Below are 52837 nucleotides of genomic sequence, written 5' to 3' on the forward strand. Positions count from 1 at the left end.
ATTTACGACGACCTGGCGCAAACCGCCTATCTGGAGCGGATGCAGGATGTGCTGGAGGTGTTCAACGGCGCGTCCAACGGCGCGTTCGACCTGTCGAATGAGCACATCGTCGGCGACTTCCGCAAGCGGGCGTTTTACAAGATCGGCGGCAGCATCGAACACCGCGACGTCAATTCCGAGGGGCGCGTCGGTCCCAAGAAGATCGGCGCCAGCGAGATGGTCGGCGTGAAAGTGCCTTTCAAGTATGGCCCGTACTCGACCTCCGAAGAGGCGTTCAAGCGCCGCAGCCGCGAGCCGGAGGAGTTTTCGGTGCTGCTGGGCCAGGATTACGCCGACGCGGTGCTGACCGGTTACATCCGCTATGCCACCGCGGCGCTGCAGGCCGCCATCGGCGGCAACAAGGAGATGGTGGCCAAGGCCAATATCGCCGTCGACGGCAAAAAGACGCTGACCAAGGGTTTGCGCAAATTCGGCGACCGTTTCAACCGCATCGCGCTGTGGGTGATGGACTCCAGCATCTACTTCGACATCGTCGATCAGGCGATTGCGGAGAAGGTCTACGAAGAGGCCGGCCTGGTGATCTATGGCGGCGCGCCCGGCACCTTGGGCAAGCCGGTGCTGGTCACCGACCAATCGCCGCAGGAGGTGCTGTTCGGCCTGCAGCGCGGCGCCATCAACATCAACGAATCCCAGTTGCCGGGCTTCCGCTCCTATCCGATCAATGACGGCGAGAACCTGGAAATCGGCTTCCGGGCGGAGGGCGTGTTCAATATGGACGTGATGGGTTACAGCTGGAAGGAAACCGCCGGCGCCAACCCCAATCTCGCCACGGTGGCTTCCAGCGCCAGCTGGCAGAAGCACGCCACCAGCAATAAATCCACCGCCGGCGTGGTGATCAATCTGAGCCACGAGCAGTAAGAACCTGCTTACGATCTGCTGCGCGGCGGCGACCGCCCGTTCGGTGTCAGGAGGACAAGGTGAATCTGATCTACACAAGCAGGACCGAGGGATTTGACGCGGACGGCGTGTATCGCCACCCGCGTTACTTTCAGGGACCGGAAAAAGGGGTGGCCAGCGTGTTGGTGGAGGGGGACTGGCCCGAGATCGTCGCCGCCTACCAGGCCTTGGAGGTCCCGGTGGAGGTGCTGGAGGCGACGCCCGCCGCGAAGGCGCAGCGGGGAAGGCGTCTTGCCGCGGCCGGCGCGGGCAGGCCTGAGGCCTGAGGAGATGACCTTAATCGTCGAGGATGGCAGCGGCCGGGCCGATGCCGACAGCCTGGTCACCCTGGCCGCGGCGGACGGCTACCACCTGGAGCACGGCAATGGGGCGTGGAGCGGTTTGAGCACGGCGCAGAAGGAACGGCGCTTGCGCTACGCGGCGCTCTACCTCTCCAGCATGTGGCAGTTCGCCGGCAAGCCGGTGACACCGCAGCAGCGGTTGGCGTTTCCGCGCAGCGCGGTCGGCGTGCCGGCGCGAGTGATCGCCGCGCAGATGGAGCTGGCCTTGGTGGACGACCTGGCCGAGTCCTTGGCCAGGGTCGAGCGCGGCATGGTGACGCGCAAGCAAACGGAGTCGCTGGTGACCGAATACGCGCAGCCCATCATCAATCGAACCGCGGCCGCGCGCTTCCCGTTGGTCAACGCGATGTTGAAGCCCTACTTGGCCGCGGCCGGCCATATCAAGCTGATCCGGGGGTGAGATGGCCGACTATACGCAAGAGCGCGACGACGCGAGCCGGCAGATCAGGGAGGACGGCGGCCCGGTGCTGCTGCGCGTCAACCTCGGCGAACGCTATGTGCCAGGCAAGGGCATGGTCAGCCGCTGGCAGGACTTCGGCTCCTACGCGGTGTTCGCCGACTTCGGGTTCGTGGCTTCGGGACTCGCTTTTGCCCCGGGCTCCACGATCCAGGTCGGGGACAAGAAGGCCTTGTTCGCGGTATGCGAGGCGACGCCGGCGCCTGGCCATCTGCTGGTGGTCCGGCCCAAGCCGGATCAGCCGGAGGTGGTCTGGCGGGTGATCAACATCAAAACCATTCAGCCGGAGCCTGGCGGCGTGATCGTCATGCACACGCTGCAGCTCAGGAGCTAGTCATGTCTTTCGCCGTTGATCTCGAGCGCTTCGCCGATGGCGCCAAGAAGTCGCTGGACGCCCAGTGCCGTGAAATCACCCTGCACCTGTTCCGCGGGGTGATCCTGAAAACCCCGGTGGACACTGGCCGGCTGCGCGGCTCCTGGGGCGTGGGGGTGACGCCGACGCCTGGTCCGCAAGACGGCATGGACAAGACCGGTAGCCAGGCCTTGGGGCGGGTGGTGGCGGCGCTGAGGCCTGGCGTGTTTGCCCATGGCGGGGTGATGACGTTGATGACGAATCTGCCCTACGCCTACCGCATCGAATTCGACGGCTGGTCGCACACCAAGGCGCCGGCCGGCATGGCGCGCCTGGCCCTGGCCGAGACCGTCGCGCGATATGGGAGGTGAGCATGGCGATCCGCCGCGCGCTGGAGTCGCGCCTGCTGGCCTGGGCCGAGGCCAAGGGGCTGCCGGTGGCCTGGGAGGCTTTGGTGTTTAATCCGCCAGCCAGCGTTTACCTGAAGGTGTTCCTGATGCCGGCCGAGCCGGTGAACATGGATCTCGACAGCGGCTTTCGTGAGCACGGCGTGTTCCAGGTGTCGATCTGCACCCCCAGCGGCGCCGGCCCGCAACAGGCGGAGGCCCTGGCCGATGAGCTGCGCCAGCTGTTCGCCGCCGACGAGGTGATCGGTCCGGTCAGGATCAGCATGACGCCGTATCGCTCGCCGGGCCTGCCCTCTGACACCCATTTCATTGTGCCGGTCACGATTCGCTATTCGACGATCTGATGCCGGCATTGATCGACACGGTCCCGCTCATCGGCGGGTGTGCCATTTTGAGGACCCAGCAATGACTTCCAATGCCATTTCCGCCCAGAAAACCCAGTTCTACATCGAGTCCAGCGGCGCCGCACCGGAGTTTGTGCCGATCAAGGAAATCCAGTCCTATAGCGGCTTTGACGGCAAGGCTTCCGAAATCGACGTGACCACGTTGGATAGTGATGCGAAGGAGAAAAGGAAGGGACTCACCGACAATGGCGGTTTCCAGATCGAAGTGAACCGGGTGTATACCGACCCCGGCCAGACCCTGCTGGACGAGGCGCAGTCCGACACGGAGCCGAGGCGTTTCAAATTGGTCCTGCCGAACGGCTGGGTCGGACTGTTTGCCGCGCTGGTGATGTCCTTCGACCTCAAGGGCGGCGTCGACGCGGTGATCAAGAGCTCGGCCGCTCTGAGCATTACCGGCAAGGTGGAATGGCAGAAGCCGGCGGCGAAGAAGGGGGCCTAAGCACGATGGACATCAATGACGATTTGCTGGTGGTGGGCGAGAAAACCCACGAATTCACGCTCAAGCACTATGTGACCGGCCAAGACACCAAGGTCAGGATCGAGGTCTATTCCGCCGAGTCGGAACAGGCCCAGCAGCTGCAACGCAAACTGCACGATGACGATGTGGCCAGGCTGGCCGCGGCCCATGCCGCCGGCCGGGAGCGGGCGGAGCCCTTGAGCTATGTGGAACGTGAACAGCTGATCGTCAGCGTCGCCATCGCGCGCACCGCAAGCTGGTCCGGGCTGACGGAAAACGGCGCGCCTTTCGCGTTCACGCCTCAGAACGCTCAGCGGCTGTACAGCAAGGCGGCCTGGATCCGCGATGCCGTGATCAGCGAGAGCGCCGACCTGGGAAAATTCCTGCCGCCGCCTGCGCCGCCGTCAGCGCCTACGCAGACCAGGAGTTCCGACTCGACAAGCGGCTGAAGCAGGGCGGTTCGCTGCGCCAACAAGGCCACGTCAACCAGCTAGCACTGCCCAATGAGGCGGCTTATCTGTGGGCGTGGTTTTGTGAGCTATCGGCGGCGCGGCAGTATTCGGATGGCGGTCCGCAGGCGTTGGCTTATGCGGAGATGGAGGCCTGGGCGCGCGTCACCCGGCGCCGGCCACGGGCGTGGGAGTACGCCTTGCTGCGGCGCCTGGATGTGGCCTACCTGTCGCTACAGGCGCTGGACGAGGGCGAATTCATGCGGGGCGTGCTGGAGGATGATGAGGCACGGTCGCGGGCGCTGATGAAAATGCTCAGCGCCTGAGCGGCCAGGGCGAGGCTGCCGTGCAATGATCACAATCACGGTGCGGGCGGTGTTTTACGACTTCCTTGCGGCTTAGGCCGCGCGCGGCATCAGGACTCGACAGGACTGGCGTGCAACTTGACCCCTAGCCCACGCATCAGCTTGAGGACGGTGTCGTAGCGAGGTTTTGCGCCGGGAGACAGCGCTTTGTACAGGCTTTCACGCCCCATCCCGCAATTTTTGGCCAGTTGCGCCATGCCACGCACGCGCGCCACATCGCGTACCGCGGCGAGAAAAACATCCGGATTGGGGTCTTCTAGCGCGGCGCTGAGGTACTCGGCAATGGTTTCTTCACTATCCAGATAGTTGGCCGCGTCAAACGGCCGCAGGTTCGATTCCATGGTTTACTCCGGCAGATTCTTGAGCAAGGTTTTGGCGTGTTTGATGTCGCGCTGCTGGCTCGACTTGTTTCCACCACATAACAATAGATAGACCACCTGGCCGCGCCGCGTGTAATACACCCGGTAACCGGCGCCGGTATGGATTCGCATTTCTGAGACGCCGTCGCCAACTGGCTCGCAGTCGCCAAAATTTCCTAGTTCGGCCGAGCGGATTCGAATGGCAATGCGGGCTTTAGCAATCGGGTCACGAAGCTTGCTCAGCCAGGCATCGAATTCTGCGGTCGTCAGAAAGGTGTTCATGACTCAAACTGTATCCGATCGGATACAAAATGACAAGAGTTGTGCGTGACTCATGTGGCGAGAAGGTTTGGCAAGCTGACTCCGCCGTCCGCCAGTCTTCCGGGCATGGCCCGCAGCCGCTGAGCTACGGTGACATTGCCGCAGGGGAGAGGCTTCTCTCGCGCCAGCCCCGCGGCGGGGAGGTGATGCTGCTCAAGCCGCTGGACCTCGATTACCTAGAGATCCAGGCCATGGGCGATGGCGCATTGCTGGCTGAGCAGATGCAGGATGATGAGGCGCGGTCGAGGGTGCTGATGAAGATGCTGGGGGAGAAAGTAGAGAGAATCAATAGTATTAGTCTCTGCCGCATGGATTGAGCTTATGGGGCAGTGTCGCTCTCATGCTCGGGGGAAACTGGGAAAAGTGGCTCTGTGCAATGGCGAATGAACTGAATCTCTACGTGTTTCAACCCTAAGCGGATGGGTATTTTTTTAGCTAAAGCAAGATGGCACCAGAATGGTAGCCCGACTTCGTCAATATCTACAGGCACCAACTGGCTGCAACCAGATAATTTCAGTGCACTATCTAATAACCTTAAAGCAATGCCTTGTTTTTGATAGTTTTTATCGACAGTGATGTCTCTGATGTAGCAAGCTTTGGTTTCGTTGCAAAAATCAGCAACTACAGTGCCAATACGAAACCCCTGGTGGGGATGTGAAATTGTAAGCACGAATGATTTTTTGTTTGTCCCCATCCAGAGTGGCGGCCCAATTTTTAAAAGATTCAGCGAAATTGGGCGTTCCTTAGGACGCAATAATTTTAGGAGGCGGAGGGCGATATTTAGTATGTGCATCTGAATGAGGAAGTTGGTTGAACTAAGCGAAGTATTATGATAGTGCAATTTGCCATCGGCATACATGCGTATGGAGTGATGCAGATCAAGTTTGATGACAGCGCGTGGGAGGACTACCTCTGTTGGCAGCAGAACAGCAAGCCCACCCTCAAGCGCATCAACGCCCTGATCAAGGACATCCAGCGCAACCCGTTTGAAGGGATAGGCAAGCCGGAGCCGCTGAAGCATCAGTTTGCCGGCTTCTGGTCGCGCCGTATCGATGACGAGCATCGTCTGGTCTACGCGGTCCAGAGTGATGCGCTGACCATCTTGCAGTGCCGCTATCACTACTAAACAACTGATTTTTCTGAACTAAAGGACAGTTTCATTTTTGTGAAAATGCTCTAAGGATGGTCTCGTGCTCAGCAAGGCCTCAAGGCCGGAAGAGACGCGTAAGCAATTTCTGATCAGGTTTCAGTGAAAAAGCCCGCCAGGTGTTTAGGCGGGCTTTTTTTTCGAAAATTTAAGAAAACTCGTGTTTATAGCCTAAAAAGACCCCGATATTCGATGGGAAGTCGGTTCAGAGGAGTTGATACACTAAGAATTCTTGGAAGGAGGCTGAGCTTCGGGCGGTGTTTCTTCTTCTATGGAGTCTCGTTGCTTGGATGGAGATCTACCCAGAAATACACGCTCATTGAGCGCATCGGAGAGTTCGGCCGCAAGTAGGCGGATAAGTGGCTTGTAGTCGGCGGGGGGCACGATCATTTGTAGTGGAGCAAGGATTTTGGCGCGGGATGCTTCGTCATCGTCCAGGAAAGACTGCTCAAGCCGCTGAATGATTTCTGCATTTTTAGATTTGCTGGTGACGCGAGCGGCCACGTTCAGTTTTTCATCAAGCGGGGTCGGGATGCGGAGGGTGATCCTCGTGTATCCATCATCTGACATGCGGCACCATTTTCGTGTCAAAAATTGTTGACACCATTATAGTGCCACACTAGCATGGAGTCACGACACCAAAACAGTGTCAAACATGAAGGGGGTGATGACAGCTGAGCAGGATATGTCTGGAGGAGTCAGATTCGCTTCCCCGAGAATGCGGAGAAATGGGTTAAGAGCCGAGCGGCAAACCAATATCGTAGTGCAAATTCGGTTTTGCTTGATCTCGTGTTGAAGGAAATGCAGCGAGAGGAGGAGGAAATGAAAAAGCAGCATGATGGTCACTTGGAGGTGGATACCTCGGTCTGTCAAGATGACCTTACAAATGATTGATGCCCCAGAAGTAGCACCTTCTGAGGCATCGGTTGAAATCCCTAGATCATCAAAATCGGAGGAGAATTCATTATGAAAACTAACACCGAACCCCTTGATAGTCAATGCTTTGAGGCGGGCGATGGCGCTGATGCAGTCGACATGAAGCTTGCCAGGAAGACTACGCATGTCCTGGCCAATCAAGGGCTGATTTGCGCGGCGGTGTCCATGGAGCATGCGGAGACTTTACGCGGGATCCTGTCCGCGATTTCCCGGCTGTCCCAGGATTCGACGGTGGTTTCTCTCGCCGACCATGGGCATGGCGTGGCGGCGGCATTGCATAACGAAGCGGATGTATTTCGCGAAGAAGTTGAGTCGATGATGCAGCATGCAGGGGGTTGGGTATGGAACTGATGAATTTGAACGCCGGGCAGCCGCTGACCATGTCTAGTCGGGAGATTGCGGAGCTGTGCGAGAAGGAGCACAAAAACGTAATCCGCGATATCCGCATTATGTTGGATGAACTGGGGGATGGCTCAGATTTGAGCCATGTCCAAGAGACTAAGGATATGCGTGGATACACGGCCTCGATTTGCCTCCCCAAAGACCTCACTTTGACGCTGATCGCAGGCTACAACGTCAGGTTGCGCAACCGCATCATCAAGAGGTGGATGGAGTTGGAAGAGTTGGCGGTAGCGCCGGCCCTCCCTGACTTTTCCAATCCCGCGGCCGCGGCGCGCGCCTGGGCGGAGCAGTTCGAGCAGCGGCAGATCGTCGAGCAGCAGAATGTGACGTTGGCGAACCAGGTGGCCGAGCAAGCGCCGAAAGTCGCGGCCCAAGAGCGGCTCGCGCTCTCGGAGGGCGAGCTGTGCCTGACGGATGCGGCGAAGGCGCTGGGCGTGCCGCCTGGCAAATTCACCGCCTACCTGATCCGCATTGGTTGGGCCTACCGGCGCCAGAGCAATAACCGGCCGGTGGGATACACGGTCAAGGAGCAGCAGGGCTTGGTCGTTCACCGGCCAGTGACCATCTACCACAAGAGCGGGGACGTTGAATCCTCGTCTCAGTTGCTGATCACCCCCAAGGGGCTGGCTAGGCTGGCCGAATTGATCGCGGCAGGAGCTGTTGCCTGACCTTGGTCTATGCATGTAACATTACAAACCATACTAATTAATTTAGTTTGACCATTAATCTTAAAACCCCGCAAACGCGGGGTTTTAATGTTTTATCTCCATGGTTACGAGCGAGGCTGCTGTTTTTATGCTTTTTGTCAGGTGCGGCGATGTTGGCGCGCACTAGGATTGAATGAGTGATTTTTCGACCAAATGAATGAGGGAGGGGTAAATGTCAGGTGAAGCTAATGAAGTGCCTATTGCCACGTTGTCTCATGGCTTTTATGCAGAAAACGAAAGGGCTAGCAATCAAGTCTTGCCGATAGTTCCATCTTTTGCAGAAGATGGTTCTGTTCAATATCAGAACTATCAGTTTAATGAAGCGCCAAGCCAGCTGAAAGGTAGCGTTGAAGTGGGACGCAATCTATTGAATAGGTTTGTTGGGCTGGTGAGCGGGACTGTTAATAGACAAGCTGAGGCGAGAGCCGGGGCTTCCGCCAAATATGATTTCGCGCTGTGGCGTGAAGCATTCACTCCGGTGATGAGTTCATTCTTTGATAATGCTCGAAGCAACAACCGTGTAGTGAACAAGGTGGTTAGAGGGGTGGATGTTGCAAAAGCGGTTATCGAGTTTAATGGCGGCGTTACTACCAATGAGCTAGAGGCATTTAGTCGTTTTTTGCGTTATTGCGGATCAAACATCCAAAGGAGTGTCCAATGGAAAGGAAGCTCCAGGGTCATATTTGCATACTCCACACATAGCTTTTCTGGCGATCTCTATAAGCCAAGCATTCATTTCTATTCGGCCACAGTTGACCGAAGTCAATTGGGCATCCTGTCTTCTTGCGGATCAATGGAGCCAGTGAGCTTGCAGTTTAACGTCAATTATGTGAGTGCGGATTTCAACATTAACAGTTATTTGAATGATGCCAGATTCAAGCAGGAAGTGGACTGGTTTATTAGTAGATTTGAGAGTGAGAGTTTGGCGCAGGAGGGCTCGTACTTTGATGATGTCTTCCATGGATGTGTGCCATTAAGTAATTAAACCTGTGTTGTTTGGTTTTTTAATTAGCTTCGCAGACGCGAGGCTTTTATTTCATCTGGACGTAACTAAGTGTTGGAGGTAGCAGTTTCATGGGGTTGTAGCGCAAATATTTTTTCCAAATAAAGATGGATCGGCGGATTTAGTGTTGGCGTGATTTCAATAGGCTGGTTTTGATGTGATATTGATGCCTCATCGTGTGATGAGGCTTTTTTATTGGAGCCTTGCAATGGATGTTGCCACTCTAGTTATCAGATCAGATGCAAGAGACATTGAACACGGCTCCCGAGCATTAAGCGATCTCACCCGCATCGGCTCCGCGACAGAAAATAGCTTAGCCAGGATGGCCAGCAATATTGATGCGTCTTTTTCGCGCGCCACTAGTGTGATTAAGTCCTTTGCCGCGGCGTACTCCGGCATGAAGCTGCTTGAGTTCTCCAAGGAAGTGACCTTGATGGCCGCGCATTACAACACCTTGGGCGTGGTCATGAACACCGTGGGCAAGAATGCGGGGTATTCCACCGTTCAACTGCAGCAGACCGAGTCCGCGTTGCGCCAGACGGGGATTTCCGCGCTGGAGTCCCGGCAGAACATCGCTCGCATGATTCAAGCCAATGTTGATTTGTCGCAGTCCACTCAGCTCGCGAGAATCGCCCAGGATGCGGCGGTGATCGGCAATCTGAACTCATCCGAGTCCTATACCCGCCTGGTCTACGGCATTCAATCCGCTCAAACCGAGATCCTCAGAACCATCGGGATCAACGTGAACTTTGAGGCGGGTTACCGGAAGCTTGCCGCGCAGTTGGGCAAAACGGCTGACGCTTTGTCTGAAACGGAGAAGATCCAGGCCCGGATCAATGAGGTGATGGAGAAGGGCAAGATGATCGCGGGCGCCTATGAGGCGTCGATGGGGGAAGCCGGCAAGCAGCTTAACTCGATGAAGCGCTACATCGATGATTTGAAAGCCTCCGCGGGTCAGGCGTTTATGGAGCCGTTCACTCGTGGCGTGACGAAGGCGACGGATGCCCTGAAGTTTTTGTCGGAAAACAGCGAAACCGTTGGAAAGACCCTGACCTGGGCGCTGGGCGGCGCGACGCTGCTGGCCATTAGCAAGACTTCAGGCGCGCTGGGTCAATTGGTCGCTGACACAAGCAAGCAAGGCGTTGCCGCGCGCGTCACCGCCGCGGCGGCTTTGGAAAGCGCCAGGGCCGAGGCGGTCAATGCCGCCGCCGCCCTGCGCAGCGCGCAGGCCAGCGCGGTTTTAGGGGGCTCGCAAACTGCGCTGTCCGCAGCAAAAGCACGTAACACGGTCGCCACAAATGCCTTGACGGTGGCGACAAGCAATTATGCGCGGGCGGCGACCATGGCGGGGATTGCGGCTCGGGGCGCCAGTGCGGCCCTGGCTGCGGTTGGTGGGCCTTTTGGGGTGTTTATCGCCGCGGCGGCGGTGGTTGCATACAACTGGGACAAGATCGCCGAAGCGGCCGGTGACGCGGCGGCAATTAGTGAAAATGCGGCGCGCCGAATAGCCGCGGCAATGAGCGAAGGTGCAAAGGCGCCACTGGCGACACTGCAAACAGAAATTGCCTTGGCAAAAAAAGGGATGGCGGAGGCGGATGAAGAGCTGAGAAAGGGGACAAAGAAGATTTTTGATGGGACGGCCTACTATACGGTCCCCTTGAGCCGAGACGAGCTGAATGCAATAAAAGTCAGGAGTGATGCTTACCGAGACAATTTATTAGCAGCCGAAAAGGTATATGGCATTGCCATGCCCCGATCGATGGCGGAGGGCTTGAAGGGGGCGACATTTGACATCCGAATCGAGGACCAGAAGAAGTTTATTCGCGACAATCTCCGTTTGCTGAGTGACTCAGCCGCTGTGTCAAAAATGAAGGCGGGCGCCAGGGAAGAGCTTGTTGCTGGCGTTGCGGCAGCCAAGGCAAAAATCAAAGCGCTTGAGGATGAGCAGAAGAACGCGGCAACCGGAGAGACCTCCCTCAGCAGAATCGCACAGCTAAAAGGCAGTTACACGCCGGCCGCGGAGAAGATCCGCGCGGATATTCGGGAGATTGAGAAAGCCGCGGCGGAAGGGGTGATCTCGCAAGAGGAAGCCGCCAAATTGCTTGCCCAGGCCAATGAAAAGCTCAATAGCGCTCTGCGTGGGGGCAACGGTGGGCGAGGCCCAGGAGGGGGCGGCGAGCGACTTGCCAATATCCGCGCCGACATCACCAGCTTGCGCGCATATCACGATAGCCTCACTCAGCTTGGCGATGCCGCTCAAAAGCTGACCGAAGGAGAGAAGCAGCTCAATCGATTGCTTGCCCAGCGGCAGCGCCTGGCAAGCGGCGAAGACGGCCCGGCCAAGGGGCAGGGCCAGCGGGCACAGTCTATCCTCCTGCTGGATCGGGAGATCGCGCTGATCAAGGAGAAGATCCGCCTGGAGAAGTCCACCAAGGGGCTGGAAGTGCTGTACACGGACCTGGCGGAAACCACTTCGGGCATCCGCGCGACTGAAACCTATATCCAGCGGCTGGACACCTTGGGCCTGCGCGTTCATCGCTTGACTGACGCGGAGAAGAAGCTGCTTGAAGTCAAAGCCGAACGCGAGGCTTTGATCAAGCAGCCAGTACCAACCGATCCGGATGAACTTAGGAGTCGAAACGAACGAATCTGGCGGTTCGATCAACGGATTGAAGCACGGCAGGGGCTGGTTGATATCGAGAACATGGCCAGCGCGCGCAAAGCGCTAGCGGAGGCCAAGGAGGAACTGGAGCGCTACAACGCGACGATGTTCATGTCGCAGGAAGCCAAGGAGCGCTACCTCTACTTCCTGGACAAAGAGAGGGAGGTTGTTGCAACTTTGCCGGGCGAGTACGCCGAGCTGATCACCGCCTACGACGAGAGCAGGGCCAAGGCGCGCGAGTTTACGACCGGCTGGAATCAGGCCTTGGCCCAATACGCCGAGAACGTGGGTAACCAGGCCGCGCAGGGGCAGCGGGCGTTTGAGACCGCCACCACGAGCATGACGGACACGCTGACCAAGTTCTTCATGAGCGGCAAACTGGGCTGGCAGGACTTCGCCAACTCGGTGATCGAGCAGATCATCCGGATCCAGGTGCAGCAGGCGACCTTGAGCATGGTGCAGGGAGGCTTCAGCCTGGACTGGCTGCCGAGCGGCTTGTTCGGCCCGTCGGTGATCGGCAGCGCCAAGGGCAATCTCTTCTACAACGGCCAGGTGGTGCGCGCCTTCGCCAGCGGCGGGGCCTTCGCCAACTCGGTGGCGTCGAGTCCCACGCTGGCGCCGATGGCGTTGTTTGGCGAGGCGGGGCCGGAGGCGATCATGCCGCTGGCGCGGGACGGCGCCGGCCGCTTGGGAGTCAAGGCGCAGGGCGCCGGCACCGAGGTCAATCTGGCCTTGAACGTGATCAACCAGTCCAGCCAGCCGGTGAGCGCTTCGGCAAGCCAGCCGCGGTTTGATGGCCGGCAGATGGTGGTGGACATCGTGCTGACGGATCTACGGCGCGGGGGGCCGGTGTCGCAGGGGATCAAGGCGATTGTTGGGAAGTAGCGCAGAACGCTTGACCACTCTGGTGGGCTCACCGAAATGGTGGGCTTTTTTTATGCTGACATGGAGGTGTTATGGCGCTGCCCAGGCTGCCTCGATACGTGCGTCTACTGCTGGCGGGATATGGCGAAACCCCAGACTATGGCGTGCTGCGCTCGGAGATGGAAGGCCCCATCGCCAAGCAGCGGCCGCGGTGGAGTGCTCCGGTCACTCAACTGGATGTGACGCTATTGATCGAGGGGCGTCAGGCCAAGCTGGATTTTGAAGTCTGGTTCGGAGACGCGCTGGCGGGTGGTTCGGGCTGGTTTCTCTACACGGATCCCATCAGTCGGGCTCAGAGAAAGGCGCGTTTCGTCGCCGGCAATTTGCGCTGGACTCCTGATTTGGCCGGGCTTTGGCGGGCGGCAGCAAAAATCGAATCCTTTAAATTTAGTTTGTGAGAAGGTTTGCTGCGGCGTTTCTGTACTGTCATTCAGGACAGGTAAAATGCCAATCCAATGAAAGTTTTCATTTGCTAAGAATATCCTAACAAGTACATAAAAGGGACTTGGCAATGGCACTTCATCCTTTTTGGCTCATCAGCAGCGCCGCGGTGTTCATCGTTGGTTGTGAGAGTCTTTCCTTTAATCGTACCGCCCAGTGGCCATGGGAAACGACTCAACCCTGTACACCGCCCAAACTTGCAAAGGGCGCTTCTGGCGCAAGCGGAGAAGCCTACCGCTGTAATTTGAATGACGCTATGCAAGCCTTCCTTGCTGCCAGTAAGTTTTGCCGTGAAGTTCAAAACTACTATGAGAGTGGAGGAAAGCACAGCAGCGAATATAAGTTTTGGGTTGGCACGGTAGGGACGCTGGCCGGCGCCGTGGTCACGCCGATAGCGCAAGGCAGCGCCAAGAATGCATGGTCGGGGCTTTCCGGGGCGACGAATGGCCTCCAGACTTCGATGGAGCAGTCGTTTTCCTCTGCCTTGAACGCGAATCGGATGATTGCTGTCAATAAAAGCTATGCCTCTGGTGCCAGCGGCATTGTGAGTAGTTCAGGTACGGTGTCTCATAATGCAAGCGACAGCTTTTATGAGGAATCTGTGTTTCGGTCAATCAAGATGGCGGCCGACTGCGCGATGAGTCCCGGGCTGGCGGACGCCAATGTGTTGAATAGCATTGCCTCAGGTACAACTGCTCATTAGTTCTCACCAAAATTTGTAGTTCAACCAACCCGCCATCGTGCGGGTTTTTTGCTTTCTGAGGGGAGGGGCTATGGCGCGAGCCGTGTCTCAAGCCGCGCGCGAAAACATCAATGCCACCAGCGCGGCGGAGCCGCTGTTGATGCTGTTGGAAATCAGCCATCAGGATCTGGCCGAGCCGGCGCGGGTGGTCAACGATTCGGCGCCGATCACGGTGGAAGGGCATGTCTTCGTGGCATGCCCTTTTTCTTTCCAGTTGCCGGAAGAGTCCGAGGGCCAGGTGCCGCAGGCGCAGTTGGCGCTCGACAACGTCGGCCGGGAGCTGACGCAGTGGATCGATGTGTCGCAGGGCGGCATGGGGTCTCAGTGTCGAGTCATCCAGGTGCTGCGCAGCCAGCCCCAGGTGCTGGAGTACGACATCACGCTGGATATCTCCAATGTGTCGATGACCCCATTGCAGATCACGGCGACGCTCGGCTATGTGGACTTCCTGAACCAGCCGGCGGTGGCCTTGCACTACCGCCCGGAGACCGCGCCGGGGGTGTTCTGATGCATTGGTCCGATCCTTATGTGGGCCTGGAGTACGTGGCCGACGGCTTGAATTGCGCGGTATTGGCCGAGCGGGTCGCCAGCGAGGTGCTGGGCCTGGTGGTCAGGCTGCCGGGTTCGCATCCGCGCACGCCGTTTGGACGCAACGCGCTGATCGCGCGCCACAAGGACAGGCTTGCGCGGCCAGTCGCGGCGCCGCTGGATGGCCACCCGGTGCTGTTGCTGGCGCGCGGCCGGCTGCAACACGTCGGCGTGATGTGTTGGATCGCCGGGGAGTGGTGGGTGCTGCACGCGGACGAAGGCTTTGGCGCGGTGGTGCGCCAGCGGCTGCGCGCGCTGGCCGGGTATCAGGTGGAAGGGTTTTACCAATGGACATGACAATACCGAACGCCGTCAGGCTAGCGTTTTTGCCGCACCCGCTGTTGCTGGATGGGCGGCAACTGGTGCAAGCGGCGTTTCGCCGCAACGAGACCCTGGGCGGCTATTGCCGGCGCGCGGGCATCGTGGTCGACGCCCGGGCTCAGGCGGTGTTCGTGAATGGCCGGGCGTTGGCGCCGGAGGCCTGGCGCCAGTACCGCTTGAAGCAAAACGACATCGTGCTGATCCGGGCCGTGCTGCGCGGCGGCGGCGGCAAGGTATTGCGCTCGGTCGCCTTGCTGGCGCTGGCCTTCACCGCGCCGTACCTGGCGGGCTATGCCATGACTGGAACCTGGACCGCGATGAGCGGCGGTCTGGCCATCGGCATCATGGTCGGCGGCTCATTATTGATCAACACGCTGCTGCCGCTGCCCAAGCCTCAATTGGGCGCTTTCGGCCGCGGCGCCGAGCAGTCGCCCAGCTACGCGCTGGCCGGCGCCCGCAATCGCCTGCGGCCGTTCGAGCCGATGTCGCTGGTGATGGGCCGGCATCGCATCGTGCCGGACCTGGCCGGCAAGCCTTATACGGTGTTTGAGGGGACCGAGCAGTTCCTGTACCAGTCCTTCCATTTCGGCCTGCAGCCCGAGTTGAAACTAGCGGACTTCAAGCTGGGTGAGACGCCGCTCAGCCAGTATCAGGAGGTCACGGTGTTCGAGGCGGGGCCGGATGGCGCGCTGCCGCTGGCGTTCGGCAATGTCGATACCGAGCAGGGACGCGAAATCAAGGTTGCGGATGGCTGGGTGGAGCGCACGACCAGCCTGGACACCATCGCCATCGGCCTCGACGTTCAGGGCTTGGCCTATGTCGCCAAGGACGATGGCGGCATTGAAAGCCGCTCCATCGAGTTTCTCGTCGAGTACCGCGCGTTCCCGGACGGGGCATGGCGGAATTTCGGCAACCGCACTCACCACCTGGCGGGGCGCGGGATCAATCTGGCCAGGCTATCGCTGTCCCAAGCGGTGGCGCGCGGCCAATACGCGGTGCGGGTGCGCAAGCTCAGCCCGGACCTGGATTCGAGCCGGGCCAAGAACCAATTCGCCTTGGCGCAGTTGCGCAGCCATCAATACGATGGCGCCGACTATAGCGGGCAACGACGGCTGGGGCTGCGCATCAAGGCCAGCAATCAGCTCAATGGCACGATAGACGAGCTGTCGGCGGTGGCCAGTTCGGAGATCCCGGTGTGGGAGGATGGCGCCTGGCGCGCGCGCGCGACGGCGAACCCGGCCTGGTGGCTGCTGTGGTGGTTGCGGGGACGCCGGGCGGCGAGCGGCCGCCGGCTGTTTGGCGGCGGCCTGCCGGATCAGCGCATCGATATCGACAGCATCAAGCACTTTGCCGTGTGGTGCGAGGCCAAGCGCCTGAGCTTCGGCTGCGTGCTGGACCGGGCGATGCCGATCAAGGAGGTGGCGGAAAGGATCGCGCGCTGCGGCCGCGGGCAAATGACTTGGCAGTCGGGCCGCTACGGCGTGGTGTGGGACGCCGACGAACTGCCGGTGGTGGCGGTGTTCGGCCCGGCCAATATCAAGGCCAAGAGTTTCCGCGTCCACTATCTGTCCGGCAAGTTGGCCGACGAGATCATCGTCAATTTCGTGAATCAGGACAAGAACTGGACGCCCGACAGCGTCAGGGTCGTGGTGCAAGGGGTGGCGGATCCGGCGAATCCGGCCACGCTGGATTTCATCGGCTGCACCGATGCGGACATGGCCGGGCGCGAAGCGCGGCTGCTGGCGGCGTCGCAGGCCTTGCATCGCCGCCGCATCAGTTGGGAAACCGATATCGAGGGCATGGTGGCGGGCAAGGGCGACGTGGTGTTGCTGTCCCATGACATGGCCAGTTGGTCATTTTCCGGGCGCTTGCTGGGCGGCGGCCGTCAGGCGCTGCAACTGGACCGTAAAGTGCCGCTGGGCGCCAACGCCTATATTGGCGTCCGTTTTCCCGATGGCCGCTACTCGACCTACCGGATCAGGGGCGGCGGCGGCGAGTCCTCGCGCTTGCTGCTACGCGATGGGATCCCGGCCGCGGATGCGGACGGCCCGCTGCCGGTGCCGGACGAGTCGCCCGACGCGGTGGCGCTGGACTGGCTGTGGTTCTATGATCCGGCGACCCATCCCGGCCGCAAGGTCAAAATCCTCGACGCCAAGCCGCTGGACAATGGCGATATCCAGTTCACGGCCTGCGACTATCTACCGGAGTACTACGCGGCGGAGCGGGGCGACTTCGCGTATCTGCCGCCGCGGCCCAACCGCCCGCCGCTGATCGGCTATCTACGCTTGAGCGAGTCCAGCCGCGTCAATGCCCGGCAGCAGCGGGTGCCGACGCTGCAAGCCAGCTGGCCGCCGGTGCGTGGGGCGACACAGTATCGCTTCCGCTGGCGCCGCGCGGAGGGCGCTTGGAATGAGGCGCTGACCGGCGAGACCCAGTTGGTGGCCGATGTCGAAGCTGGCGACTACGAGGCCTCGGTGGCGCCCTGGTTTGCCGATGGCGGCATCTCCAGCCCGGCATTCGCCCAACTGACGGTGACCGCCTCTGGCGAGCCGCCGCCGGCGCCCTTGTCCTTCCAGGCCCGCGGCGATCTGATGCTGATCGAGCTGGCGTGGCGTTATCCGTCGGCGGTGGACATCGCCGGCGTGGAGGTGTACGGCCAGATCGGCGACGGGCCCAAGGCGCGCTTGACCGCCTTGCCGTTTCCGACTGATCGCTGGACGCATCTTGGCCTGTCGGTGGGCGTGACGGTGGACTATGAGTTGCTGCTGCTGGATGGCTGGGGGAATCGTTCCGTGTCGGTCAAGGCCCGGGCCAGCACCGAGAAGAACCCGGCCAAGCTGCTGGAGCAGTTGCAGGGCAGCATTGGCGGCGGCCAATTGAGCGATGCGCTGCAAAAGCCGCTGGGCAAGCTGCCGCAGATCGCGGACTCGGCGAACTCGGCCTTGCAAGCGGCGTATGAGCTGATGCTGACGCAGGAGGATCGCGATGCCGCGCATGCCCGCAATTTCGCGATAGCGCGGCGTGAAATCAAAACCTTGAACACCGACCTGTCGAGCGAGGCTTCGGAGCGCCTGCGCCTGGCCGCCGCCTTTGACGACAGCCGCGCCGATTTTCTGCAGGAGAAGAAGGCCACGGCCAGCGCGCGCGAGGCGCTGGCCTCGGATCTCAAGCTATTGCGCGCCAGCCATGACGCTAGCGCCGCCGCGTTGAAGCGCGAGGAGCAAGCGCGGGCGAGCGCCGACGAGGCGCTGGCGCGGGCGGACGAGGTGTTGGGGGCCAAGCTGGGCGAGAACGAAGCGGCGCTGCGGCGTGAGGTCGAGGCCAGGCTTAGCGGTGAGGGCGCCACGGCAAAAAGCCTGGAAGCCTTGGGGACCACCGTCGGCGCCAACGCGTCGGCGATTCAAGCGGAAAGGGAGGTCAGAGCCACCGAGGTCGGCGCGGTGGCGCGCTCGGTCCAATCGCTGCAAGTCACGGTCAACGGCCACACCGCGGCGATCCAGGACAGCAGCCAGGTCATCGATGGCATGCAGGCGGAGAAGGTGCTCAAGCTCAGCGCCGGCGGCAAAATCGCCGGCATGGGGCTGCGCGCCGATAAAGACGGCGCAAGAGTCGACTTTCTGGCCGACAAATTCGCGGTGTCGCTGCCGGATGGCAGCGGCAGCCGACAGGTGTTCACCGCCGGCAGCGTGAATGGTCAGCCATTGGTGGGCATTGACGGCGATCTGATCCTGCGCGGCACCCTGTCTGGTGATCGGCTGCTGGCGAACTCCGTTGAGGCCAACAAGATCGACAGCCGCCGGCTGACGATCAAGGATGCGGCCGGCAATGTGGTGGTGGATTTCAACGGCATGGGCGCGCACAAGATTCAAGGCCAGCTCAGCGCCGGGCAGATCGACACCCGCGGCCTCGCGGTGCGGGACGGCGCCGGCAATGTCATTTTGGACGCGGGCGGCTTGCATGGCAGTTACATCAAGGATTTAACCGTTGGCACGCTGAAGATAGGCTCGGGCAGCATTAGCTGGATACAGCGGTGGAATGCTATTAAGTCCGGCACGTTTTACACGCCTTATCCCGCGACCCTGGTGATGACCTTTAGGATCAATGCGCCCGGCTTTAATTCGACGCTGAGGTTTCAGGTGAATGGCGCCGATTTGATTTGGGGCATGCATGGTGATTCTTTTTGTTTGATCCACCCGGTCAGTGCGGGCACGCACTCGGTTAATTTAGTGCCGGGAGGGAATATCATCTGGCTGGAATTTCTTCACATACTGGGGGTGATGAGGTGATGAATTACAATGTGCCCTATGCCGAGGCGGATGAGCAAGGGCGGATCGTGTCATGGGGTGAGTTGTCACCCCATTCGTTTTTGCATCAGATCAATCCTAATTATGTTTTCGCAACGGGTTCCATCTCCCCAGCGTTGCAGTACGTCAAGGCGGGCGTGATCAGGGAACGGCCGATCATGGCGATCCGCCGCGACGGCATGCGCTTTTATGAGCTGCCGCAACCCTGCGAGGTGTGGATCAATGGCCGTTCCTACCCTGTCGAAAATGGCGAGCTTGAGCTGGATTTGCCACAGCCAGGCATTTACACACTACGCTTCGTGGCTTGGCCGTTTCAGGACGCGGACATTCAACTGGAGGTGACGGCGTGACGCGAATTAGCCATACCGACCCTTACCGTTTACGGAGGCAGGCCGACTATCCCGATGTCGGCGAGCAGCTGGATGCGATCTGGAAGGCGCTGGCGGCGCTGCCGAGCTTGCCGCCGGACGCGCGGCAAATGCTGACGCGCATCCAGCATGTCAAAACCACCTACCCGAAGCCCCGCGACAGCGGGGCTTCTGCTTTGGAGGCCGTGAATGACTGACACCCCCGAGATCTGGACCCGCATCGCCGGCGACCTGGTGCGCATGCAGCAGCGATGGCTGATGACGGTCGGCGGCATGCGCGACGTGTTGTTGAGCGAAGAGGCGATGGCGACCTTGATCGACGAGTTGGGCGAGGCCAGGGCGGTGATCACCTGGACCGGCATACGGAACACGATGCGGGACGGCCTGGCCGCGATCCAAAAAGCGGCGGACATCGTCGGGGATTCTGCCTTGCTGGCCGCCAGCGCCAAGGCGGCGGCCGCCAGTGCCGAACAAGCCGCCGAGGTGTCCGCGGCGGCGGTGGCGAAACTGGCCGAAGTCGAGGCGCTGATTGCCCGCGCCAACGCCGCGATCATGGAGGTGCAAGCCGAGGCCGCCGCCGCGCTGGCGGTGGAGCGCGCGCGCATCGATGCGCTGGAAAGCGCGGTCGCCGAGTTGCGGTGACGACGATTTGACCAGTTACTGCCTGGTCAAATCGGCGGATAGCACCGCTTTGGCCAGCATCACGCTGACCGAGGTCGATAGCGCAACGCCCAAAGCCGCGACCGGCGCGCCGCCCAGCCCGGCCGCGGCGCTGTTGCTGAGCGGCGAGGCCTCTGCCAACGTCAGCGGGGCGCTCTGCGCGCCGCTGGTTCATGCGCTGAGCCCAGGGCGGCCGGCGGCGAGTGGCCGCTGCGTCTGTTTCGCGCTCGACGACCGCGCCGGCGTGCAGGCGGGGGAGTCCAGCGGCAGCGCAAGCACCAAGGTCATGCATCAAGGCTGGGGCGGGCAGCGGCGGACGCTGCATTTCTATTGGGGTTGAGGAGGGCCGGGAAACCGGCCCTTCGCCTTGGGGGGAGGGAATATGTCTGAACCTGTATCCGGCGCCACCGGCGTGACCGCCACGGCGGCCGCGTTTGGGCTCGCCGGCCTGTTGCCGTATTTGGAGAGCGGGGTGTTCTACGCCAGCTTCGCCGGCGCCGTCATCTTCGTGCTGGGCGAGCGCGATCTCGGCCTGGGCACCCGGCTGGCCTACCTATTGCCGGCGACCGGCTTAGGCCTGGCCGCGGCCAGCGCCAGCAGCGAACTGATGACTTGGCTGCTGCAGCGCTTTGCCGGCGTGTCCTTGGCGGTGCCGGCGACGGTCGGCGCTTATGTCGCGGCGGCGGTCGGCGTCAAATTGCTGCAGTTCGCCATGCTGCTATCCGGCAATCCGCTGCGGCAGTGGCAGAGGCTTAAGGGGGAGGGCAAACGCGATGGCGGCGCTGACTGAGGTGCTGACGTTGCTCAATGGCGCGATGTGCGGCGCAACGTGCCTGCGGCTGCTGAGTTACCGCCGCCAGGGCGCGCGCTACAAACGCTGGGCCTCGCTGTTGGCCTATTTGATGATCGTGGCGAGCGGTAGCGTTGCGATTCGCATTGCGCTGGGCCAGTACCGCGCCATCGATTTCTCCGAATGCCTGCTCAACATCGTGCTGTGCCTCGCGGTGTTCAGCGCGCGCGGCAATGTGTGCGACCTTTTGCGCGCGCCGCCCAGGGCCGGAGCGCCGCACCATCCACAGTGAACGGTTTCATGCCGTCAACGCCATCGCCCCCGCGCTACAACGCGGGGGTTAGTTTTTTTAGGGAGGTGTACATGAAAGTTCTCGTTTCCGCGGGCCACAGCAATGCCGATCCCGGCGCCGTTGCGAATGGCCAGACCGAAGCCGCGATCGTGACCGACTTCCGCAATATGGTGGCTCACTATCTGAGGGCCGCCGGCCACCAGGTCGTGACCGACGGTGTCGGCCAGGACAATCAGCCGCTGTCGACCGCGGTGAAACTCGCCGGCAGCGGAGTGGATCTCGCGGTGGAGTTTCATTGCAATGCGGCGTCGACGCCTGTCGCCAAGGGCGTGGAGTCGATTTCCCTGCCGGCATTGCGCGAAGCCAGCCAGCGCATCAGCGCCGCGGTGGCCGGCGTGCTCGGCGGCCCGCTGCGCGGCAGCCGCGGCTGGATAGACCAAAGTCTGAGCGCCAGGGGCAAGCTGGCCTTCGTCAACGCCGGCGGCATCATCGTCGAGCTGTTTTTCATCACCAATCCGCAAGAGCTGGCCGCGTATCAGGCGCAAAAGTGGCTGGTGGCCAAGGCGGTGGCGGCCGCGATGCAAGTGGGGAGGTGAGGCGAATGCAAACCTGGAAATGGCTTGGGCTGCTGATCGCGTTGGCGGCGGCCTGGTGGCTGGGCTGGGACAGCCGAGGCGACCAGCTGGAGCGCCAGCAGGCGCAGCACGAGTTGAGCGCGGCCAGGCGCTCGCTGGATGACTTCGTCGCCGAGAGCCAGCGGCTGCAGGGCCTGGGCGCGCTGGTGGAGGAAAGGATAGCGAAGTTGAAGGGCAGTACCGAAACCCGAATCGTGGAGTACCGAACACATGAGAAGCTTGTGCCTCTTCCCGCTGATTGCCGGATTGATCCTGAGCGGTTGCGCCAGCTCCAGGCCGGCGTCAACGATGCCAACGCGGCCATCGCTGCCGCACAATCTGAGCTCGCCGGCGCCGCAGATTAATCCGCCGCTCACCAGCAGTTGGGATGATCTCGCGATTCGCTATATCGAGTTGTCACGGCAGTATGGGCAGTGTGTGGTTGAACGAGCAGCAGTGCTCAAAGCGCGATAATGAAGGAGCCCGCCGGGCGGCGGGCTCTCATGGAGATTCTTTGGTAACTAGGGGGGGGTAGAATACAGTGCTCCACCGCTAACTAATGATTAGGGGGCTAGCCTTTGGAGGTCTGAAATATTTTTACTCTTTCAAGAAGGTAGTTTGTTTTCGAGTCTTTCTGAATTGAGCCTGTAGCATCACTCATTGGTTTCATGAAAATAAATGGAAGTTCTGTGTTCGTCTTACTTACCAACTCGTTGTAAGCGTTGGTAGCTTCAAACATTTGAAATTGAAGTTCATGCCTTGGATCTTCTGCCAACGTAGTCTGCCCCGATGCAATTGGACGTCCGTCCAAGTCTGTGAGCCAGCGAACACATATTGGATATTCGAACATCGTTTCTACGATGTGATGTTGACCATCAGGCGATGCTCCGAGACTACGAATCCAGCTGAACCAGCTTGATGGGTAGTTCATCGACAACGTTAGCAATATCACGCAATCTCCAAAGGCCCCCAGGATATCGTCCAGCTTTAGGTAGTCGGTGCCCGCTGTAAAAGCCTCAGCATCAAGGTGCGCAGCAATCTTGTTGCGAACCCACCTAACGGGACCCTGAAGACGTTTTTTTCTTAAGCGCTTGGCTACCTCATGATAGGTTTTTTGATCTGCATTTTGCCATTGGGCACGATTGTCGCGGGATTTTTCGTCATTCATCTTCGATACAAGAAGAGCCGTAACGTCCATGAGTTTGCAGACTGGCACAGTGACTCCCCTCATGGCTCTCTGCCGTGTCTTGGAGTCAATCAGGCGTTCTGAGTAAAACGCAACATCACGGCATGCTTCGGCTGCCAGCACTAGCATGCCGGTTCGATCGTCGTTGGGTGTCCAGCGAGAAGTGGTGTTTTCGACGTCAAGTAGGTCAACAATGCCAGGCGCCAGCATTTTTCCGTCTGGCCCCATGGTAATTGGTTGACCTGTAAAGCTTGCTGCAATTCGTTTGAGCATGCTCTCATCGATGATTAACTTTGGCTTAATCATTTTGCTTCTGCCATGATCTTCATTCATTGAACAGGTGCCTTCATGGGCGGGCGGAACTTTGCAGAATTTGTATGAAATACATCATCCGTGGCCTTCAATCCTTTGAGGAGGATCTGGATGCGCACAGGTAAAGGCCATGTAGATTATGTCAGAGACTATACCATGCTAAACAAATAATGGTAAATTGAACGCATGAGATTCCACCCCAATGGCCCTTCCATACCGGATATCCTCCTAGAACGCTGTGATGCTGGCCGCGTTGTTTTTCTGTGTGGTGCCGGAGTTTCGTCACCATCAGGAATGCCGACTTTTGTCGACCTCACCCGGTATGTCGTTGAGTTCTTTGCCCCCCCTGCCGATTCAGAAATCATGGCTGCGTTTCAACCATGGCTTGATAAGCGGTCTGCAGGGAATGTCCCACTCGATCAAATTTTCAACTTACTTCACCTCGAATATGGTAAGGATGAAGTGAATGCTCTGGTAGCGGAGCGGTTGAGTACCCCCTTAGAAGTCAACGATTTGGGGTACGAGCACGGCCTGATCAAGCGGATTTCTTCGAGCCAGCGTGGCGTGCCGCAAATTGTCACGACAAACTTCGACCGATTATTCGAGATAGGAAATGAGAGAGGGCATCTAGACCTGCATGAACCACCTGCTTTTCCCGACCTTAACTTCGGATCGACGATAGAAGGGATCACGTATCTACATGGGCGACTAAAGGATGCAGCCTCTGAGAGTCATCCCTACGTTCTTAGCAGCGCGGACTTCGGACGAGCTTACCTCGCAGAAGGATGGGCAACCAACTTCATTAGGCACCTTCTCGAACAATATACTGTCGTTTTGGTCGGCTATCAGGCGGAAGATCCGCCAATCAAATATCTTCTTCAAGGTCTCAACCATGACGGCAAGTATGATCGATCTAGGCTTTATGCCTTTGACCGAGGACTTCCTGAAGAGATTGAAGCCAAGTGGCGTGACCGGGGCGCCACAGCCATAGCATATTCCGACCATTCAGATTTATGGAAGAGCATGGAAGCGTGGGCAGACCGGGCCGATGATCCACGCAAGTGGCGTGCATCCGTAATCGCCAATAGTCAGCAGGACCCAAAGGATCTCTTCCCTCACGAACGAGGCCAAATTGCTCATGTCCTTCGCACAGTGCAGGGGGCACGATTGTTCTCAGAGACCGATCCGGCGCCTCATCCAGAATGGGTGTGCGTAATGGACGCGGATGTCCGATCAGCCAAGCTGAGCCGTAACTATGGGGACAATGCAGAGGTTTTCGACCCTGGAGCCGCCTATGGTCTCGATGACGACTTAGAGGACATTTCTGAGGATGATCGTAGGCAAGGTGTCAGCAACGATAATCTCCTTGTCTGGCGCAATGAGGACGATACCCCGCATGATTTTCTTCGGTTGGGTGGGCGACCGGCCGAAGGCTTCGAGATGGTTCCGATAAGACTTAGCCATCTCATCACCTGGATCAGCAAGTCAATCAATAGCCCGGTGTTGGCCTGGTGGGCCATACGGCAAAACGGACTACATCCGCGGTTGCTGAAACAAGTCGAGTGGCAAGTAGAAAACTCGAAGGATCTCCATGAGCGTGCTCGTCATATCTGGAATCTGACTCTCGAACACCATCGAGACCCTCGCAATCGTCAGTGGAACAACGATTGGTTCAACTTGAAGGGCCGGATCAATTCGGAGGGGTGGACGGCCAGTGTTCTGCGAGAATTCCGGAGGGTTTCGATGCCTCGACTGGAGATCAAGCCTCCGTATGGCTTGAGCCAGTCCCGACCACCGTGGAAGCCTTGGGAAGAAATTCATCTCAGGGATCTAGGTCAGTTTAAAGTCGTATTTCTTAATCGGCACAACGAAAACTTAAATGTCCCCGATGATCTATTGCCACAGGTATTCGGCATCGTGGAGGAACAGTTAATCGTCGCCTCAGGGTTATTGGGGGATATCGATACCACTTACTTTCAGACTCCAACCGGCTATCCAAACCGTGAGGTTGACGGGGGCGAAAACATCACGAAGGCCACGGAAGTCGTGACTTGGTTTATGCAACTTTTTGACAGAATTGCTGCGAAGTGGCCAGAACTGGCTAATGCACATGCAACGACCTGGCCCACAACGGACCAATTCTTCTTCCGTAAGCTCAAGCTGTATGCGTTCAGCAAAGCGGACGCCTTCGAGGCCGACCATGTCGCCAAAGAAGTCTTGTCCTTAGATCAGGAGGTATTCTGGGACCTCAATGTGGTTCGAGAGCTTCTATTCTTGCTGGTGGACCGTTGGGAGGAGTTCTCTCTGGAGAGCCGACATCAACTCATCGACCGCATCTTGTCTGGCCCCGATCAGTTTTCCTACTGGTCTGACGAAGAGTTCCCTAGGATGCGGGATGGGCTCGCCGCCAGATACGCACGGTATCTCGAACAACAGAATTGTGTACTGACGGCAGATCGCAGTGAACGGCTTGCCAAGATGATCAGAGGCATTCCGGATTGGACTGACGGCTGGGCCACCTCGACTGTGATCGAACGGGGCTCTCACGTGGGTTGGGTCGGTACTGACGAGAAACCTGATGTAATCTTGGACCTTCCCGTAAACGAGGTAGTCTCCAGGGCAAAGGAAGATCTGAAACGGGACTTTGACAGTTTTACCGAGAGGCGGCCCTTCACTGGTTTGGTGAAAGCAAATCCACGAAAAGCGTTGTCTGCGTTGACGATTGCAGGAAAGGCCGGTGACTATCCTGGAGTGTTCTGGTCGGCCATGATCGATGAACTACCCGCAGACATCACACCCAGGCTGAGACGGGTCTTCCTGAACCGAGTAGCGCGACTTCCACATACGGATATAGCCAAGCTGCGCTATACCCTGGGGCAATGGCTCGAAAAAAATTTGGTCGCGGTCCTTGAGTTTGATGATAATCTCGGCTGGACAGTCTACGATCACGTCGTCGATGGCATCCTGAGAGGTGGCGAAGATGCAGCGAAGAGCGGTCTTGGCGAAGTCCACCGTGATGGAAAAGTCATCCACCCGTCCCGGCGCACATTTGACCATGCGATCAACGGCCCCATCGGCATGTGTACTGAGGCCCTTTTTCAAGCGGTACCTGGAGAGAGACAGGAGGCCGAGTCCTTAATCCCAGATCACATCAAGTCTCGTCTCGAACGCCTCTTTGCTGCACCGGGTGAGGGCTCAGATCATGCCGTGTCGATAGCGAGTAGCAAGCTGAGCTGGCTCATGTTCGTCGATCCCGCCTGGACCAAGGAACGCCTTATTCCAATGTTGGCCTTTGAACATCCAGCTTCGGAGCCAGCGTGGCACGGGTTTCTTCATTGCGGGCAAAATCCCAGGCCGCCATTAACAGAGATCATCAAACCGCTCCTGCTTGATCTCTTCCCTAGGGTCGAAGGATTTGCTTGGGATCGAAACCTCTCAGAGGTAGCTGCTCATTGGCTAGGCTTCATACGGGTGTTTCACCCAGATGAGCCAAGTGGTTTTTCACGACGGGAAATGCGCTCGATTCTGCGAGCGATGTCTGACGAAATCCGGAACCGGTTTATTTTTTGGCTGGGCCAGGTCGGCCAGAAGAACGAGAGCGGCTGGGTCAAACACGTCATCCCCTTGCTCAACGAGGACTGGCCGAGAGAAGCTCGATACAAGACTTCGGCATCAGTGAGGGCCTGGATCGGCCTGCTTGATGACACTGGCGATAGCTTCCCGATCGTCTACGAAGCGGTAAAGAAGTTCTTGGTGCCGGTGGAGGCAAATGACCATCCGTTCTATCGATTCTCCCAAGAAATCCACGATGAAAAGCCGATTACCGTTCTATTTCCTGAAACGACACTGGATTTGATGAACAGAGTGACTCCTCAGGTTCTCACCCGTCCGCCAAACGAGTTGTCAAAGGTATTAACACTAATTTCTGAAACTAAACCCGATCTGACAGCAGATCCACGCTATTTGCGTCTTATCGATCTCGTTGAACGAAGCTAGATCTCGGATGCCCGACAACCCTGCTACTTGTTCCAACTTCCTAGATGCTTCAGAAGCATGGCTTCTGGTCTACGTCTGCTAAGTGGGCAGTTTGAGAGGGCGGTATTTCGAGTAAAAGCTGCGGTTTCCTTATTTTCTCTTCGCCGGCACCTACTTCATCAACGCGGGCAGATACTGAGGGAAGAGCAGGGCGGCGCTGGCGCCACCCTGTGGTGTGCGATTACGCGGGAGGCAGGCCATGCAGGACAAGCCGACGCCACTCCTTCTCCTTTTGGCGCCGCGTTCCATTGTAGCCGTCAGTCATCGCCTGGCTGGTGTGGCCTAGCAAGGTGTTGGTGTTGATGCCATAGGGCCGGTAGATGCGTTCGCTGAGCGAGCGGATTTCGTGAAACGTTGCCGGCTCCAGCCCCTCCCATTCTGTGATGGGGATCACCTCGTCGCGCAGGCTGGCGAAGTTGACGGTCAGCGCCGACACCTCGTAAGGCATGCCATTTGTTTTCCTGACCAGGTATTGCCCTCCCGCGCGGTAGTGCTGGGTCTCTGCAATGATGTCGCCCAACTGCCGCTTCAACGGCGGGCAGTATAGCTGCAGCGGAATGGCGACCTTGGTGCCGTTCTTTTGCTGTTCGATATGCAAGTGCTCATCCCATATCGCCGCTAAGGAGAGACGGGCGATGTCGGCGCGGCGCTGGGCGGTCGCCAGCGCCAGCCGCAGCGCGTGCTGAAACCACAGCTTTCCTTTTTCGCCGGCCCTTTGATGTATCGACTCCCATTGCGCCAACGTGAGCCGCGCGCGCCTGACCTCGGTGGGCAGGGCTCGCAGGAATATTGCAGGGTTACGGTCCATCAGCTCTGCATAGATCGCTTCGTTGAACAGATCCTTGGCTTCGATCAGCACCCGCCTGGCGGTGAATTGACGGCCAGACTCCCAAATCGGCTTGATGGTATTGACGATGTGGGCCGGCCGGATCGACTGCAGCGGAATGTCGCCAAGCGATGCGCACAGCCAGCGCAGATTGTTGGCGCGGCCGCAGAGGGTCTTGGGCTTGAGCTTGCGCCTGGCCAGGATGCTGAGGAACTCATCGCGCCAGCCAAATAAGGTTTGCGCACGAAGGGTTGAATGGGTCATGCCTGCCTCGATCGGTAGATCGGCCATATGGCCGCTGCCTGTCCGGCAGTGAACGATGCGAGCGTGCTGATGAGTGTAAGCCAAATCTTCTAAGCGGCCCATCCGGCAGTGAATTTGAGTCTACTCTGCTGTGTCGCATTGGTCTCATTCTCATGCGCTACGGTTCAGCCTCAGCGCATAGCAGCCGTGGGCGGGGAAGCGCAGCATCGCGCAAGCGATCTCAGGCCGTGCTTCCCAGCGCGCCAATGTCTCTTCCAGCTCATGCGTTGGCAGCAAGGCGGCCTCCAACATGGTCTGTTCGTCGTCGTAAGCCCGTAGCGCCACGCTGGCGCCCAGATAGGCGTTCTCGCCAACGCGGCGCAGCAGCGATGACAGCTCGGGCAGCGACTTCGGCTGAGATTCTGCTGCCAGGAAAACCGGCCCATATTCACGGTAGGGGCCGGCTTGGTGGAATGGGCTGTAGCTCGCCAGAATCAGCTCCTCACCCGGGATGGCGCGTCGCAGCGCGTCACGGAATGGTTCGCCGCCGGCGGCCGTCATCCGCCGCACGGGCTGGTCGAGCGCATCGATCCCTTCGCGCCGCGCCCGTTCCACGAACGCAGGATCCAAGGTTTCCAGTTGCCAAGCCATACCGCTCTCCTTCGTGTTATTTGAACGCACGAAGTCTATGGCGACGGCTCCAAGGGGGCGACCCGATTCCTGCTGTACTTGTCTTCCAGATTCTCGGTGTGCAATGGCAAGCCTCCGCTCAAGCACGGCGGGCTAAGGGGGGAGGGTAACGTGGCTACTTCCTGGCCAGTGACGCCAACACCAGATAATGACGCCGCATCACCCTGTGCGCGGCTTGCATCAGCCGGGCCTGGCCTTCCGGCGAGTCCAAGTCCAGCACGACCGGCTTAATGACTCGTCCCCGCGGCTTAAGCGGGATGCCATAGTCGGTGGCGGTTTTCATCCCTTTTCACCCTCCTGGCCAGGCCGTGCCCCCATCTTTTGAACGTGTTCAAGCAGCTGTTGATGAGTCAGGCAGTTGTCCGGATCCAGGCTTTGCAATCTTCGGATCGCCTCTTGCTCGATTGCTTCGTCGATTGACGTTTCGGTGACATGGATGGCGGTATGCTCCACCGCGGATGGGGAGGTTTTCATCGGATCACTCCGTGGGCCAGTCGTCTCTCATGGCACGGCATTCAGGATTGCCCGCATCCATGGCCAAGACTGCAGTTTATCAACGGTATTTTTTAACGGAAAGCCGATGTGACCGTAGTGCTCTGGGTGGGGGAGCACAAATTTACCGGTGGGGTACACCCGTTCGGGCACTAAGGAAAAATGATTTTTAGATTGCAACGGCGAGCAGTAATTGACATTCTAATGGCATTTCTGGTAGCATTTTATCGAGCTTGATTGCTGCTTGCCGCCTGCGCTGATATTCAGTTCGGTGAAAGTGATCTGTAAATTTTTCTCCTTTTGTTTCTTTGCACGAAGCGATTGGTAATGCAGGCAGCCACGTTTGAGTTGTGCAAGGATACTTTCATGAAATCACCCTCCCTCTCTAAGCAGGACATCAAGACATTTGCACGCTCGGCTAAGAATTATCTCCGAGAAAAAGGTCATCAGGTTTGTTATGGCCATTGTTTGGAGTTGATCTCTCATCTTTTGGGATTTAATGAGTGGAATGCCGCATCTAAAAAGCTTCCGGAAATTGGTTACGAACTGAATTCAAATAACTCATTGAATGAGGATGAGTTAATAGTTCTCCCCGAAACGCTTCAGCGCATGTTTGATTTTCCAATAATCCCCGCAGGTAATTTATTCATTGAGCCTGGCAATTTGTGGGAAACAGCAAGGATTGCCATGTCAATGGATAGGTCTAGATTTTTGAATGGAATGGTTCGATTGTTACCCCGCGGTTCAGAGCAAGAACGCTATCCTTCTGAGTTGATGACACAAGAGACTGTGGCTGCATTTTTGTTGTTAAAAATGCGAGAGGCGTATGCGTTGGATGGTGTCGTTAAGGATTATGTTCCTGTGTATGGAATTGTTAGCATGGCTTACTTCTCTTCGCCTGAAAATGGGGTTCAGGTGAATTTATTTGTCCGCCCTAGAGGTGCGAGAAGAAATGTTGTGATGTTGTGATTTTCTTTTGAGTAAAACGTTGCATGCCATTCCAGTCAGAGTGGCATGCCTTAATTCGCATTAACAATGCGCTCCGGCGTTATGAGGCGACAATGGCAGGTAAGGGAATAAGCGTTCCAGCGGTTACTTATATTGAAACAATTATCAAGGGGTTTGATGACGCTCTCTTTCGGAATAACAAGGAGATTAATCCGCGAACCACTAGAGGTCGATTTCCCTCTATGGTTAGAGACCACGGATGGGTTGGTGCAGTAGAGCGCGTTATACTGATGGACCCAGTTGACGGCGGATCAGACTGGTTTATGAAACAGCTTGAAGTTGGTGCTGTCCAAGAATGGAGTTATGAAGCACTAGTCGTTAAGTACAATTCATATTTTTCTAAAGAAGTTGTTGAGCGCGCAAACGCACGACTGGCTCATTTTTTGAATAGCTAGAAAGTGCAGCCCCATTCATTGGGGTTGCATTCACTTCAATCATCCTGCCTCCGCGAGATATCCTTATCCGCATCCGCCAGCCCCTTGCATCAAGTCAGCATCAAATCTCACTGAATGCCGTCCACGATCTGCCAGAGGTACAGTGCTGGGTTTAGCCATTTGATCCAAGGTGACGAGCACACCTGCGCGTGCCGCTATGGCCGGATGGTGAGATGGCTTATCTGGCCGGCAGGGGGCTGACGGGCGTGCTGTTGCGGTGGAGTGGCTAGGAGGCCGGGCCTAGGCTTCCCATGGCAATTTGGCTCCTTGCGCCACCAGCCGGCCGCAATGCCTTGCCACGTCCAGCGCGCTTCGATTCGGATCGGCCACCGCAATACGGTTCAAGTTTTCCACCAGCCAGGTGCGGCGTTCCGCCAGATCCGGTCTGCTCAGCAAAATATGCTGAAGCGCTAACGCCATAGCCTTGGCGCCGCTGGCAGTGGCCTGGGATTGACCCAGGCTGTCAAAGGCTGAAAACAGGCCGCCTCTGGGTTTGCTCATGATCTGCCTCTTTCAAAACAAAAGCCCCACAAGAGTGGGGCTTTCAATCAGGCTTCAACCACTTCTCGAAGCAAGTCAGGGTGTTTGTCCAGCATCTTCAACAGCAAGATTGTTGATGTTGGCGGTTGAGTGACGCCACGCTCATACTCGCTGAACGCATTGACGCCGCCGCCAAAAATCTTGGCCGCCGCCGCCTGGGTCAGCTTGAGCTTTTGCCGGGTGGCCTTCACAAAGACGCGTATTTCCGCACGCTGACGCTGCACCAGTTCCTGTTGCGCGTCCATGTGGCGGCGCGAGCTGGCCTCGTCGGTGAACTCGATTTCGCCACAATGCGGGCAATGCCAGCCCGTCACCGCCGGCACCACCGCAGATAAATGTTTGTAGGAGACCGTGACATCCTTGGTTTCAAGAACCATCTCGGCCGCTTCGCAATTCAGGCATTGATGCGCCATGATGTTCTCCTTTACTCCTCGCACGCCTTGAACGAAATGACGATGGAGCCATCCGTGCGCAGCGTGAACTTGACGTAGGCCCGCCCGCATCGGGTCATGGGTTTGTACACGTCCTGCCATACGGTGTGGTCTAGATGGGTTGTCATCGACTTGTTGAAGTCCCGCCGGCCAATCGCCTGCACCACGGCCAAGGCTTCCGCTTCGCTTAGGCCCAACTCAACAAAACCGGCTCGTGCGGTTCTGGTGAAACAGAGCACGCCACGATCCCGCACCGCGGCCTTGATTTCATCCAATGAATAGTGAGCGGTGCGCTTTTCCATTTCTCAATACTAACGGAATCCGTTAGTTTTATCAATCCGCAATGCCGATTATGCTTACCATTACACTCGCGCCTCAGTCCTTACTGGGATGTGTCACCGCAAACCAGGTGTGATGTCGGTCCCGTAGCGCTAGCAGCTACTGGCCGCTGCCGGTGAAGGCTCTCCAATACTGATCTCTGTTCATTATTTATTCACCAAACTGTCAACGCCAAGTTCCTGGCGAATGGATTTGTCTATCCAACTCCATCATTGGTTGTAATTACACTTAAGTAGTTCCTGCTCTTGCTCATTAATATTTATGTACTATCTAGTATTAATGTATTGTGTTGAGCATTGGAGATGCATAATGTTCAAGCTGGATAATTTTTCCTTGGTGGCCAGGGTTTTGTTGATATTTTTTTTTGGAGTAGTGCTGCCACTTTTGTTTATGTATGGCACTTACACTCAAACAACTGAAGTGATTGCAAAGCTTTTAAAAACCGAATTGATCTCTCCCGAGAGGATTATGGCGACATCAAAAGGGTTCAACAAAGAATACAATGACTACATGATGTATTCGTGGTCACAAGCCCAACTGGTTAATCAAACTGTGGTTATGGCCAAATTACATATTAGGGCGGCCATAATCAGCATTGGACTTTCCTCTATGAGTATTGGCGTTATGTTCGTTGTTGTAGGGATAAATGATGGCGGAGGTAATTTAAGTGTTGGTGGAAGAGGCGTGTCATTTAGTTTAATCACCAATTCTACAGGTGCCATTGTTTTTACGATTGGAGCCATGATGGCAGCCGTGAGCGGACTTTACCCTATAAGATTAAGTACTGGAAGTTTGCCAGCCTTTAATGTTGCGACGCCATCCTTGCGGTCGGAGATTGCAAGAAAGCCCCATATTTCAATAGAGGACATGAAACAGGGGTGCGCAAATTATTACTTAGATGAATATAAGGATTGCTACATACAATTTTTGGAGGCCGGATTAAAGGAGGTTGAACAATGAGAGTTTGTTCTGTTCTATTATATTTGCTGCTGATTTCAAATTTTGCTTCAGCCGAAGAGTGCAGTATAAAGGAGTTGAAAAGATGTGGTGAAAGCGGTGAGGCTTGTAGTAAGTCTGGCAAATTTTCGATTTGTTATTATTCGGCCCGACCCAAACCCAACCCCACGCCAGACATACCGCAAATTGCGCTTCCCGGAAAAGGAATCGAAGGACCATCATCGGTTACTAAGAGAGACCATATCGATGGTTTCTCTAAGGGACCACCTCCTGCGGCATCTGTGCCACCAAATCGTAAGGAGATGTATGAGGAAATTAAACCGAAGTGACTTTTACTGTGCATCTTGTAGTCTATGGGTAGAACCCATTTTAAAAGGGGCACGAAAGAGTTGTAACTCTCTGAGTGCCCCTGGTATTTATATCTCAGGTTAATTGGGTGCCCTTGTCAGTAAGCCCCTTATAGCAAGTCAGCATCAAATCGCGCTGAATGCCGTCCACGATCTGCCTGGGGTACATCGAGCGCCAGGTGTTGTGAAGCCGGAGCGTGTCTTCGTTGATTCCATGATCTAGCTCTTGCTGCATGATCACCCTGTAGCTGCGCCAAGCGTGCCAATACAGCTGCTGTACTCGGCCCTCGCTGAAAATCACCGCGTCGTCAGGGAGAATGCGCCGGATGTCGGCGGCGGCATCTCCTTGAAGGGCAGGGGCGCCGGCAGCTTCCCGTTCTTTCGTCCAGTATTCCCACAGCACGTCGTCGCATTCGGCCTGGTACTGACGGATGCGCTCGCGCAACTCCGGCCGCACCTTGTTGGGGCTGATGGTGTAGAGCCATCCAGTCAACTTGCGGAGAGCGAGGCAAAGTGATTTCTGCTGACCGCCGAGGGAAGGTATTGCGATTTCCACAATCCCTGAAGAAAAGCGCTGCTTGAGCTTAGTAAACTGGGATGCCCAATTGAGCCCCATGCCTTCGGCTATGGGCTTCATGGGGGTATAGGCTTCGCCTGCGAGTTGGATGATATAAAGCGTGTTGCCGTGGAACGGCACGGAGAGCGTTTGCATGATCATGCTCCTGTGTTGCGGATAGCTCCACCAACACGCTTCCTACGGCGGGTTGGCAGACCGAACGGGGGTAGGAAACCGGACACAGGACCGGCCCAGCACAAGCTGGCCCCGCCCGGCCCGCCAGAAAATGGCATGCCAAGCGATGGACACAAAAAAACCGCTCTCGCGGCGGTGTCCGCCTGTGCTTCTCCGGGTTCCTACGCCCGCATCGCGTGATTTGTCCACGCGACGAAGCAAAGATAGCCCTGGAGCAGACGAAAGTCAAAAGTAGGATCAAGGACAAGACAGCAAGCTGAGGCCGCTGCATTTATTGCTGCATGACAAGGTGATAATCTATCGGCCTCTCAGATTGTGGAGGCAGGCATGAAACAGACCTTGTACGACTTCATCGGCGTTGGCCGATACGCTGCGGACGCCGAAGTGAAAGCGGCCATATTGAAGAAGGCCAATGTCCAAAAAGAAAGCGGCACTGCCAACCAGTTCGATATCTCCCTCCTGAAGCAGGCGTCGGAAATCTTGCTGAACCCGGACAAGCGCCGGAGCTACGACAGGTCGATGGAGGAGGGTGCCGCCCAGGCCGTTTCTACAAATGTCGCTCAGTCTTGGGTGGTGAATTATGGCGTCTTATTACTCTGTTTTCCAATTGCCATTGCATGCGGAATAACACTTCTAACTGCGGTTGTGATGATGCCCGCCTTTAAAATTCCATTGATTGTCGGGCTTTATTCTGTAATGACAGCAACAACAGGAATCCTGGCGGCATTAGAGACCAGTAAAAACAAAGCAAGAGACGATGGAGACGATAGTAAGTCCTTTGTTATTTTTCTTGGAGCATTAATCGTCTGGCCCATTTTCCTACCTATATATTTCTCACGAAGATCAGAGCAAGGGTTTCCTAGACAAACCAAGTCTGCATTGATTGCAGTGGTACTGACGGTTTTTAATTTTGGCTACCCACTCTATGTTGCCGCTAAGCAGCAAAAAGAATTGGAATTGCGAGTAGATCAAGCAAGACAGCGTAGCTCTGAAATATATAAGAAGAGCTACGAAGAAACCATGCGTCAATTAAATGATCTGGGCACGAACTGAAAGGGTGGCCATGACGGAGATTTATGAATCAGCATCAGATGCTTATTACGTAGCATTTTGCGACATCCTTGGTTTTGCAAGCCGAGTAAGTAATGACTTCGAGTCTACGCATGAGGCTTATGTGGCTCTGGCTAACAGCTGGTCGCAGCAAAGTAATTCAGAGATGGTATCTGTTTCAATGTTCTCTGATTCAATTATTCTCTCATGCCCAGTTCTCCCCCCGCTGATCTCTGCCGTAAGGATGCTATGGTTTCACGCACTCCAAAAAGATTTTATGATAAGAGGCTCGATTGCCAAGGGTAAACACTGGGAAAAAAGCCAAGGAAGAAACCTTTTTGTTGTTAGTGAGGCTTTGGTTAGGGCGGTGAAAATTGAACAAATGGTTGGGGTGCCAGCAGTTGTAATCGCTGATGATGTGGAAATTGAAGATGACCTGTGGGTTCTCTGTCGATTTCCGGTTGAAGGTGATCCGGCTCCAATACACGCTGGGTTGCTGTACTTTAGAGATAGAGTTTTGGTCAACCCATTTAATCTCATGTGGGGAACGTCTGCTGCTAATAGGGCAAGGCAGCTAATGGAGCAAAGCCCAAATCACAAAGACAAATATTTGTGGTTTCTTTCTCTGCATGAAGCTGTTTCAAATCATGAATTACTCATGCCCCCCGATGTTTCTGCCCGGCTTTTGGCCAAAGGAGATTTAGTCAAATTAGGAGAGGGCGGGTAAATGTGCGTCAACTTCACCCCACCCACTCACCGCCAGTTGTTGGACAGCTTCGGCCTGGACGCCACAGGCCTAGAGTGGCGCGCCGAAACTTGGCAGGACTACGCCGCCCCGATAATCACCGCCGACGGCCTGCTGTTGGCGTCTTACGGCTTCATCCCCAAGGCACATCTACCGCCTGGCGTGCGCCTGACAACGATGAACGCGCGCGCCGAAACGATAGGGGAGAAGCCAACGTATAAGGGCGCGTGGCGCAAGCGCCAACTTTGCCTGGTGCCGATGCAGGCTTTTTTCGAGCCATGCTACGAGACTGGCAAAGCGGTGCGCACTCGGATCAGCCGGGCCGACGGCGAGCTGTTCGCGGTGGCTGGCATGTGGCGGGAATGGCAGGAGCCGGATGGCTGCGTCTCGCATGCGTTCACGCAGATCACGATCAACGCAGACGAGCATCCACTGATGCGGCGCATGCACAAGCCAGGGGATGAAAAGCGCTCGCTGGTGATCCTGCCGCGCGAGCGGTACGGGGATTGGCTGGAGTGCCGCGAGCCGGAACTAGCGCGGGCGATGCTGGCGCCGTTCTCGGCTGATTTGATGTTAGTGGAAGCGGCTCCACTCAGGAAACCAACTTTGAATGGAGGATTGTAGTGGAGAGGATATGGGTTGGAATTATTGGGGGACTTCTCAGCATTAAGGATTTTTTTGAAGCTAGCTCCTGCTCGCCGCAGCTTCGTGAGTGGAAGTGCGCTTGGCGTAACTCCTGGATTTTATTGGTGTTCGGCCTTTTTCTATTGTTGATGGCATGGTTGCTTGCGCCTGGTGCTACTGAGCCTGAAATTAGTGCGCTTGTTAGGCGTTTGGTTGTAGGCGTATTTGCCATTTTTTCGATCGCCGCTCTCATAGCTAGTTTATGGCCACTCTTACGTTACTGGTGGTTGCATAGAAACGGAGATGCTTGAAGAATTTTATTTTGTTCCCGATTTGATTTTGTGGTGTGAAAATGTTTTAATGGCGCACCTGTATTCGTTTTGCATTGCATGTATGAGTAAAATATTTAAGAGCTTTCGCGCTAAGTTCACACTCTGGCATTTCTTGGTTGTTTTGATTTTTGCTTTCATGGTTCTGGTTTTGGCATTTTATTTTGCCAGCTTTCATGAAGGCTTGAGCAAGGAGAATGGTGACTGGGGAACTTTTGGTGATTTTTTTGGGGGCACTTTAAACCCCATTCTCACCTTTATTAGTATTGTTATTTTAGTAAAAACCATACGCTTGCAAATTGAAGAGCAGGACCGCTCAGCAGAGTTCCAAAAAAGCAGCGAGGAGAATTTTCAAAAACAATTGACGTTGCAGCAAGAAGAGTATAGCCGTTCGGTCAGGGCGCAAGAGGCTGCTGAGCAAAGTTTGCAGCTGCAGATTAAGACCCAAAAAGAACAACAGATTGAAAAGACATTTTTTTCCCTTTTGGAGCTTCATAATCAAACGCTTCATGCAGTATTTCCTGCTGACGAGGCACTTTCTCCAATCAAGTCGCTTAGAGCGAACCTCGAAAAAAAAACCAGCACCCCTTCCCAGTATGTTGTTAAATTGGTTCGCGATAAAAATGACATTTTTGGTCATTACTTTAGGTTGTTGTATCAATTGCTAAAATTTATTGCTATCAATTGCTCCGATGGAGCAGTTTCAGAGCAATTTAAGATATCTGAAATTGAAATGGCGCCAGTGACGACAAAAGAAAAGTCTTATGCAAATATAGTTAGATCTTTTTTGAGTTATGATGTCACTCAAATTCTTGCACTAAACTGCTTGTGTTTCGATGAGAGTGATTCGTTTTTGAAGTATATGAGATTGGTGGAGCGATATGAATTTTTGGAGCATATGCCTTTTTACGATGGCGTTGTTCCAGATGTTATATTATTCCGCATGAGCTATTATTATGACAAAAAAGCTTTTGGGTGTAGCCACTTTCTTTCATCTGTCGTTCAATCGCACCGATACTTAAATTCACTTGCTGATGAAAAAAGTTTTTTTGAGTATCAGAAGAATAAAAGAGCCCATCAATAATTTTGCTGCGACCTGTTAAATTGAAAATTAGCTATAGGGTAAGAGTCAGTTAATAAGTAGTAACTGGTCCAGACGCGTCGAGTAGCAAGGAGAGCGCAGATCCTGCCGCATTTGCCAACCCTCGGTCAGTTGCTCGGCCGCGGTGCGCAGCGTGCCACGCCCCCAATCTCGATTGATCTTGTCCATGGTAGCCATCAACCGCGCGCGGCGCGGGTCCGGTGGCGCGGCGAACAGGTCCGACTGCTGCACTCCTTCGTCGCCGATCTCCAGCAGCATGATGCCGGCCTTGTGATAGCGGAAGCCCGGCCGGTAGACGTGGCGCAGGCCGGCCAGCGCCGCCTTGGTGATCAGCAGCGTGTCGTTGCTGGGCTGGACCAGCGGCACCACGATATAGGGCCGGTATTGTGGCGTGTCGGCAAATGGACTGGTCATGATCTGGACCGCCACGAGCTTGGCCACGCTGCGCTGTTGGCGCAGCTTCTCAGCTCCGCGCGCGGCGTGATGCGCCACCGAGGCGGTGAGGGTGGCCAGGTCGGTGACCTTCTCGCTGAATGAGCGCGAGGCGATGATCTGTTGCTTCGCCGGCGCCACGTCTTCCAGCGCCAGGCAGGACACTCCGTTCAGCTCCTGCACGGTCCTTTCCACCACCACCGAGAACGCACGCTTGATCCGGCGTGGGTCAGCCTGCTTGAGCTGCAACGCGGTGATGATCCCCATGGCGGCCAGTTTTTCGGTCAGCCGGCCGCCGATGCCCCAGATGTCGCCGACAGGCATTTGCCCCATCAGCGCGTCGGCCTCGGCTGGGCTCAACCAATCCCAAGCGAACACGCCACCCCATTCGCTGCGCTTCTTTGCGACTCGGTTCGCCAGCTTGGCCAGCGTCTTCGACGTGCCGAAGCCGACACAGGTCGGAATGCCGACCCGCTGCAGCACCGCTTGGCGGATGCGGTGGCCGTGACTGTCCAGATCCGGCATGCCGTCCATGCCCAGGAAGCATTCGTCGATGGAATAAACCTCTTGGTCTGCGGCGAACTCGGACAGCACCCGCATCATTCTGTTGCTCATGTCGCCGTAGAGCGCGTAGTTCGAACTGAACACCGCCACGCGGTGCTTGCGGCACAGCGCCGCGACTTCGAAGTAGGGCCCGAACATTTTCAGGCCCAATTTTTTGGCCTCGGCGCTGGCCGCGACGACGCAGCCGTCGTTATTGCTCAGCACGACGATGGGCCGGCCGGCGAGGTCGGGACGGAATACCCGCTCGCAGGACGCATAGAAGCTGTTTCCGTCGACCAGGGCAAACATCAGCGAAACCTCTTCACACAGCCGCGCACCACGCCCCAGACCTCCAGTTCCTGGCCGTCAGCCAGGCGGAGAGGAGGGTAAGCGGGGTTCTCGGCGATCAGCGCGCAGCGGCCGCGCGTGTGGTGCAAGCGCTTGACGGTGAACTCCCCATCGACCACGGCAATAACGATGTCGCCATGATTCGCGGTCAGCCCCTTGTCCACCACCAGCAGGTCACCCTCGTTGATGCCGGCGCCGCTCATCGAGTCGCCGCGCACGCGCACCAGGAAGGTGGCAGGTGGGTCGGCAATCAGGTAGGCATCGAGGCTGATGGCGTCGTCGAGGTAGTCGTCGGCGGGAGAGGGAAAGCCGGCGCGCACCGGACACCCGGCGACAGGCAGCCATTGGCCGCCTGGCCGGCATGAATGAATTGTCATGTAAAGATGGGGTAAATTGAATGTGTACGAATTCAAATTACACCATGGAATGCAAAAGATAAAGACGAGTTAGTAGGATTTTTCCAGAGGTGTCGATTCATCCCAAAGCCTTGCCCACTCTAGCGCATAGCGTGATGCCAGCGGCTTTGCATTCCAGATCACCAGAACGTTTTCCGCATTTTTGCTGGCGGCCGCGGCGCTGTAGTTGAAGCTGCCGGTTTGGACGTGCAGGCCATCAATCACCATGAACTTGTGATGCATGATCGAGTATTTGCCATTCAGTCGGACCGGAACGCCTTGGTTGGCCAGAAAAGTCGTGGCGCTGTAGCTCTGGCCATTGCTTTTCTCGTCAGCGACCACCTGGACGGTGACGCCTCTTTGGTGCGCCTCTAACAGAGAGGTGGCTACCGGCTTGCTTGAGAATGAGTAGGCGGCGACTTGGATGGAGGTGTTGGCGCTGTTAATGCTGCGCAGGATGAGGTCCTGGCTGCCGCCTTTCGGCGAAAAGCCGACTTCGTAGCTGGCGCCTGATGGCATGGACTCGGAGTAGGCCGCTCCGGATAGGAGAGCACAGACGAAGAGGAGGGAGAGTCTGGGGAGTGTCATGGCATCGATTCCTTGAGCTGAGGGTGTCAGCGGACCGTACCATGTGGTCGCGCCATGGCCCACTCAGCGTGGACTTGCGGCAGGCGCCGCCGGCGCGAGTGTCAGTTTTCGGCACGCCGTGTGTCGAGATAGTCGGCGACGGGGGAGGGAAAGCCGGCGCGTACAGGAGCGGCGGCGACGGGCAGCCGCAGGCCGCCGGCGGCTGGCCGGCTGGGTGGGCATGAGGTCATGGTCTTGAAATTTGAATACGTACAAATTCAAATTAGACCATGCCCGGGAGGATATCAAAATAGCTTTACAGCATGCCATTTCACTGGCGGTGATCGCCACTTGCCCAATCTACAATGCCGGAACCTAGTCCAGACGCTTGGCCATTTCAGACGCGTGCTCGTTGTAGTAGATCATCAGGCTGTTCAAGTCCCGATGCCCAATCATCCGTGCTAAATCAAGCACGTCCAGTTTTTTAGCCAGCCTGGAGATCGCCTCGTGCCGCGTATCATGGAAGTTGACCGAAGCCAGCTCCGGATGGAGTTTTCCGGCGGCATCACGAAACTTCCTCCAGATAGCATCTCTGTTGGCTGCCGACACGCCAAAAACAAACCCATCGGAAGAGGGGAGAAGCAGCGACAGTATCTGTACCGCTGTAGTAGATAGCGGCACGTCTCGCGCATCGCTGTTTTTGGAAATGGGGATATGCACAAACCGCTGCTCAAGATTAACGGCATCAGCTGTCAGGTTCATGATTTCGCCTGACCGCATGCCTGTCTCGATAGCAAACAAGAAGGCCAGGGCAACCTTGTGCCGCTGAAGCTTTGGCACGTCCCAGCGCGAATAACCTAGACCTTCGATCAGGAGGTCCGCCATTTTATCGGTGATGCGCTGGACACGCGGCGGCGGGTCATCAGGCCGGCGGACATCTGTGACAGGGCTGCTAGAGCAGTAGCGCCATTCGCTCCGGGCATGATGGAAAATCGCGGAGATCAGGTTGAAGTCTCGAGTGACCGTCGATGTTTTGACTACCTTCAAACGCTTGTCACGCCATGCCTTTAAGTCTTCAGGGGTAACCTTGTCTATCTTCTTCCCAACAAAATCAAACTCGCGCAGATACAGGTTGATCCGTTTCGTCTCCCACGAGCCCCCGCGCTTTGTCGGGCATACCTCATCACGGTATTTGGCGAGAACGCTGGCCAGGGTCAAGCTATCGGCGATTGCCTTGACTTTGCCGGCAAGGATATCGGCTTCCATCTGCGTCGCCCAAGCAACAGCCTGAGCTTTCGTGTCGAAAGTAGCGGACTCTCGAACCCCTTGCTTCACGACTTCAGCGCGCCATCCAGCGCCGCGTTTTCTGTATGTGGCCATGGCGTAATTTTTGGCGTAATGACAAGGCAAAATTTTACGCCAAACCAGAAAATTACGCCAAAATCGCAAGAGGTAGTTTGCCTTGAAATGGCCTGAAAGCCTTTCCAGTAAAGGATTTTACAAACTTGCAGCAACATTTAAAAAGTCGATTCGATTCCTGCCGCCGGCACCAATTCAGATCAAGGCGCTACAATATGTAGCGCCTTTTTCGTTATCTCCTCCAGCTCCCCAGTCAGGTTGACCTGTGACGTTTTTGTACCGTTGTGGACGGCGGAAACAATCAGCGTATCGATGACATCCGTGTGGCCTCGTAAATGCTCCGGGGGCAAGTGCGCATAGCGCTACACCATATCTATAGAATGCCAAACGAGAGAATGGCGTAGCTACCGCGTCGTGAAGTATGTATGGCCATGGCACCGGTGCTGGCTCGATCTACCGGGCGTTCACGTCGCAGGGCGCCATGTTGTCCGTCGGCGCTGGCCCGGCTCAGGACCACATGGCGCGGTGCGAACAGCACCATGCCAACGCGAACGAGAAAGGGCGGTGATGGACATGCCATTGCTTGGGCCTGGCGCGCCGCTTGGCAAGGGTCGCTCACCGTGGCGGGATGCTGGTAGGGAGGGGCAGCAATGACCGAAGCAGCGGCCGCATTGGCGCAGTGGGGGAAGTGGCTGAACGACAGTGGGAGCTGGCGCGGCATCACGCCATCGATCGAGGGGCGCTACGCCAATGACCCCGAGCGCTATCGGTTCGCCGAGGACAAGGACACGGCGCGCCGGCGCGGCGAGGTCCGCTATAACCCGCTGATCGCCGGCCAGGTGGAGCGGGTGGTGAACCAGCTTGCCCAGGGCGAAAGGGCGGTGCTCCGCGCGCGGCATGTCCATTACCCGCACCTGGCGGACGAGGATATCGCGCGGCGGCTGGCGATGAGCGCCAAGGCGTTTGATGGGGCGCTGCTGCAGGCGACGGTGCGCTTTGGCCGTGCCTGGCGCCGGCAGTACCAGGAGGTGGCCTAGCATGCGACGACCACGCGGACAGGGGCTGGCTTCGAAGATCTGCGATGTGTTGGCAGACGCGCCACGGCCGATGTTCTTGGGGGAAATCGAGGCGGCGTTGGACTTCCAGTATGGTGGGGCCGAGATTATGTCGGTGTTGGTGAAGTTGCAGCGCACAGGGAAAGTAATAACGGAAAAGAGGGGGAGATTTGGTCCCGGCCGGCGAATGGCGAATGCCTATGGTCTTGCGCTCATGCCGCTTGAAGGCGGCGGATAGGCAGGCTCTCTCACTGGCAAGGGCCTGTGATCCGCCAGGTCGGTTTGATGTGCCTGCCAAACTCGACCGGGAGCGAATGCTCCCGGTCGAACAGGCGAAGAGAGCCGAATTTACTTCTTAATCCAAGCTTGCGACCAATTTATGCCCTTTCCAGGCTCGTAGTGGCGCATCTGAGTATCGGTTTTAATCGTGCACCAACCGGTATGCGGCGCAGGCTTACATTCAAACACGCCACCTGCATTGCTGACACGATCACCGGCCTTGTACGTGACATTTCGTTGGAACGCAGGAACTTCACTACCACCACTCTCTTTCGGTTTAATGGTCATCGTGTGAGTCGCACGATGGTCTTTACCGTTTGCCGGGTCTTTTACAGTTAAAGTTACTGTATAGACCGTCTCATTTTGGACCTCAGGCGCCGTAAAGCTGACCGTATTGGCGTTAGTCTGCCCCATATTCAGCGTCGGCGATGCCGTCCACTGATAGTTAAGTGCACCGTTGTACCCGGTTGAACTGCTGCCATTCAGGCGAATGCTCTGCCCAGCGGTATAACTAGCCTGACCACCGCTAATTCGGGCGACCGGCGCGGCGGGGTCTTTATCTTTCTTAACGGTTACCGTATGGCTCGTTTCATGTTTCTTATTCAACTGATCGGTGACGGCCAACTTAATCGTATAGGTCTGGCCGTCTTGGGCACTGGCGGGTACCGTAACCTGAACCTTTTGAGCGGTGTTATTCGGCTGGAACGTCAGACCATGGGGATTGCTCCACAAGTATTTTAGCGAGCTACCAGTAGACTGCTCGGCAGACAGCGCAAGTGTTTCCCCGGCTTTGACCGTGGTTTTGCTACTGATATTGGCTTGGGGTGGCGTATAAGCGCCATCTGATTTTACCTGTAAGGTATGGATGGCCGTTTCGGTACGCCCTTTGCTGTCAGTGACGGTAAGCTTAACTTGGTGCTTGCCTAACGGGGTATTCATGCTTGCGATGACCACCAATTTGTCATGGTTTGGCAATAGCATTAACTGGCTGTTGTTTTCCCATTTATACGTCAGTTTATCCCCGGTGGAACCTTCTGCACTTAGGATGCTGCCCTGCGCGCCCTGCAGAAGTTCAGCCGGACCGGAGATTACAGCGGTGGGGGGCGTTGAAGGGTCGCCGCCACCGCTATTGCCATTCCCTGGGGTGGTATTGTAAATACTCATCAGATAATTATTCACCAACTGACCATCCACGTGAGCCTTGAGGCCGATCCAGGATTTATGCGGCCCTTGAGATGGCAGCTTCGGGTTGTCGCTCTCAACATACATTACATTCAACGTTTTGCTGCCGGTGACTGCCTGCTGAAGATTATGCGACTGACCATTAATGTTTTGGCTGACGCGATAAACGATCTCATAGGTTTTCCCGGTTTGGATGTCTTGCGAGGCGGCGGCTATTTTTGAATGGGTTTGCTCATGCGCCAGCCAGCGTCCGGATAAGGGTTCGAAAGTCCGCGTATCGGTAAAGCGTGGACCCGTAATTGGAAGCTGCTGCTGGCGGATGATAAATGGTGTCACTCTGAGTGTGCCCAGGCCAATGACGGCCTGGTTTTGTTGCGCACTGACATAAGGTTGCATGGCCTTCCACAGACTTTCCGCGGTTGCCGAGACATTTCCATTTCTACCGGTGCCCCAATGCACACCAACCACTTTGCCGCTGCTTTGTGACAACACGGGACTACCCGATGCGCCTACCTGGGTATCGCAGTTATGAGAAATCGAGGATGTATTTGAGATTACTTTACAACTGGCGTTCGCCTTTTTATAAGCAATCGACTGCAATGTAGAGTCACTGCCGTCCGGACGCTTAATTATGCCATGCTGTGGAATATACAGTGCTGTATTGCGGGCCGGTATCTTATTGTCTAGTTCCAGGCCGCCAAACAGGTATTTTACCTTGGCGTGCTCATAGTCGAACGCATCAAGTGTAAACAAGGTATAGTCTTCTGGGCCGGATGGGCGTCCCGTCACCAGTAGTTTGTCTGGCTTGATTTTGAGTACGTTACCGGGCTCAATATATTCGCAGCTGGGAGTAATGTAATGAAAGTTCACTTCTCCATTATTGCGTAGATCTTGCTGATCATTCACTACATGGTTATTAGTGACCATAAAGTTGTCATTGCCCAAGGCCCAAGTGCTTCCCCTGTTACGACCTATATCCATATAGCCCGTGGCCAAGCTGCCGTGATTCCAGCTGGGATTTTTGGCTGTTACACATGGTGAAAGCTCGCGCTCGTCATTCGAGATATTTCTTCTGGTATCTGTGGGCGGGCTTTCCCAGTACTCCAGAGTAACCGCATCCTGCTGTCTCGGCGTCGCCCCTTCGGGATACACTACGCGGATACGGGCGTATTCGCCACTAATGGACAACGGTGCGAATAACTTACCTGCAGCCAATTGGCCAAAATCTTTCTGTCCATACAGGTACACTTCTTTTTGTTCTGGGTCGGACACCTCAATATAGGCTTGTGGGGGTAGGTTGATGATGGAAAAATAAGGCTTAACCGATTCAACGCCGCGGGCGCCAATGGTGGTTTCGGCGACATAAGGGCCGGACTGGGCACTTCTGCCTGCTTGCAGTAATGCCTGCCGTGTGCCGTGCTGCTGCATTTTCTGCGTGGCGACTTCAGTCTGAGTGGTGAGCGCCGGGCGGGAATGGGCTTGGGCCAATACGGTGGTTGACATCAGGGCGCCGACCAAAAGTTTTAATTTAAATAGAGAATTAGTCATGTCTATTTTCAAGGAGATTGAGCAAGGTGTATTCACTAAACGTGAGCAAAAAGCGCGGGCGTGTTGGGTGAAACAAGCCGCTATGGCACCCTGCTGGCGACTCACGCTATGAATGGATGGGGATAATAGAGTGCTTCAGGAATCTGATCGATAATGCTAAAAGAATTATCAATAGAATATATAGACCTGTCGCGGGCTGGTAGGCATCCTTAAGGCCCGCTAACAAAGGCCCTTGATGCCAGATGGGTGCGGCCGCATCAAGCGAGGATGAAATGGAAGTCGTAAGCCAGATATTCTGGATGAGTAAGTTTGGTCGGGATGCTCTGGAGAAAGAGCTCCGTAAAAGGTTTGAAAAGCTAATAGAAAGCATTCAACCAAGAGAGTTTCATCATGCAGGAGAGGGGCTTAAAGGTAATAAGACACGAGGAAATTCAGAGGATTTATGTGGTTTAGTGGGCTCAGATATCAATAGGCGTCTTGCTGTAGAATATTTTAAAGTAATATTTGCTGAAGTTGAAAATCTAAAATAAATATATTTTTTGTAGAGTATTTATTTTTGAAGTGGGTTCAATATTGTTGGCAGAGTGTATTACAATCGAACTTCGCCTAGTGGCGCATTACCAACGCTTCATCCGACGTTGGCCGCTCGCGAGAGTAGCGAAATCGGATGACCTACTGCATTACAAAGCCCCCATCTGGGGGCTTTTTTTATCCGTTTAGCAAGCAGTTTGCATAGAAGCAAAGCTGCCAGATATCAAGGCAGGACTGGCTGAAAGGCTAGGGCGGTTGTTATGGCCGATAGTACAGGCATGAGCCTAGATACATTTGTGACAAATGCATAATATACTAGTGCTGCAAGATGCTTCATCTTACTTAAACTGTATTAATTTCAAGGAGTTGACATGGCATACGCTCAATGGGTAGCTATCACCATTATTCCTGATAACTACACAGTTACGATTAGAAATGTTGCGCACTCTTGGGGAAAATTCTATTCCAATGGGAATAAAGACGAAGAGATCCAGCCGAGTCAAATCGAAGGCACTACGGTCACCCAGGACCAGACTTACACCATCTATGCATGTGGCCGTGAGAATGCCTCTTCCGGCACCGAAGGTTCTTTCGACATCTATGATGGCAATACCAAGGTAGGGACTTACACTTGGGATTGCCCGTGGGGTTCCAAGACCAACAGTTCTGACTTCAGTCCCTCTGGCTCTGAACCCCCATACAACCGCTATATGACTGAACAATACGGGGCCAACCTGGATAGCGGCGCCTTGGGCAACGTCAGTCTGGAAACCTTGAAGAAACGTCGCCAACAGCATGATTAAGTTCTTGAAGTAGGACGCAACGATAGAAAAAGCGCCGCTCATCCCAAAGGTGAGCGGCGCTTTGTTTAAGCCATCCTACGACAACGCATCAAGCCAGACACCGCGCCAATTCCTCGCCTATCCTTCGCATCGGCTCCGGATCGCTCATGCCGAAGTGGTCGCAGTCCAGCTCTACGCACTCCAGCGTGCCGCCGAGATAGGGCCGCCAATCTTCCGGCTTGGGCGCGTCTTCCGGGTGGACGCCGGCGCGGAACAGCAGCACGTCGCCGTCGTAAGGCGGGGTTTGGCTATCGCGGAACAATTGCATGCCGTGCATGCCCAGCCGTTCCAGCGCGCCGGGCTGGATGCTCAGCAGCGGCGTGAATTCCTGGCCTTCGCTGGCCGGCTGTCCCGCCAGCGCCAGTGATCCGGGATCGCAGCACCTCGGCCAAGCGCGAGCGCATCGCCGTCGCTGAGGAAGGTGGCCAGGGTATAGCCGCCGCCGGCCAGCGGCAGGCCCACCACCGCAGCCTCGCGCATCTCCGGGCAGGCCAGCATAGAGGAGCCCGCTGGGAGGCGAGCTCGCTTGGGGATTCATTGGTAACTGGGGTTTGTATTTATTCTCTAAAGCTTTTGGCCCTCGGCGCGGCCGTAAACGCTGAGTCTTCTTTGAGTGCTCCATTTTGATTTCCCCATACCGTGGAGATTCCGTCCACTGTGCCCTCCCATTCATTCCATGTCTCAAATGTCTCCTCACGGGGGCCTGAAAATATTTTATTTATAACCATGCCCGAGGGATCAAATGAAACATGAAAGTGTTCCGTGTGTATCTTTACTCCCGACATGGATAGCTGCTGAAGCTGACCTAGCCCAGTATACCTTGCTATGGTAAACGCAAATGATTTTTTGCGGTTCTTATGTGCCGGGTTTGAGTTGTATTCTACATCCACATTGGTTTCGTAACATTTCCTGAGGTAGTAAGGGCCCACATCAAAGAATAAATTATTTATTAATGCCATTTGCTCTTCTGACATATTGTTCTTTGAGTTTTTTTTGGACTTCTTGTTAGTGCTTCCAATTTTGATAGTGAACATTCACTTCCTCTTTTCCTGTTTTGGATCTATCGATAGGCATCCATTCTAACGTCATTTATATTGAAGGTGTTCCTGATCTGATCATCAAGGCAGCTGAACATTCAGGGGCGGCGATCCCGTTGCTCAGGAAGATGATGGAGCCGATTACGGCGTTAACTTGATTCGACGATGTCGGGGGGGGGCGAGAGTCTAATTTTCCGGCTTTAGGCAAGCTTACAAAATCGGCTGCAATAACTTCTAGAGCTTCCAGTTGAAAAATTTTCGCTTTATCACTAGTAAGGAAGCTTGTTTGACTCATTGTTCTTTTAAATCAAGCTTCTCTTAAAAATAATACACACAATATTTTGTTATTGCAGATTGACGAGAAAAATACCCGGTTTTTTGGGATGAAATATTGCGCTTAATTGGGGTGCGTTGCTGTTTCAAAAGCCACTTGGCGGCATTTGATTGGCATTTCTCATCCTCTGATTTGCATAGAATGGCTCCGCGTTTTTCTTCCCAGCGAGGGATTTTGCTCACGCCATGAGGTAGCATGTTTGGCATTGCTGGAAGCGCAACAGTCTTGGTGTCTGCAAAAAATGGAATGATTGCAACCTCAGGCCAGCCGCCACTTACCCAAGCAAGATTTTCTATTCCATTTCTTCGTGCGTCGCGAGCAATCTCTTTGGCGATGCCCTCATCATTTGTGTAATAGTTTTCATCCAATGAATAATCTTGCCAAACAAGATAAGATACTGAAATGGCAGTAGCAAAAACCCAAAAAATTGGAACGAATTTTTCTAATTTTTTCAATCTAATATTATTTAACTTGACTGGTCTTGCAAGCCAAAACAATGGATAAATAAATGCCAAAGGAATTGCCCAGTGTATTGCAAGTTTCACATAGCCAGTCGCCGCAAAAAGCAATGTGATGACTAGGGGTGTAATTGTTATCCAGAATAGTCTGTCATTTTTGCTTGCCAGTTGGAGAGTGTTTCGGCTTGAAGAGAGAAAACCATCGCTCTCGCTGATCCAAAGCATTATTAACCAGGAAAAACCAGCATACAATAAGGGGGATATGGAGAATGATATCAAATGCAGTACGTCGACAGTGGCACTTGCATTGCGACCAATATAATTTAGAGTGGCTCCGCTCGCTTGAATAAACCATAAGACATGAGGCGACATGGTTGTACTGAATGTCGCAAGTGATATCCAAGGGCTTATTGATAGCAGCCATTTTCGACCTTCTATCGTCATTGCTGCGGCTATGAAAATTGATAATAGTAGAACACCTGTGTAGTACTTTCCGAGCATGCCTAAAGTTGCAAATAGACCAAGGCAAAGTGCATCAACAATCTTTCCGGAGCGAACCCCTTTTTCAAAGAAGTAAACAATCCACGGCCAAATAGGTAAAAGAACAGAGTTTGCATTGAATTTAAAGGCCAATGTACTGAAGGGCAGTGTCAGGCTAAGCAATATGAGCATTGTTAGTTGCTGATCAGCGCGAAGCCATAGTTTGGCCAACCACATACCCCCCCACATGGCTAGTGCTAGGTTTGCTGCGCAAAGAAGATAGGCATAAAGATGGCTGTGAGGGAAAATGGAAAACCACAAATTGGAAACCCATCCACTTAAAGGAGGGTGTTTGAATGTTCCCCATTCAAAGTTGGGCGTGAATGCGAATGCCTCAATCATGTCTCCATATGGATCTAGCACTGGGAATGCTACGACGTTCAATAGGAACCATATTATTGAGTTGCATAAAATAAATAGGGCTGGGCGTGCTTTAAAAAAAGCCATAAGCTTCATTTAAATGAATCCTTGCTTTCGGATAACGCAGGATTTTATTAATGATTGGCGAAGTAATGGTTGCGTTTTTGTGTAGATTGTGTGGATTTTGATTTTTATATGATGAAGGCAGTGGGGCTGACAGGCGTTAGGTATTTAGGGTTGCCCGATAGCTAACGCTACTGACACAACGGCGCTAACACGATTAAATTGATTGGAGTCGGGTCAGCATCGATGGAGTAATTGATATATCTGGCAATGGCTCAACTCGAGCATTGAGCGGCACGACAACGACATTGAGGCGGCATGCGAAAGCAAGCATGCAGGTGGGCTACTGAGGCGGCAGGGGGCGGGGAAGCCGGCTTCTTCCCTGTGCAGCTTTCGGATGGACTGAGATAGCAGGTGCGGGTCCTGATGGTCGTAGATAGATCAGCGCGCTGCCGGCAGTTCACGCCCCTCGTGGCGCCATGTTCTGTGGGCTAGGGCGCTGGTTGCTTGGCTATTTTTGGCCGGTGGCACTATAGGGCAATGACCGTCCACGAACTGCCGAGGAGCATATGGCCCGTGTGCGCCGCTGGCGGCCATGACTTGAGAGTCAACATGCTAGCTATCCCCGCACAAAAGGCTCAAAATCCAGGCTGATCGCCATGATTCGAGAGCCATTGCCATGGTCCACTTCATGTATTTCAATCAGCTGCCCACCAAGGACCGGGATGCGATCAAATCCGCGTTGATGGGCAAGGGCTTGGATCCTGACGATTTTGCGTTTGCAATCAGCCTGCCCAGGAGCTGGACTGAAAACCTCAAGCATGAAGAGATTAGAGTGTTTCAGCTTTCAACAGACAAGAGCCTGCATCTGAGTGCCTTGCCGGTGGCCTGGACCGAGGCGTTTAAAGAGGCGCTCGCCAGCGGCTATTTTGATTGACGGTGCCAGTAGCGCATCAAACCACTTCTTTTCGACGAGCATCTTGAAAACCCACCCCATATGGCCATCCTAATCTTTGCGCTGATTCTCCTGGCCGCCCCCATCTTCTGGCAGATAGCGTTGCTGGTTCTATGGAGGCGCGGCGGTCGGCCGGTTGCGCGCATCTTGTTGGTACAAGCGGCCACTCCCATTGTCTATTTCTGCTTTTCTGCAGCGCTTGATCCCGACCGTCTCGCATTGCTGCAAACCGGCCTAGGGCCAATGATGGATGCGCTTGTCAGTCTGGCCGCATCCGGCTGCGGCTATTTGGCGACGGCGATTACAATCGGCTTCGTCATCATGGCCTGGCGCAGGAGAAACCGGCAATTGCTGACCGCCGCCAGGCTGGATGGAAGGCCCTGAGCCACGGCAGGCTAATTGGCAGCGTCGTCGCGTAACCATGCCACCGTGTGATTCAGCAATTGATAGGCGATTGAAATCGGCGTCGGCGTTTGCGGTAGGGCATCGATATCGAACCAGCCGGCGTCTTCGATCTCGCCTTCCTGCGGCGTGATCTCGCCGCTGTCGTACTCGGCGGTAAAGCCGAGCATCAAGGAGTGGGGGAAGGGCCAGGATTGCGAACAGACATAGCGCAGATTCTTGATGCGCACGCCCACCTCTTCAAATGCTTCGCGGTGCACGCACTCCTCCAAGGTTTCGCCGGGCTCGACAAAGCCGGCCAACGCACTGTACACGCCGGGGACGAAATGAGGGCTGCGCGCCAGCAGCAGCTGTCGGCCACGATGGATCACCACCATCATCGCGGGTGACAGCTTGGGGTAGTAGAGCTGGCCGCAACTGGAACAGCGCTTGCCGCTATCGTCCAAGCGCTGTAGCAACGGTCCAGCACAGCGGCCACAATAGCGGTGGGTGCGTTGGAACTGACGGATCTGCGCGGCGCGGGCGATGGCGGGCGTCAGCCCAGAGGGCAGACTGAGCAGCGCCGGCCGCAAGGGCAGCCATTCGCATCCGGCAGGCGGCGCGCCCACCAGTTCCGCCAAGTAGAGATTGTGGCCGTCGTGCACGCCGATGAACAAGATCTGGGACAAGGGCCAGCCGCCGGCGCGGCCGTCCGGCAGCGCCCGTTCCAGCAGCAGGATCTTCTGGCCGTCGAAAATGCAGTAGCGCGCCGGCAACGCGGCATCGGGCAGGGCGGGGAGCTCAAAGGGCATGGCGACAATAGTCAAATGGCTGAGCCGCTCAGTTTACGCCCACTCCCGGTGCCGCGTACATCCAGTGTTCGCTTTGCTGTCGCACCACTTCGGACAAGGAGCCGCTGCCGTCGAACACTTGACGCAGCCAGGCGCTGTCGGACTGGCGCTTCAGCACCCGCTGGCGCAGAGCGGCCAACTGTGCCTGATTGCCCAGCGCCTCGGCTTGCGGCTGCAATTGATTCAAGGTATTGAGCAAATCCTCCTGCAGTCCAACCTGGCTATTGTTGCCCGCGTCCACCAGCATGCCATCGAAACCGAAGCGGCAGGCCTGGAAACGGTTATAGCTATAGGTCAGGTAATGTTCCTGGCACACTTCATCCTGGCTTTCTCCCAGGCAACGATGCGCCAGCATCTGCGCATAAGCGGCGAGCAGTACCGGCGTCTCCACCGATAGCGGCGTGTCGCAGATGCGGATTTCCACGGTGCCATATTCCGGTTTCGGCCGGATGTCCCAGTAAAAATCCTTCATGCTGGCGACGATGCCCAGATTGGCCATACGGTGGAAGTAGTCGTTGAACTGGGACCAGCTGTTGACGCAGGGCATGCAGCCGGATAAGGGGAAG

General features: G+C 56.0%; 66 protein-coding genes (2 of these 66 cut by a window edge). 41 read left to right on the forward strand and 25 right to left on the reverse strand.

Annotated elements, in window-relative coordinates:
- The 9 genes from ACE3QM_RS00505 to ACE3QM_RS00545 form a co-directional block, all read left to right on the forward strand.
- Positions 1 to 918: the 3' portion of a major capsid protein gene (locus ACE3QM_RS00505; RefSeq protein ID WP_374419428.1), read on the forward strand. Its footprint begins 27 nt before the window's first position; the window shows 918 of its 945 coding nt (coding positions 28-945); the start codon falls outside the window, past its left edge; its stop codon occupies positions 916 to 918.
- A 59-nt stretch (positions 919 to 977) separates the two neighbouring features.
- Complete coding sequence (locus tag ACE3QM_RS00510; protein WP_374419429.1) at positions 978 to 1223, forward strand: hypothetical protein; 246 nt, start codon at positions 978 to 980, stop codon at positions 1221 to 1223.
- A 4-nt stretch (positions 1224 to 1227) separates the two neighbouring features.
- The gene (locus ACE3QM_RS00515) at positions 1228 to 1698 is read left to right on the forward strand and encodes a DnaT-like ssDNA-binding protein (protein ID WP_374419431.1); all 471 of its coding nucleotides are present in this window, start codon (positions 1228 to 1230) and stop codon (positions 1696 to 1698) included.
- Position 1699: 1 nt separating this feature from the next.
- Positions 1700 to 2089: a hypothetical protein gene (locus ACE3QM_RS00520; RefSeq protein WP_374419433.1), complete on the forward strand. Its 390-nt coding sequence runs from the start codon at positions 1700 to 1702 to the stop codon at positions 2087 to 2089.
- A gap of 2 nt (positions 2090 to 2091) precedes the next feature.
- Positions 2092 to 2478, forward strand: coding sequence for a hypothetical protein (locus tag ACE3QM_RS00525; RefSeq protein WP_374419435.1), 387 nt, complete (start codon positions 2092 to 2094; stop codon positions 2476 to 2478).
- 2 nt (positions 2479 to 2480) lie between these two features.
- Positions 2481 to 2858, forward strand: a complete 378-nt coding sequence (locus tag ACE3QM_RS00530) for a phage tail terminator-like protein (protein ID WP_374419437.1) — start codon at positions 2481 to 2483, stop codon at positions 2856 to 2858.
- Between the two features lie 61 nt (positions 2859 to 2919).
- Positions 2920 to 3357: a phage tail tube protein gene (locus ACE3QM_RS00535; protein WP_374419439.1), complete on the forward strand. Its 438-nt coding sequence runs from the start codon at positions 2920 to 2922 to the stop codon at positions 3355 to 3357.
- On the forward strand, positions 3324 to 3824 hold the full coding sequence (locus tag ACE3QM_RS00540) for a hypothetical protein (RefSeq protein WP_374419441.1): 501 nt from the start codon (positions 3324 to 3326) through the stop codon (positions 3822 to 3824). The genes ACE3QM_RS00535 and ACE3QM_RS00540 overlap by 34 nt, the downstream gene beginning before the upstream one ends.
- Positions 3825 to 3970: 146 nt before the next feature.
- Complete coding sequence (locus ACE3QM_RS00545) at positions 3971 to 4150, forward strand: hypothetical protein (RefSeq protein ID WP_374419443.1); 180 nt, start codon at positions 3971 to 3973, stop codon at positions 4148 to 4150.
- An 89-nt stretch (positions 4151 to 4239) separates the two neighbouring features.
- Here ACE3QM_RS00545 and ACE3QM_RS00550 read toward each other — a convergent pair whose 3' ends face one another.
- Together ACE3QM_RS00550 and ACE3QM_RS00555 are read right to left on the reverse strand one after the other, a co-directional pair.
- Complete coding sequence (locus ACE3QM_RS00550; protein WP_374419445.1) at positions 4240 to 4530, reverse strand: addiction module antidote protein; 291 nt, start codon at positions 4528 to 4530, stop codon at positions 4240 to 4242.
- Positions 4531 to 4533: 3 nt separating this feature from the next.
- The gene (locus ACE3QM_RS00555; protein WP_374419447.1) at positions 4534 to 4830 is read right to left on the reverse strand and encodes a type II toxin-antitoxin system RelE/ParE family toxin; all 297 of its coding nucleotides are present in this window, start codon (positions 4828 to 4830) and stop codon (positions 4534 to 4536) included.
- A 29-nt stretch (positions 4831 to 4859) separates the two neighbouring features.
- Between ACE3QM_RS00555 and ACE3QM_RS00560 the strand changes: the two genes are divergently transcribed.
- Positions 4860 to 5186, forward strand: coding sequence for a hypothetical protein (locus ACE3QM_RS00560; RefSeq protein ID WP_374419449.1), 327 nt, complete (start codon positions 4860 to 4862; stop codon positions 5184 to 5186).
- Between the two features lie 2 nt (positions 5187 to 5188).
- Here the strand turns inward: ACE3QM_RS00560 and ACE3QM_RS00565 are convergent, their stop codons facing one another.
- Positions 5189 to 5728: a GNAT family N-acetyltransferase gene (locus ACE3QM_RS00565; protein WP_374419451.1), complete on the reverse strand. Its 540-nt coding sequence runs from the start codon at positions 5726 to 5728 to the stop codon at positions 5189 to 5191.
- Positions 5729 to 5740: 12 nt separating this feature from the next.
- On the opposite strand from ACE3QM_RS00565, the gene ACE3QM_RS00570 reads away from it, so the two are divergent.
- Positions 5741 to 5995 carry a Txe/YoeB family addiction module toxin gene (locus ACE3QM_RS00570; protein ID WP_374419452.1) on the forward strand — a complete coding sequence of 85 codons (255 nt, stop codon included), beginning with the start codon at positions 5741 to 5743 and terminating at the stop codon, positions 5993 to 5995.
- Between the two features lie 243 nt (positions 5996 to 6238).
- Here the strand turns inward: ACE3QM_RS00570 and ACE3QM_RS00575 are convergent, their stop codons facing one another.
- Entirely contained in the window at positions 6239 to 6586 is a 348-nt protein-coding gene (locus ACE3QM_RS00575; RefSeq protein WP_374419454.1) for an Arc family DNA-binding protein, read from the reverse strand.
- A gap of 396 nt (positions 6587 to 6982) precedes the next feature.
- On the opposite strand from ACE3QM_RS00575, the gene ACE3QM_RS00580 reads away from it, so the two are divergent.
- The 17 genes from ACE3QM_RS00580 to ACE3QM_RS00660 all read left to right on the forward strand — a co-directional run bounded on the left by ACE3QM_RS00580 (position 6983) and on the right by ACE3QM_RS00660 (position 22135).
- The gene (locus ACE3QM_RS00580) at positions 6983 to 7303 is read left to right on the forward strand and encodes a hypothetical protein (protein WP_374419456.1); all 321 of its coding nucleotides are present in this window, start codon (positions 6983 to 6985) and stop codon (positions 7301 to 7303) included.
- Positions 7294 to 8022, forward strand: coding sequence for a phage antirepressor KilAC domain-containing protein (locus tag ACE3QM_RS00585; RefSeq protein ID WP_374419458.1), 729 nt, complete (start codon positions 7294 to 7296; stop codon positions 8020 to 8022). Before ACE3QM_RS00580 ends, ACE3QM_RS00585 begins: the two co-directional genes overlap by 10 nt.
- Positions 8023 to 8233: 211 nt before the next feature.
- Positions 8234 to 9046, forward strand: a complete 813-nt coding sequence (locus ACE3QM_RS00590) for a hypothetical protein (protein WP_374419460.1) — start codon at positions 8234 to 8236, stop codon at positions 9044 to 9046.
- A gap of 226 nt (positions 9047 to 9272) precedes the next feature.
- On the forward strand, positions 9273 to 12611 hold the full coding sequence (locus tag ACE3QM_RS00595; RefSeq protein ID WP_374419462.1) for a phage tail tape measure C-terminal domain-containing protein: 3339 nt from the start codon (positions 9273 to 9275) through the stop codon (positions 12609 to 12611).
- A gap of 71 nt (positions 12612 to 12682) precedes the next feature.
- Positions 12683 to 13048, forward strand: a complete 366-nt coding sequence (locus tag ACE3QM_RS00600) for a hypothetical protein (protein WP_374419464.1) — start codon at positions 12683 to 12685, stop codon at positions 13046 to 13048.
- A gap of 113 nt (positions 13049 to 13161) precedes the next feature.
- On the forward strand, positions 13162 to 13794 hold the full coding sequence (locus ACE3QM_RS00605; protein WP_374419465.1) for a hypothetical protein: 633 nt from the start codon (positions 13162 to 13164) through the stop codon (positions 13792 to 13794).
- 70 nt (positions 13795 to 13864) lie between these two features.
- Positions 13865 to 14341 (forward strand): DUF1833 family protein, encoded by a 477-nt coding sequence (locus ACE3QM_RS00610; protein WP_374419467.1) that lies wholly within the window; start codon positions 13865 to 13867, stop codon positions 14339 to 14341.
- Positions 14341 to 14718, forward strand: a complete 378-nt coding sequence (locus tag ACE3QM_RS00615) for a hypothetical protein (protein WP_374419469.1) — start codon at positions 14341 to 14343, stop codon at positions 14716 to 14718. The genes ACE3QM_RS00610 and ACE3QM_RS00615 overlap by 1 nt, the downstream gene beginning before the upstream one ends.
- 29 nt (positions 14719 to 14747) lie before the next feature.
- Entirely contained in the window at positions 14748 to 19028 is a 4281-nt protein-coding gene (locus ACE3QM_RS00620) for a host specificity protein J (RefSeq protein ID WP_374419470.1), read from the forward strand.
- The gene (locus ACE3QM_RS00625; protein ID WP_374419471.1) at positions 19028 to 19396 is read left to right on the forward strand and encodes a hypothetical protein; all 369 of its coding nucleotides are present in this window, start codon (positions 19028 to 19030) and stop codon (positions 19394 to 19396) included. The genes ACE3QM_RS00620 and ACE3QM_RS00625 overlap by 1 nt, the downstream gene beginning before the upstream one ends.
- Positions 19393 to 19611, forward strand: coding sequence for a hypothetical protein (locus ACE3QM_RS00630; RefSeq protein ID WP_374419473.1), 219 nt, complete (start codon positions 19393 to 19395; stop codon positions 19609 to 19611). The genes ACE3QM_RS00625 and ACE3QM_RS00630 overlap by 4 nt, the downstream gene beginning before the upstream one ends.
- Positions 19604 to 20056: a hypothetical protein gene (locus tag ACE3QM_RS00635; RefSeq protein ID WP_374419475.1), complete on the forward strand. Its 453-nt coding sequence runs from the start codon at positions 19604 to 19606 to the stop codon at positions 20054 to 20056. The genes ACE3QM_RS00630 and ACE3QM_RS00635 overlap by 8 nt, the downstream gene beginning before the upstream one ends.
- Positions 20057 to 20063: 7 nt before the next feature.
- Entirely contained in the window at positions 20064 to 20414 is a 351-nt protein-coding gene (locus ACE3QM_RS00640) for a hypothetical protein (RefSeq protein WP_374419477.1), read from the forward strand.
- Positions 20415 to 20456: 42 nt separating this feature from the next.
- On the forward strand, positions 20457 to 20864 hold the full coding sequence (locus ACE3QM_RS00645; RefSeq protein ID WP_374419479.1) for a putative holin: 408 nt from the start codon (positions 20457 to 20459) through the stop codon (positions 20862 to 20864).
- Positions 20848 to 21156: a phage holin family protein gene (locus ACE3QM_RS00650; protein WP_374419481.1), complete on the forward strand. Its 309-nt coding sequence runs from the start codon at positions 20848 to 20850 to the stop codon at positions 21154 to 21156. The genes ACE3QM_RS00645 and ACE3QM_RS00650 overlap by 17 nt, the downstream gene beginning before the upstream one ends.
- Positions 21157 to 21227: 71 nt before the next feature.
- On the forward strand, positions 21228 to 21752 hold the full coding sequence (locus ACE3QM_RS00655; protein WP_374419483.1) for an N-acetylmuramoyl-L-alanine amidase: 525 nt from the start codon (positions 21228 to 21230) through the stop codon (positions 21750 to 21752).
- A 5-nt stretch (positions 21753 to 21757) separates the two neighbouring features.
- Positions 21758 to 22135 carry a hypothetical protein gene (locus tag ACE3QM_RS00660; protein WP_374419484.1) on the forward strand — a complete coding sequence of 126 codons (378 nt, stop codon included), beginning with the start codon at positions 21758 to 21760 and terminating at the stop codon, positions 22133 to 22135.
- Between the two features lie 206 nt (positions 22136 to 22341).
- Here ACE3QM_RS00660 and ACE3QM_RS00665 read toward each other — a convergent pair whose 3' ends face one another.
- Positions 22342 to 23289, reverse strand: coding sequence for a hypothetical protein (locus ACE3QM_RS00665; RefSeq protein ID WP_374419486.1), 948 nt, complete (start codon positions 23287 to 23289; stop codon positions 22342 to 22344).
- A 165-nt stretch (positions 23290 to 23454) separates the two neighbouring features.
- Between ACE3QM_RS00665 and ACE3QM_RS00670 the strand changes: the two genes are divergently transcribed.
- The gene (locus ACE3QM_RS00670; protein ID WP_374419488.1) at positions 23455 to 27264 is read left to right on the forward strand and encodes an SIR2 family protein; all 3810 of its coding nucleotides are present in this window, start codon (positions 23455 to 23457) and stop codon (positions 27262 to 27264) included.
- A gap of 220 nt (positions 27265 to 27484) precedes the next feature.
- On the opposite strand, the gene ACE3QM_RS00675 is transcribed toward ACE3QM_RS00670, so the two are convergent.
- The 4 genes from ACE3QM_RS00675 to ACE3QM_RS00690 all read right to left on the reverse strand — a co-directional run bounded on the left by ACE3QM_RS00675 (position 27485) and on the right by ACE3QM_RS00690 (position 29536).
- Positions 27485 to 28420: a tyrosine-type recombinase/integrase gene (locus tag ACE3QM_RS00675; RefSeq protein ID WP_374419490.1), complete on the reverse strand. Its 936-nt coding sequence runs from the start codon at positions 28418 to 28420 to the stop codon at positions 27485 to 27487.
- A gap of 123 nt (positions 28421 to 28543) precedes the next feature.
- Positions 28544 to 29023, reverse strand: a complete 480-nt coding sequence (locus ACE3QM_RS00680; protein WP_374419492.1) for a DUF1203 domain-containing protein — start codon at positions 29021 to 29023, stop codon at positions 28544 to 28546.
- Positions 29024 to 29177: 154 nt separating this feature from the next.
- Positions 29178 to 29345: a hypothetical protein gene (locus ACE3QM_RS00685; RefSeq protein WP_374419494.1), complete on the reverse strand. Its 168-nt coding sequence runs from the start codon at positions 29343 to 29345 to the stop codon at positions 29178 to 29180.
- Positions 29342 to 29536 (reverse strand): hypothetical protein, encoded by a 195-nt coding sequence (locus ACE3QM_RS00690; RefSeq protein ID WP_374419496.1) that lies wholly within the window; start codon positions 29534 to 29536, stop codon positions 29342 to 29344. The genes ACE3QM_RS00685 and ACE3QM_RS00690 overlap by 4 nt, the downstream gene beginning before the upstream one ends.
- 384 nt (positions 29537 to 29920) lie before the next feature.
- Here ACE3QM_RS00690 and ACE3QM_RS00695 point away from each other — a divergent pair, with 384 nt between their 5' ends.
- Together ACE3QM_RS00695 and ACE3QM_RS00700 are read left to right on the forward strand one after the other, a co-directional pair.
- Positions 29921 to 30523, forward strand: a complete 603-nt coding sequence (locus ACE3QM_RS00695; protein WP_374419497.1) for a glyoxalase superfamily protein — start codon at positions 29921 to 29923, stop codon at positions 30521 to 30523.
- A gap of 92 nt (positions 30524 to 30615) precedes the next feature.
- Entirely contained in the window at positions 30616 to 30957 is a 342-nt protein-coding gene (locus ACE3QM_RS00700) for a hypothetical protein (protein WP_374419499.1), read from the forward strand.
- A 279-nt stretch (positions 30958 to 31236) separates the two neighbouring features.
- On the opposite strand, the gene ACE3QM_RS00705 is transcribed toward ACE3QM_RS00700, so the two are convergent.
- The 3 genes from ACE3QM_RS00705 to ACE3QM_RS00715 are packed head-to-tail and all read right to left on the reverse strand — an operon-like array spanning position 31237 to position 32269.
- Positions 31237 to 31497, reverse strand: coding sequence for a hypothetical protein (locus tag ACE3QM_RS00705; RefSeq protein ID WP_374419501.1), 261 nt, complete (start codon positions 31495 to 31497; stop codon positions 31237 to 31239).
- A 47-nt stretch (positions 31498 to 31544) separates the two neighbouring features.
- The gene (locus ACE3QM_RS00710) at positions 31545 to 31949 is read right to left on the reverse strand and encodes a type II TA system antitoxin MqsA family protein (protein ID WP_374419503.1); all 405 of its coding nucleotides are present in this window, start codon (positions 31947 to 31949) and stop codon (positions 31545 to 31547) included.
- Positions 31950 to 31960: 11 nt separating this feature from the next.
- On the reverse strand, positions 31961 to 32269 hold the full coding sequence (locus ACE3QM_RS00715) for a type II toxin-antitoxin system MqsR family toxin (protein WP_374419505.1): 309 nt from the start codon (positions 32267 to 32269) through the stop codon (positions 31961 to 31963).
- A gap of 346 nt (positions 32270 to 32615) precedes the next feature.
- Here ACE3QM_RS00715 and ACE3QM_RS00720 point away from each other — a divergent pair, with 346 nt between their 5' ends.
- Positions 32616 to 33266, forward strand: a complete 651-nt coding sequence (locus tag ACE3QM_RS00720) for a hypothetical protein (RefSeq protein WP_374419507.1) — start codon at positions 32616 to 32618, stop codon at positions 33264 to 33266.
- A gap of 420 nt (positions 33267 to 33686) precedes the next feature.
- On the opposite strand, the gene ACE3QM_RS00725 is transcribed toward ACE3QM_RS00720, so the two are convergent.
- Complete coding sequence (locus ACE3QM_RS00725; RefSeq protein ID WP_374419508.1) at positions 33687 to 34322, reverse strand: phage antirepressor N-terminal domain-containing protein; 636 nt, start codon at positions 34320 to 34322, stop codon at positions 33687 to 33689.
- A gap of 366 nt (positions 34323 to 34688) precedes the next feature.
- Here ACE3QM_RS00725 and ACE3QM_RS00730 point away from each other — a divergent pair, with 366 nt between their 5' ends.
- From ACE3QM_RS00730 to ACE3QM_RS00745, 4 genes are all read left to right on the forward strand, one after another.
- Positions 34689 to 35414, forward strand: coding sequence for a hypothetical protein (locus ACE3QM_RS00730; protein WP_374419511.1), 726 nt, complete (start codon positions 34689 to 34691; stop codon positions 35412 to 35414).
- Positions 35415 to 35424: 10 nt separating this feature from the next.
- Positions 35425 to 36138, forward strand: coding sequence for a hypothetical protein (locus ACE3QM_RS00735; RefSeq protein ID WP_374419512.1), 714 nt, complete (start codon positions 35425 to 35427; stop codon positions 36136 to 36138).
- A complete protein-coding gene (locus ACE3QM_RS00740) occupies positions 36139 to 36780 on the forward strand; it encodes an SOS response-associated peptidase (RefSeq protein ID WP_374419514.1) in 642 nt (213 codons plus the stop codon).
- Positions 36781 to 37083: 303 nt separating this feature from the next.
- Positions 37084 to 38193, forward strand: coding sequence for a putative phage abortive infection protein (locus ACE3QM_RS00745; RefSeq protein ID WP_374419516.1), 1110 nt, complete (start codon positions 37084 to 37086; stop codon positions 38191 to 38193).
- Positions 38194 to 38238: 45 nt separating this feature from the next.
- On the opposite strand, the gene ACE3QM_RS00750 is transcribed toward ACE3QM_RS00745, so the two are convergent.
- The 5 genes from ACE3QM_RS00750 to ACE3QM_RS00770 form a co-directional block, all read right to left on the reverse strand.
- Positions 38239 to 39495, reverse strand: coding sequence for a Y-family DNA polymerase (locus tag ACE3QM_RS00750; RefSeq protein WP_374419518.1), 1257 nt, complete (start codon positions 39493 to 39495; stop codon positions 38239 to 38241).
- Positions 39495 to 39854 carry a LexA family protein gene (locus ACE3QM_RS00755; RefSeq protein ID WP_374419520.1) on the reverse strand — a complete coding sequence of 120 codons (360 nt, stop codon included), beginning with the start codon at positions 39852 to 39854 and terminating at the stop codon, positions 39495 to 39497. The genes ACE3QM_RS00750 and ACE3QM_RS00755 overlap by 1 nt, the downstream gene beginning before the upstream one ends.
- A 126-nt stretch (positions 39855 to 39980) precedes the next feature.
- Positions 39981 to 40517: a phospholipase D family protein gene (locus ACE3QM_RS00760; protein WP_374419522.1), complete on the reverse strand. Its 537-nt coding sequence runs from the start codon at positions 40515 to 40517 to the stop codon at positions 39981 to 39983.
- Between the two features lie 354 nt (positions 40518 to 40871).
- Positions 40872 to 41762 carry a tyrosine-type recombinase/integrase gene (locus tag ACE3QM_RS00765; protein ID WP_374419524.1) on the reverse strand — a complete coding sequence of 297 codons (891 nt, stop codon included), beginning with the start codon at positions 41760 to 41762 and terminating at the stop codon, positions 40872 to 40874.
- 65 nt (positions 41763 to 41827) lie between these two features.
- Positions 41828 to 42013 carry a hypothetical protein gene (locus ACE3QM_RS00770; protein WP_374419525.1) on the reverse strand — a complete coding sequence of 62 codons (186 nt, stop codon included), beginning with the start codon at positions 42011 to 42013 and terminating at the stop codon, positions 41828 to 41830.
- A 492-nt stretch (positions 42014 to 42505) separates the two neighbouring features.
- On the opposite strand from ACE3QM_RS00770, the gene ACE3QM_RS00775 reads away from it, so the two are divergent.
- On the forward strand, positions 42506 to 42892 hold the full coding sequence (locus ACE3QM_RS00775; RefSeq protein WP_374419527.1) for a hypothetical protein: 387 nt from the start codon (positions 42506 to 42508) through the stop codon (positions 42890 to 42892).
- A gap of 366 nt (positions 42893 to 43258) precedes the next feature.
- On the opposite strand, the gene ACE3QM_RS00780 is transcribed toward ACE3QM_RS00775, so the two are convergent.
- Positions 43259 to 45919: a trypsin-like peptidase domain-containing protein gene (locus tag ACE3QM_RS00780; RefSeq protein WP_374419529.1), complete on the reverse strand. Its 2661-nt coding sequence runs from the start codon at positions 45917 to 45919 to the stop codon at positions 43259 to 43261.
- A gap of 272 nt (positions 45920 to 46191) precedes the next feature.
- On the opposite strand from ACE3QM_RS00780, the gene ACE3QM_RS00785 reads away from it, so the two are divergent.
- Both ACE3QM_RS00785 and ACE3QM_RS00790 read left to right on the forward strand, forming a co-directional pair.
- Positions 46192 to 46449 (forward strand): hypothetical protein, encoded by a 258-nt coding sequence (locus ACE3QM_RS00785; RefSeq protein ID WP_374419531.1) that lies wholly within the window; start codon positions 46192 to 46194, stop codon positions 46447 to 46449.
- A 372-nt stretch (positions 46450 to 46821) separates the two neighbouring features.
- Complete coding sequence (locus ACE3QM_RS00790; RefSeq protein WP_374419533.1) at positions 46822 to 47253, forward strand: aegerolysin family protein; 432 nt, start codon at positions 46822 to 46824, stop codon at positions 47251 to 47253.
- A gap of 88 nt (positions 47254 to 47341) precedes the next feature.
- Here the strand turns inward: ACE3QM_RS00790 and ACE3QM_RS00795 are convergent, their stop codons facing one another.
- The 4 genes from ACE3QM_RS00795 to ACE3QM_RS00810 all read right to left on the reverse strand — a co-directional run bounded on the left by ACE3QM_RS00795 (position 47342) and on the right by ACE3QM_RS00810 (position 50117).
- The gene (locus ACE3QM_RS00795; RefSeq protein WP_374419534.1) at positions 47342 to 47569 is read right to left on the reverse strand and encodes a hypothetical protein; all 228 of its coding nucleotides are present in this window, start codon (positions 47567 to 47569) and stop codon (positions 47342 to 47344) included.
- 32 nt (positions 47570 to 47601) lie between these two features.
- A complete protein-coding gene (locus ACE3QM_RS00800; RefSeq protein WP_374419536.1) occupies positions 47602 to 47790 on the reverse strand; it encodes a hypothetical protein in 189 nt (62 codons plus the stop codon).
- 59 nt (positions 47791 to 47849) lie between these two features.
- Positions 47850 to 48326, reverse strand: a complete 477-nt coding sequence (locus ACE3QM_RS00805) for a hypothetical protein (protein ID WP_374419538.1) — start codon at positions 48324 to 48326, stop codon at positions 47850 to 47852.
- 321 nt (positions 48327 to 48647) lie between these two features.
- The gene (locus ACE3QM_RS00810) at positions 48648 to 50117 is read right to left on the reverse strand and encodes a glycosyltransferase family 39 protein (RefSeq protein WP_374419540.1); all 1470 of its coding nucleotides are present in this window, start codon (positions 50115 to 50117) and stop codon (positions 48648 to 48650) included.
- A 646-nt stretch (positions 50118 to 50763) separates the two neighbouring features.
- Here ACE3QM_RS00810 and ACE3QM_RS00815 point away from each other — a divergent pair.
- Positions 50764 to 51021: a hypothetical protein gene (locus tag ACE3QM_RS00815; protein ID WP_048411713.1), complete on the forward strand. Its 258-nt coding sequence runs from the start codon at positions 50764 to 50766 to the stop codon at positions 51019 to 51021.
- A 60-nt stretch (positions 51022 to 51081) separates the two neighbouring features.
- Positions 51082 to 51423: a hypothetical protein gene (locus ACE3QM_RS00820; protein WP_374419542.1), complete on the forward strand. Its 342-nt coding sequence runs from the start codon at positions 51082 to 51084 to the stop codon at positions 51421 to 51423.
- A gap of 11 nt (positions 51424 to 51434) precedes the next feature.
- Here ACE3QM_RS00820 and nudC read toward each other — a convergent pair whose 3' ends face one another.
- Entirely contained in the window at positions 51435 to 52232 is a 798-nt protein-coding gene (gene nudC / locus ACE3QM_RS00825) for an NAD(+) diphosphatase (protein WP_374419544.1), read from the reverse strand.
- A 28-nt stretch (positions 52233 to 52260) separates the two neighbouring features.
- Positions 52261 to 52837, reverse strand: partial view of a YbdK family carboxylate-amine ligase gene (locus ACE3QM_RS00830; protein WP_374419546.1) — the 3' portion only. The gene runs 557 nt beyond the window's last position; only the last 577 of its 1134 coding nucleotides appear in the window; the start codon falls outside the window, past its right edge — the gene reads right to left on this strand; the stop codon is at positions 52261 to 52263.

The organism is Chromobacterium sp. (genome assembly GCF_041912965.1).
GTDB classification, from domain to species: Bacteria; Pseudomonadota; Gammaproteobacteria; order Burkholderiales; family Chromobacteriaceae; genus Chromobacterium; species Chromobacterium aquaticum.

What these genes read in the sequence shown, in the direction of transcription:
- ACE3QM_RS00515 (WP_374419431.1), top strand. Translation starts at nt 1,228, where the DNA reads ATGACCTTAATCGTCGAGGATGGCAGCGGCCGGGCCGATGCCGACAGC.
- ACE3QM_RS00520 (WP_374419433.1), top strand. Translation starts at nt 1,700, where the DNA reads ATGGCCGACTATACGCAAGAGCGCGACGACGCGAGCCGGCAGATCAGG.
- ACE3QM_RS00525 (WP_374419435.1), top strand. Translation starts at nt 2,092, where the DNA reads ATGTCTTTCGCCGTTGATCTCGAGCGCTTCGCCGATGGCGCCAAGAAG.
- ACE3QM_RS00530 (WP_374419437.1), top strand. Translation starts at nt 2,481, where the DNA reads ATGGCGATCCGCCGCGCGCTGGAGTCGCGCCTGCTGGCCTGGGCCGAG.
- ACE3QM_RS00535 (WP_374419439.1), top strand. Translation starts at nt 2,920, where the DNA reads ATGACTTCCAATGCCATTTCCGCCCAGAAAACCCAGTTCTACATCGAG.
- ACE3QM_RS00540 (WP_374419441.1), top strand. Translation starts at nt 3,324, where the DNA reads ATGGCAGAAGCCGGCGGCGAAGAAGGGGGCCTAAGCACGATGGACATC.
- ACE3QM_RS00545 (WP_374419443.1), top strand. Translation starts at nt 3,971, where the DNA reads ATGGAGGCCTGGGCGCGCGTCACCCGGCGCCGGCCACGGGCGTGGGAG.
- ACE3QM_RS00550 (WP_374419445.1), bottom strand. Translation starts at nt 4,530, where the DNA reads ATGGAATCGAACCTGCGGCCGTTTGACGCGGCCAACTATCTGGATAGT.
- ACE3QM_RS00555 (WP_374419447.1), bottom strand. Translation starts at nt 4,830, where the DNA reads ATGAACACCTTTCTGACGACCGCAGAATTCGATGCCTGGCTGAGCAAG.
- ACE3QM_RS00560 (WP_374419449.1), top strand. Translation starts at nt 4,860, where the DNA reads ATGACAAGAGTTGTGCGTGACTCATGTGGCGAGAAGGTTTGGCAAGCT.
- ACE3QM_RS00565 (WP_374419451.1), bottom strand. Translation starts at nt 5,728, where the DNA reads ATGTATGCCGATGGCAAATTGCACTATCATAATACTTCGCTTAGTTCA.
- ACE3QM_RS00570 (WP_374419452.1), top strand. Translation starts at nt 5,741, where the DNA reads ATGCAGATCAAGTTTGATGACAGCGCGTGGGAGGACTACCTCTGTTGG.
- ACE3QM_RS00575 (WP_374419454.1), bottom strand. Translation starts at nt 6,586, where the DNA reads ATGTCAGATGATGGATACACGAGGATCACCCTCCGCATCCCGACCCCG.
- ACE3QM_RS00580 (WP_374419456.1), top strand. Translation starts at nt 6,983, where the DNA reads ATGAAAACTAACACCGAACCCCTTGATAGTCAATGCTTTGAGGCGGGC.
- ACE3QM_RS00585 (WP_374419458.1), top strand. Translation starts at nt 7,294, where the DNA reads ATGGAACTGATGAATTTGAACGCCGGGCAGCCGCTGACCATGTCTAGT.
- ACE3QM_RS00590 (WP_374419460.1), top strand. Translation starts at nt 8,234, where the DNA reads ATGTCAGGTGAAGCTAATGAAGTGCCTATTGCCACGTTGTCTCATGGC.
- ACE3QM_RS00595 (WP_374419462.1), top strand. Translation starts at nt 9,273, where the DNA reads ATGGATGTTGCCACTCTAGTTATCAGATCAGATGCAAGAGACATTGAA.
- ACE3QM_RS00600 (WP_374419464.1), top strand. Translation starts at nt 12,683, where the DNA reads ATGGCGCTGCCCAGGCTGCCTCGATACGTGCGTCTACTGCTGGCGGGA.
- ACE3QM_RS00605 (WP_374419465.1), top strand. Translation starts at nt 13,162, where the DNA reads ATGGCACTTCATCCTTTTTGGCTCATCAGCAGCGCCGCGGTGTTCATC.
- ACE3QM_RS00610 (WP_374419467.1), top strand. Translation starts at nt 13,865, where the DNA reads ATGGCGCGAGCCGTGTCTCAAGCCGCGCGCGAAAACATCAATGCCACC.
- ACE3QM_RS00615 (WP_374419469.1), top strand. Translation starts at nt 14,341, where the DNA reads ATGCATTGGTCCGATCCTTATGTGGGCCTGGAGTACGTGGCCGACGGC.
- ACE3QM_RS00625 (WP_374419471.1), top strand. Translation starts at nt 19,028, where the DNA reads ATGAATTACAATGTGCCCTATGCCGAGGCGGATGAGCAAGGGCGGATC.
- ACE3QM_RS00635 (WP_374419475.1), top strand. Translation starts at nt 19,604, where the DNA reads ATGACTGACACCCCCGAGATCTGGACCCGCATCGCCGGCGACCTGGTG.
- ACE3QM_RS00645 (WP_374419479.1), top strand. Translation starts at nt 20,457, where the DNA reads ATGTCTGAACCTGTATCCGGCGCCACCGGCGTGACCGCCACGGCGGCC.
- ACE3QM_RS00650 (WP_374419481.1), top strand. Translation starts at nt 20,848, where the DNA reads ATGGCGGCGCTGACTGAGGTGCTGACGTTGCTCAATGGCGCGATGTGC.
- ACE3QM_RS00655 (WP_374419483.1), top strand. Translation starts at nt 21,228, where the DNA reads ATGAAAGTTCTCGTTTCCGCGGGCCACAGCAATGCCGATCCCGGCGCC.
- ACE3QM_RS00660 (WP_374419484.1), top strand. Translation starts at nt 21,758, where the DNA reads ATGCAAACCTGGAAATGGCTTGGGCTGCTGATCGCGTTGGCGGCGGCC.
- ACE3QM_RS00665 (WP_374419486.1), bottom strand. Translation starts at nt 23,289, where the DNA reads ATGAATGAAGATCATGGCAGAAGCAAAATGATTAAGCCAAAGTTAATC.
- ACE3QM_RS00670 (WP_374419488.1), top strand. Translation starts at nt 23,455, where the DNA reads ATGAGATTCCACCCCAATGGCCCTTCCATACCGGATATCCTCCTAGAA.
- ACE3QM_RS00675 (WP_374419490.1), bottom strand. Translation starts at nt 28,420, where the DNA reads ATGGCCGATCTACCGATCGAGGCAGGCATGACCCATTCAACCCTTCGT.
- ACE3QM_RS00680 (WP_374419492.1), bottom strand. Translation starts at nt 29,023, where the DNA reads ATGGCTTGGCAACTGGAAACCTTGGATCCTGCGTTCGTGGAACGGGCG.
- ACE3QM_RS00685 (WP_374419494.1), bottom strand. Translation starts at nt 29,345, where the DNA reads ATGAAAACCGCCACCGACTATGGCATCCCGCTTAAGCCGCGGGGACGA.
- ACE3QM_RS00690 (WP_374419496.1), bottom strand. Translation starts at nt 29,536, where the DNA reads ATGAAAACCTCCCCATCCGCGGTGGAGCATACCGCCATCCATGTCACC.
- ACE3QM_RS00695 (WP_374419497.1), top strand. Translation starts at nt 29,921, where the DNA reads ATGAAATCACCCTCCCTCTCTAAGCAGGACATCAAGACATTTGCACGC.
- ACE3QM_RS00700 (WP_374419499.1), top strand. Translation starts at nt 30,616, where the DNA reads ATGGCAGGTAAGGGAATAAGCGTTCCAGCGGTTACTTATATTGAAACA.
- ACE3QM_RS00705 (WP_374419501.1), bottom strand. Translation starts at nt 31,497, where the DNA reads ATGAGCAAACCCAGAGGCGGCCTGTTTTCAGCCTTTGACAGCCTGGGT.
- ACE3QM_RS00710 (WP_374419503.1), bottom strand. Translation starts at nt 31,949, where the DNA reads ATGGCGCATCAATGCCTGAATTGCGAAGCGGCCGAGATGGTTCTTGAA.
- ACE3QM_RS00715 (WP_374419505.1), bottom strand. Translation starts at nt 32,269, where the DNA reads ATGGAAAAGCGCACCGCTCACTATTCATTGGATGAAATCAAGGCCGCG.
- ACE3QM_RS00720 (WP_374419507.1), top strand. Translation starts at nt 32,616, where the DNA reads ATGTTCAAGCTGGATAATTTTTCCTTGGTGGCCAGGGTTTTGTTGATA.
- ACE3QM_RS00725 (WP_374419508.1), bottom strand. Translation starts at nt 34,322, where the DNA reads ATGCAAACGCTCTCCGTGCCGTTCCACGGCAACACGCTTTATATCATC.
- ACE3QM_RS00730 (WP_374419511.1), top strand. Translation starts at nt 34,689, where the DNA reads ATGAAACAGACCTTGTACGACTTCATCGGCGTTGGCCGATACGCTGCG.
- ACE3QM_RS00735 (WP_374419512.1), top strand. Translation starts at nt 35,425, where the DNA reads ATGACGGAGATTTATGAATCAGCATCAGATGCTTATTACGTAGCATTT.
- ACE3QM_RS00740 (WP_374419514.1), top strand. Translation starts at nt 36,139, where the DNA reads ATGTGCGTCAACTTCACCCCACCCACTCACCGCCAGTTGTTGGACAGC.
- ACE3QM_RS00745 (WP_374419516.1), top strand. Translation starts at nt 37,084, where the DNA reads ATGCTTGAAGAATTTTATTTTGTTCCCGATTTGATTTTGTGGTGTGAA.
- ACE3QM_RS00750 (WP_374419518.1), bottom strand. Translation starts at nt 39,495, where the DNA reads ATGTTTGCCCTGGTCGACGGAAACAGCTTCTATGCGTCCTGCGAGCGG.
- ACE3QM_RS00760 (WP_374419522.1), bottom strand. Translation starts at nt 40,517, where the DNA reads ATGACACTCCCCAGACTCTCCCTCCTCTTCGTCTGTGCTCTCCTATCC.
- ACE3QM_RS00765 (WP_374419524.1), bottom strand. Translation starts at nt 41,762, where the DNA reads ATGGAAGCCGATATCCTTGCCGGCAAAGTCAAGGCAATCGCCGATAGC.
- ACE3QM_RS00770 (WP_374419525.1), bottom strand. Translation starts at nt 42,013, where the DNA reads ATGTTGCTGCAAGTTTGTAAAATCCTTTACTGGAAAGGCTTTCAGGCC.
- ACE3QM_RS00775 (WP_374419527.1), top strand. Translation starts at nt 42,506, where the DNA reads ATGACCGAAGCAGCGGCCGCATTGGCGCAGTGGGGGAAGTGGCTGAAC.
- ACE3QM_RS00780 (WP_374419529.1), bottom strand. Translation starts at nt 45,919, where the DNA reads ATGACTAATTCTCTATTTAAATTAAAACTTTTGGTCGGCGCCCTGATG.
- ACE3QM_RS00785 (WP_374419531.1), top strand. Translation starts at nt 46,192, where the DNA reads ATGGAAGTCGTAAGCCAGATATTCTGGATGAGTAAGTTTGGTCGGGAT.
- ACE3QM_RS00790 (WP_374419533.1), top strand. Translation starts at nt 46,822, where the DNA reads ATGGCATACGCTCAATGGGTAGCTATCACCATTATTCCTGATAACTAC.
- ACE3QM_RS00795 (WP_374419534.1), bottom strand. Translation starts at nt 47,569, where the DNA reads ATGCACGGCATGCAATTGTTCCGCGATAGCCAAACCCCGCCTTACGAC.
- ACE3QM_RS00800 (WP_374419536.1), bottom strand. Translation starts at nt 47,790, where the DNA reads ATGCTGGCCTGCCCGGAGATGCGCGAGGCTGCGGTGGTGGGCCTGCCG.
- ACE3QM_RS00805 (WP_374419538.1), bottom strand. Translation starts at nt 48,326, where the DNA reads ATGTTCACTATCAAAATTGGAAGCACTAACAAGAAGTCCAAAAAAAAC.
- ACE3QM_RS00810 (WP_374419540.1), bottom strand. Translation starts at nt 50,117, where the DNA reads ATGAAGCTTATGGCTTTTTTTAAAGCACGCCCAGCCCTATTTATTTTA.
- ACE3QM_RS00815 (WP_048411713.1), top strand. Translation starts at nt 50,764, where the DNA reads ATGGTCCACTTCATGTATTTCAATCAGCTGCCCACCAAGGACCGGGAT.
- ACE3QM_RS00820 (WP_374419542.1), top strand. Translation starts at nt 51,082, where the DNA reads ATGGCCATCCTAATCTTTGCGCTGATTCTCCTGGCCGCCCCCATCTTC.
- nudC (WP_374419544.1), bottom strand. Translation starts at nt 52,232, where the DNA reads ATGCCCTTTGAGCTCCCCGCCCTGCCCGATGCCGCGTTGCCGGCGCGC.